Genomic DNA, 45752 nt, shown 5'->3' on the forward strand with positions numbered 1-45752 from the left:
CGAGGGCCCTCGCCTCTCATGTACGCAGACAACTCGGCGTACCGAAGGGACGACTGCACGCACTGGGCTACTGGAGAGCGACGTGATCGGGGCCTCCCGATCCACATGGACCCGGACCAGGTTCGTTCACGCTCCGCCGACGGGCGAGGAGCGGCCACGCCTTCAGGGGAGGACCTCACCCATGGGCCTGCCGGTCATCGACTCCTACGCCATGCCCGACCGCTCCGGCGTCCCCCGGTCGTGCGTCCCGTGGACGATCGATCCGTCCCGGGCGGCACTGCTGATCCACGACATGCAGAACCACTTCGTGAGCGCTTTCCCGCAGGGCCGCTCCCCCGTCGTGGAGCTGATGGACAACATCGTCGCCCTGCGCGCGCTCGCGGGCACGCTCGGGATGCCGGTCGTCTTCAGCGCCGAGCCACCGGCGCAGCCCCCCGGCCGGCGCGGCCTCCAGGCGGACGTCTGGGGGCCGGGCATCGGAGACGACCCCGAAGCCGCCGCCATCGTGGAACCACTCACCCCGCGACCCGGCGAACATCTGCTGTCCAATGTGCGCCACAACGCGTTCCTGCGCAGCCACCTCGGCAGACTGCTGCGCTCCACCGGCCGCGATCAGCTGATCGTCTGCGGTGTGTACGCGCACCTCGGCATCCTGCTGACCGCCGCGGACGCCTTCATGAACGACATCCAGCCGTTCGTGGTCGCCGACGCGGTGGCCGACTTCTCGGCGGAGGAGCATGCGATGGCTCTGCGGTGGGCGGCCCGCAGCGGCGTGGTGACCACCACCGACGGACTGCTGCGCGATCTCCTGCTCAGCGGGGCGGCCCGCGAGACGTGACGGCCGGGCCGGCTCGTCATTCCCTCCCGGGTCGCTGACAAGTCGGGCACGGCTCTTCGCGGCCTTGCGAGCCGATGAAGCTGCCCCAGCCGTCGCAGGCGTGGCAGCCACGGGCGAGAGCGAGATCGATGCGGGACGCGGGGCGGGGAGCGTTCGGGTTGGCTTCGTGGGCCATTACAGGGAAACTCCTCAAGCAAGCGGTACACACATATGTACCTTTTTCCGCATAAATATGCAAGAGGTATGGGGGCATCCACCGCGAAAGGGGCGGGAAGTGGACCGGACCGTCAGGACCTGCGCAGGCCGTAGACGACGGTCTTGTCGTCCTCACCGGTCCGGGTGAAACCGGCACGGGTGACGACGGCGTGCGACGGAGCGTTGCCGTGATCCACGGTGGCGCGCACCGCGACCGTTTCCGGCCTGCCGAAGGCCCAGGCGACCAGCGCGCGCAGCGCTTCCGTCGCATAGCCGTTGCCCCGGGCCGACTCCACCAGGTCGTAGCCGATCTCCGCGTGCCCCTCGGCGTCGGGGGCGGCGTGGAAGCCGATGCCGCCCACCGCCAGGCCGTCAGCGGCTCGGACGATGGCGTACGGGCCCCAGCCCGGGCGGTGGGTGCCGGCCTCGCGGGCCTTGACGACCATGCCGCCGGCGAACCGGGTGCCCTCTTCCGGCCCTCCCTCGATCCAGGCGAAGCCGCCGCTGCCGCCGCCGTGCAGGTCGGCCGCGACGACCGGCGAGACCTCGCACAGGACGAGGCGTTCGGAGCGGATCGGCTCGGCGTACCAGCGCCAGGCGGACAGCCGGGGCAGACCGTCGAGCGGGATACGACCGGTGGCCCACAGCAGGGTCCGCCAGGGATCGCCGTCGCGGGGGGCCTGCGGGAAGAGGCGGTCCAGCACGCGGGCGGCGAGGTGCGCCGGCGGCTGCCAGTCGTCCGCTCCGAAGGCCCGCAGGATGTCGTACGTGTGGAGCAGGCCCTCGACGATGCCCATCGCCGCGAAACCGTCCGCACCCGCCATGCCGTAGGGGTGCCAGGCCCGTACGCCGGCGGGGGTGGTGGCGACGGCGGCGGACAGCAGCCTGCCGGTCGCCTCGATGGTGTGGATCAGACCCTCGGGCGCGGTGCCGGGGTCGGGGACGATCTCGAAGGGCACATAGTCGTCGGTGGCGCGGCCGGTCAGCTGCGCCGCGTAGGCCGTGTAGTCCCCCGCGATGTGGACCGCCGTGTCGTAGCAGCTCCACTCGAGCCCCGCCGCCGACGCGGCCCAGTCCTCCCCCACCACACTCCGCAGAGCCGCCGTGGTGACGGCCAGCATGTCGTCGATGTCCCGTGCCCCCGTGATCGCCATGAGGGCGACCTTAAGCCCCGTCGGCCGAGGGAGCCAGCGAATTGCCGCGCGGCCGGCAACCGGACGCGGCGAGGAAGGAGCCGGTCGGATCGCTTGACGCGTGGGGCACCCACGCCCGCCGTCCTAGGTGTGGTCGCCTCACGGGCGCCACTCCCCCGGCCCGAAGCGGTGCGCGCGTGGGCCGCGAACGCAAGGTGTGTGCCAGGTGTGGCCCTACGGGCACGACAGCCCGACACGGAGGGGGGCTTGACCGGGGCGGGGCGCCGACCCTGCGGCAGACGTGACATCACGGACTCAACGGCCGGGCCGCGGCTGCCGCTTCACGGCTCGGCGTACGAACGCGAACGCGAACGCCCAGCACCAGGGCGTGTTTCGGAAGTCCCGTCTGGCCGGCCGGGCGGACGACGCCACTTTCGCAACACGCCCTAGACCGGTCCTTCGCCTTTCGCCAGCATCCGGACGGCCCTTTCGAGCCGGGTCCGCCTGGCTTCCGCGGTGGGGGCCTGGAGCAGCGGCAGGATCACCAGGTAGCGCCCCGTGCGGTCGAGCGCCTCGAAGACCTTCCTCGCGTCGGGGTTGGCGTCGAGTGCCGCCGTGAGGTCGTCGGGCACGGTCGCGGCCCTCTGCGACTCGTAGGCCCTCTCCCACCGGCCGTCCGCCTGGGCCTTGCGCACCTCGGCCAGTCCGGGTTCCCGCATCCGGCCCGCGGCCTTGAGCGCGGCGACCTTCTCCACGTTCACCCGGGACCACAGGCTTCGGGGGCGGCGCGGCACGTACTTCTGGAGGTAGTGACGGTCGTCCAGCGAGCGCCGCTGACCGGAGATCCAGCCGTAGCACAGCCCAATGTCGACCAGTTCGTCGTCGGTGACCGTTGGAATGCCCGACTTCTTCTTGGCGACTTTGACCCATACGCCTTCGTGGCGCGTGTGGTTGCGGGCCAGCCAGTCCTCGAACGACTCGGCGTCCGGGAAGGCGACGATCTCCACTCCGTCGAGCTCATCCATGGGCTCACCCTAACCCCGGTGTGCGCGCGGCCGGTCCGGAGGACGCTCGCATAGGGTCTGCCCATGCTGGACGGGATCGACGACATCGACTGGGGCTCTCTGGAGCATGCCTACGGGCCGGCCGACGACGTGCCGCCACTGCTGCGTGCGGCAGCCTCGGACGACCCGGAGGAGCGGTCCGAAGCGCTGGACGAGCTGCACTCCTCGCTCTGCCACCAGGGCTCGATCTATTCGGCGACGGCCGCCGCTGTGCCGTTCGTGGCCCGGCTTGCGCTGCACGGGCCGGGCGACCGCAGGGGTCTGCTGTGGCTGCTGGGCGGCGCCGCCGGCGGTCACGGGCGGGAATGGGCCACGGTGCGGCGCGCGGTCGCCGAGGCCCTGCCGTCCCTGCTGGGGCTCGCGGCCGACGAGGACGGTGACGTGCGGCAGGCGATGGTGTGGCTGATCGCCGCGTGCGGTGACCACTCCGTACCCCTGCTGCCGCTGCTGCGGGCCCGGCTCGGCGAAGAACAGGACGCGCAGGTACGGGCGGACGTGGTCACCGCCCTCGGACTCCTCGATGTGTCGGACGAGGCCCGCACCGTGCGGGGGCGGGCCCTGCTGAAGGACCCCGAGCCGCTCGTGCGGGTGGCCGCGGCGACCGATCTGCTGCGTACGGCGGCGCTGCCGCTCCCGCTGGACCTGGTGGACCACGCGCTGGACGACGCCGCCGGTGAGCCCTCCTCCGGAGGCGCCCAGTGGCCCGACCACTACCGGCCCGTGGAGGAGCGGCTGCTGGACGACGCGGACGCGGCGCTGTACGCCCTGACCCGCGGAGCACCTCTGGCCGAGCGGATCACCGAGGTGTGGCGGGACCGGGAGCGGGACGTGTTCCCCTGGCTGGTGGCCGCGGTCGAGCACCCCCATCACCTCCGCGGCCTCGCGACCGAGGCCGCGGCGCTGCCCGGCGGCGAGCCGGCCCCGTGGCTGGAGCGGCACCTGCGCTCGTCGTCCACGCCGATGCGGGTGGCCGCGACCCTCACCGCCGTGCGGCTGCGGACGCCGGACGCGCTCGGCTTGGTCACCCGGCTGATGGTGGAACACCCCGGCGAGGAGGGGGTGGCGGATGTCGTGCGTGCGGCGGTGGAGGTCCACGGAGCGGCGGCCGGGCCGGTGGCCGAGCTCGTGGCGGAGCGGCCGCGCGCCGAATGGGCCGACGTCCTGCGGCACTTTCCCGGCCTGGCCGCCGGGTGCCAGGAGCGGTTGATCGGCCTGCTCCCCGCTTCGGCCGGCGTGCTGGCCTCGCTCGGTCCGGCGGCCGGTGACGAGGTGCGGCGTGCGCTGCTGCGACGGGCCCGGCGCGGCGACCTGTCCGCCGCCGTCGGGTACGCCCGCGTCACCGGCGACCCGTCGTGGGCCGTGCGAGCCCTGCGTACGGCACTGGAGGGGCCGGACGCGGCGGGGGCGGTGGCGGATGCCGGACGGCTCGGTCCGATGGCGGCAGAGCTGCTGCCCCAGGTGGAGGCAGTGGCGGCGAGCCCCTGGTGGGACACCCGGGCGACGGCCGCGCTCGCGATCTGGCGCATCACGGGCCGCACACAGGACACCGCGCCCGTTCTGGGGGCCCGGCTCGCGCGTGCCCGTCACCTCTATGCGAACCACCTCGAATGGCTGGGAGCGCTGCACGACATGGCCGTGCTCCCGCCGGCGGCCCGCGCGGCCGTGGAGAACCTCGCCCATTCCCCGCGGCGCGTCATGTCGCCCGACCTCCTCGGGGCGGGTGAGCCGCACCCCGACAACGAGGCCAGGGCGCTGGCGCGCCGGCTGCTGGCGAGGGCCGGCGCCACCCGGTGAGTGCGCGAGCCGCCCGCGCCGCCGCACGGATCATGTCAGGGACCCTCACCGACCTGGAGAAGGCCGCCGCGCAGACCGACCAGCCCTGACACCGCGTCCTCGCCACACCGCCCGCACCCGTCCCGCGCCAGAAACGAGTGATCGCCCATGTTCCGTCGCCCCGCCCATGTCGCGATGGTCGGCGTCCCCATCGTCAGCCATGTCCTGCCCAGCCTCGGGCTCATCCGTGAGCTGGTGGCCCGCGGGCACCGGGTCACCTATGCCAACGACCCGTTCGTGGCCGACCGGATCGAGTCCGCCGGCGCGGAGCTGGTGCCCTGCACCTCCACGTTGCCCGTCGCGGACAACGACTGGCCCGCCGATCCCATCGCCGCGGCGAGCCTCTTCCTCGACGACGCCGTCCAGGCGCTCCCGCAACTGCGCGCCGCCTACGACGACGATCCGGCCGACCTGTACCTCTACGACATCGGCGCCTATGCCGCGCGCGCCCTCGCCGAAGCCCAGGGCCGCCCCCTCGTGCAGCTGTCCCCGACGTTCGTCGGCTGGGACGGCTACCAGGAGGACGTCGCGGGGCATCTGAGGAAGCTGCCGGGCGCCGCCGCGTACCAGGACAGGTTCGCGCGGTGGCTCTCCGACTGCGGGGCGACCACCTTGGACGTGGACACGTTCTCCGGCCCGCCCGCCCGGGCGCTCGCCCTCATTCCGCGAGCGATGCAGCCACACGCCGATCGAGTCGACACCGGCACGGTGACTTTCGTAGGCCCCTGTTCCGGCACCCGAGCGGACACAGACCGGTGGACACGCCCGGCGGCCGCGACCCACGTGCTGCTGATCTCGCTCGGCTCGGCGTACACACACCGGCCCGCGTTCTACCGCCAGTGCATCGCCGCCTTCGGCGACCTGCCCGGCTGGCATGTCGTACTCCAGATCGGCAAGTACACCGACCCCGAAGAACTGGGCACCGTCCCGGCCAACTTCGAAGTGCACTCCTGGGTCCCACAGCGGGCGATCCTCGAACAGGCCGACGCCTTCGTCACCCACGCCGGCATGGGCGGCTGCGGTGAAGGGCTCCTCGCCGGCGTTCCCATGATCGCCGTGCCGCAGGGAGCCGAGCAGTTCATGAACGCCGACCGGCTCGTGGAACTCGGCGTAGCCCGCCGTGTGGACACCGCTGACGCCACCGCCGAAACCCTCCGCACGGCGCTGAACCACCTGGTCACGGATCCGGAACGCGCCGTCCGATCCAAGCAGTTGCAGGCCGCCGCCCGAGCCGAGGGCGGCACCCCGCGGGCTGCCGACCTCATCGAGAACATCCTGGGCGTGCGCGTGCGTCCAGAACGGTGTTGACGTGGGCCGGGGCGGACTGGACCAGCTGGAGGGCAAGCGCAGGTAGTCGCGGACGAACGCCCAACTCGCCTGCTTCGGAAGCGTGATGGGTGATGGCGGATGGGTGATGGGTGATGGGTGATCCCCGAACGGCGGGACGCGTCCCGGAGATGCGCTCGCCGGGCGACACACCAGGACGCCAACACCGCAGGTAAAGTCGGTACCCGGACGAAAGTGGCCACCCCGGAGGGATGTGCATGGCCGACCAGGCTTCATGGACGCGATCCGCCGATACCGACCCTGAACTGGCCTGTCCCGTAGGGCCGGTCGTCGACATCGTCTTCAGCCGGTGGACCACACCGATCCTGTGGACCCTCCACACGCACGGCCGACAGCGCTTCGTGGAACTGGAACGCCGGATCGACAGGATCACCCCGAAGGTGCTGACCCAGCGACTGAGGCAGCTGGAACGCGACGGCATGGTCGTCCGCACCTACCATCCGGAAGTCCCGCCGCGGGTCGAGTACGAGATCAGCGAGCTGGGCCGCACCCTCGCCCCCCTCTTCGCTCACCTCGCCGAATGGACGGCCACCCACCTCGACGACGTCGAGCGGGCCCGACAGGACTACGACTCCGGGCCGGACGCCGGCCCGGGACCGGGCCCCCGGCGCTGAGAGCCGGCCTCGATGCCTGCGGCGACCGGCAGATGGTCACTGCCGGTGGCGGGCAGGGTCCAGACCTCGGTGACCGTGACCGAGCGGGCCTTGACGTGGTCGATCCGGGACAGCGGGAAGGACGCCGGCCAGCTGAACGCGAAACTGTCGCGGGCGGTGGCCATCCGTGAGGTGACCGGGGCGAGTCCGCGGTCGTCGGCCGTGCTGTTCAGGTCGCCCAGCAGGATCACCCGTTCGAGCTTCTCCCGGGCGACGGCCTCGCCCAGCAGGCGTGCGCTCTCGTCCCGCGGAGCGGAGCCGAAGCCGCTCGCCCTGATACGGACCGAGGGCAGGTGGGCCACGTACACGGCGACGTCACCCCACGGTGTGCGGACGGCGGCCCGCAGGCCGCGCCGCCAGCCCTCGCCGATGCCCGCCGGCTTGATGTCGAGGGCGCGGGCTTCGATGAGCGGGTACCTCGACCACAGCCCGACGGTTCCCTCGACCGCGTGATGCGGATACTCGGGGGCCAGGGCATCCCGGTAGGCGGGCAGCGCGGCGGGGGTGAGCTCCTCCAGGGCGATGAGGTCGGGGGCCGGGGCGGTCAGGGCGCGCGCCGTGCCCGCCGGGTCGGGATTCTCGTCGCTGACGTTGTGCTGGACCGCCACGATGTCGTGCGGGCCGTGCCGCTCGGCCAGCAGGAGGGGACCGAACTGGTGGGCCCAGACGGCGGCGGGCAGTGACAGGGCCACCAGCGCGGTGGCCGAGCGGCGCAGCAGGGCGAGGACGAGCAGCGGGGGGACGGCCAGGCCCAGCCAGGGTAGGAAGGTCTCCAGCAGGCTGCCGAGGCGGCCGGGCGAGTTGGGCACGGCGGAGTGGAAGGCCGTCAGGCCGGCGGTGAGGACCGCGACCGAGGCGAGGACACGACCTCGCGCCCAGCGGGACCGGCTTTCCGTCCGCGGGCGCGGCTGCCACCACCGGCGTGCCGCCGTTCGCGGCGGTCCGTGCCGCTGCCGGCCGGACCGCGGGCCGGACCGCGGCGGTATGTCGGTGTCCAGCTGATCGGCCACGTCCCACTCCTTCGCCCTGGACCGTTCCTCGCCCTCCTCGGCCATGAGCACGACGTGCACGGTAGGACGCCGAAAGGAGGTGATCGGGTTCCGGCTACGGCGGCGGGGTCGCGGACGGATCCGTCCGCGACGCGGATCACATGGGGAAGGAGAGCAGCCGCACCTCGCCGGCGGGCCGCTCGACGCCGTCGCGCAGCGGAGTCCACATGGTCCTCAGCGGCATGACGACGGGGCCCGCCGGGCTGCTCGACGGGGACGTCCCCGTCCAGGAGGTGCCGGCCGAGGCGCGGGTAGAGAGCGGCGGGCGGCGGAAGAGCGGCGCGGACGGCGGGCCCGTGGTGCGGGCGTGGTCGAGGGCGACGGCCACGCCTCCGACGCCGATGGCCGCGTGGGGGCGCCCTCGATCGACAGTGGCAGTCTCAGGAGGCCGGCGTGGGCGACGAGCCTGCCGTCCCGCCTGATGCCGAAGTGATCACCCTTGGGCAGCCATGTCATTTCCCGTGTGCGCGACGCCGAAGGGGTCGGGGCCGTCGCCGAGGATCTCGCTCTGCTCGGTCGCGGTGTACTGCGCCAGGCGCTCCACGGCCGGCTCGGCCGCACCCTGATGATCAGTCATTCATCCGTGATCCGTCGTGCCGCCCGGCCCTCGAGCGGCGGGGCTCCCGGCTCGCGCCGGGCGGCCGGGCTTCCGCCTCCAGGCCGTCCTCCTGGACCCGCAGCGCGAGGTCGATCTTGGTGTAGGCGGGGCGGCCGACCTGCTGGTACTTGTCCTTCACCCGGTCCAGGTAGTACTTGGCGGTGTTCGGGCTGATCCCTGCACGGCGGGCGGTGGCCTTGAGGGTGAGGCCGGAGGCGTACCCGAGGAGGACCTCCAGTTCCTTCGGTGAGAGCCGGGGCCGGCCGGGGCCGGTGTCGTGGGCCCAGGCGAAGGCCAGTTCCGGCGAGTGGGCCGTACCTCCGGCGGCGACTTCCCGCAGGGCGCGGACCAGGGTCTCCAGGTCGTGGTCCTTGGTCAGGTAGCCGTCCGCGCCCGCCGCCGTCGCGGAGACGATCCGGGAGCGGTCGGCCACCGTGCTGATGATCAGTACGCGGCTGCCGGCCGCACGCAGCCGGCGGACGTTGGCGGCGGGCTGCGAGCCGTCCTTGAGGAGCAGATCGAGGAGTACGACGTCGGCGGGCGCGACCGGCGACTGCGAGGCCGGTTCCCGCGGCGGGGCCGGTGGGCCGGCCAGCAGTTCGTCGACGGTGGCGACGGTGGCGACGAGGCGGATCCCGGGGACCCCCGTCAGCCAGGAACGCAGGCCGTCGAGCAGCATCCGGTCGTCGTCGACCACGGCTACGGTGATCATCCGGGCCAGCGCAGTTCGATACGAGTGCCTTCACCGGGCGCACTGTCCACTTCGGCGGCCCCGCCTATCTCGCGCATACGGTCGCACACGGAGCGGCGCAGGCCGAGGCCGGTGCCGTCGAGGCGGTCGGGGTCGAAGCCGGCGCCCCGGTCGACGACGGTGACGACGACATGGCCGTCGTGGCCGGTGGCCGTCAGGTAGGCGTGGCCCGTTCGGGCGTGGCGCAGGACGTTGTTGAGGGCCTCGGTGACGGCGTCGCCGAGCGCGGTGGCGACACCGGGCGGCACGGTCGGCAGGTCGTGGTACTGGGCGGTGACCCGCAGCTCCAGGTCCTCCGCCGCGTGGACGGCGCTCTCCAGGGCCGCCCCGACCTCCGGGTTGGCCCCGACGCCGTCGGCGTCGGCGCTCTGCTGGACGAGCCTGCGCAGATACGCCGCTTCACGCTCGCAGCGCTTGCGCACCTGGGGCGAGTTGGCGTCGACACGGCCCGCGGCGATGGTCGTCAGGGTGGCCAGGACCGTGTCGTGCAGCGCCCGGTGGTGGGCGATCCGCTCGGCGTACCGGGCGCGTTGGGCCTCGGCCGTCAGGGCCTTCTCGGTGGCGGCGTCGAGGAGGTTGCCCTGGCGCCGCAGATACCACCAGAAGACGGACGTCATGACCGCCGAGGAGACGACGGCGTTGAGGTGGCCGCCGACGACGGCCATGCCCGCGTCGGCCATCCGGTAGCCGACGACATGGGTGACCGCGATGAGGAGGACGGCCGTGACCGCGGTCCAGCGGTCGAGGGCCACGGCGGCCACCCCACTGGCCGAGCCCCCGAGCAGCATGATCCAGGCGATGGACGGGGCGTCCCGGGTGCCGGCCCAGGCGTAGGCGACGAACGGGAGGACGCAGCCGGTGACGAGCACGTCGGCGGCCACGGTGCCCGGCCGGAACCAGCCCCTGGCGCGGGCGGTGCCCCACACCAGCGCGCTGCAGCCGACGGCCACGGCCAGCACGGCCCACGAGACCGGCCGGTCGCGCTGGTGCTGACCGACCGCGAACAGACCGACCATGAGGTGGCTGCCGCGGTACAGCAGTGTGGCCATGACCAGGAACGACTGCGCGCGCTGGAGTCCCGAGCCGATCCTCATCCCCTGTCCCCTCCACCCGCGCAACCCACCCGAACTGGTGGTACTGCCGCACTCCGGCACCCACTAGCGTCGTGACCCGGGGTCATCAGATCACCACACCGCCCAGGGCGGCCCACGCATTCGGGAAACGGGGGCCAAGGTGGCTCGAATCGCGCGCTGCGGACGGGGTGGTGACGGGGGCTGACGGCCCCGGTCGCAGAGCAACGGGGGAACGGGGGTAACGGGGGGTGGGGAGCGGACGCCCGGTGGCAAGGGAGGCCACCGGGCGTGCCGTGCGGTCAGTGCCCATGGGGGGAGAGCATCCCGGCGAGTACGGACCTCAGATCCTCCCCCGGCCGTGCGCGGAGGGGACCGGCCAGCCGGACCGCGTCGTAGTGCCAGTGGTGGTCGAGATCGGGGTGCACCTCGTCGGTCTCCCTGATCTCGCTGTCGCTGCCGAGCAGTTCGGTCAGTACGCCGGCGAGCTCGCGCCACGAGACATGGCCGCCGACGGCGTTGGCGACCCCGTGCACGGGTGTGTCCACACACGAGGCCACCGCCCGCGCCAGGGCGGCCGCGTGCACCCAGGGGGCGCCGTACCAGTCGTGGCCGTGGGTGCCCGGCCGGGGCAGTGCGATCGGCCGACCGTCGCTCGCGGCCTGGTAGAGCAGTCCGGTGGAGCCCCAGCGCAGCTGGTCGCGCAGCCGGTCGTGCGGCCCCCACACGATCGGTGAGCGTACGGCGCTCGCGCCGCCCCTGCCCTCGGCGCCGGCCGCACGGAGCAGCAGCCGCTCGCAGTCGAGCTTGGCCCGTCCGTACGGGCTCAGCGGCTCGCCGGACGGCGATTCCTCCGTGACCCGCCGGGGGGCGGGGTGCCCGTAGGCGTCGACGCTGCTGACGAAGACGAACGGGCCGCGCCGCCAGGCGCCGGCCATGGCCTCCATGGCCGCCACGTCGACGTCGGGCCGGGTGAAGGTGCTGGCCGCGTGCACGACGGCGGCCGCGCTGGAGACCGCCGCGCGCAGACCGTCCAGGTCGGTGAGGTCGCCCTCGACGACGTCCACGCCGTCACCGTCGACGAGGTGAGCGGATTCGGGGCGGGCCAGGGCCAGCACCGGGCGGCCCCGGGCGGCGAGTTCCCGCAGGACGAAGGCGCCGACGCCGCCGGTGCCGCCGGTCACGAAGACCGTGCCGGTACGGGCACGGCGCGGGCCGAAGGAGCGCTCCGACCGCCGCCGGCTCGCTGCGGATGCGGCCGCGGACCGCTCTTCCTCGCGGGTGTCGAGGAGGGCGGTGATCGCCCTTGGTGTGCGGGCCTGCAGGATGTCCAGCCCGGTGAGGGGCAGTGTGAGCGCGCCGCGCAGCCGTTCGGCGAGCTGGACGGCGATCAGGGAGTGGCCGCCGAGGACGAAGAAGTCGTCGTCCGGGCCCGGCCTGGTGCCGAGCAGCGCGGTGAACCCTTCCGTGACGGCGTCGGCGCGGGGACCCTCCGGTGCGGCGGGGACGGGCGCCCCCGGCAGGCGGAGCGCGTCGACGGCGCCGCCTTCGGTACGCGGCAGGGCGTCCAGGAGCATGACGGCCGCGGGGAGCCGCCCGGGGGGCAGTAGGGTGCGCAGCCGGGCGCGCAGCTCGGCCGGTGAGGGACCGCCGATGTCGCGGAGCACCGCGTACGCCAGCGTGGGCCCGTCGGCGGGTTCGAGTACGGCGGCGTCGGCCACCTGGGGGTGGGCCAGGAGCGCGGCCTCGGCCGGGTGGGCGGCGGCCCGTTGGGCTTCGGTGGCCGGGGCGGCGCCGGACGGCCGCGCCGTGACGGTGACCTCGCCGGGGAGTTCGGACAGGCGGAGGGCCGGGTCGGCCGCGACGGCGGCGAGCAGGGCGGCGTGGTGCTCCGCGAGCCGGGCCGCCGTTTCGTCGTCCAGGGCGGTCCGGCTGTACTGGACGAGGGCGGTGGGTCCGGCGGTCTCGTCTCGCGGTGCCGGCCCGTCGGGCTCGTCCCCCTTCGCGGGTCCGGCGTCCTCCGGTGGGGTGTCCAGGCCGAAGGACAGGTCGAACTTGGCCCCGGAGACGGCCACGTCGACGTACTCCGCCACGGTGTCCGGCAGCCTCAGCACGGTCGGGGCGCCGAGGACGTCGGCCGTCACGCGGACGAGCGCCGTGCCGTCGCTGTCGCGTGCGGCGGCGCCGAGCCGTTCCAGCATCAGGTCGAACGGCACATCGGCGTGAAGCTGGGCCTCCAGCAGGGCTTCCCGTACGCGCTCCAGCAGGACGGTGAAGGCGGGGTCGCCGGAGGTGTCGACCCTGATCGGGAGGGTGTTGACGCACAGCCCGACCAGTCCGCGCATGGCCGTGCCGCGGCGGTGGGTGGAGGCGATGCCGATGACGAGGTCGTCCGCGCCGGTGAAGCGGTGCACGGACGCGAAGGCCGCGGTGAGGGCGACGGTGAACAGGGTGGCGTGGTGGCGCAGTCCGAGGTTCCGCAGGGCGTCCGGGACGCTCCGGTCGAGCGGGACGGCGCGGGTGCCGGCGGGCTTCTCGGCCGTGCCGGCGGGGGCGGGCAGGCGCAGGGGTGCCGCGCCGCGCAGGCGGCCGGTCCAGTGGCTCAGGCCCTGTTCCAGGCGGTCGGCCGCCGCGTGCTCGCGCCGTGCGAAGTCCGCGTACTGAGGCGGCCGCGGCTGCGCGCCGGGCGTCGTCGCGCCCTTCGCGGTCCCGCCTGTGGCGGCGGCAGCGTACCGCTCGGCGAGTTCCCGCGCGACCGTCTCCAGGGAGCCGCCGTCGATCGAGATGTGGTGGAAGGTCAGCAGGACGGTGTGGTCCTGCTCGCCGTGCCGGAGGACCAGGGCGCGCGGGAGGGGCCCGGCGGCGAGGTCGAAGGGGCGGCGCGCCTCTTCGGCGAGCAGTGTCGGGGCGTCGCCCTCGTCGGCCTCCACCACGCGGACCTCGACCGGGGCGGGTGCGGGGAGCACCTCCTGGTACGGCTCGCCGTCCCGCTGTCCGTACCGGGTGCGCAGGATCTCGTGGCGTTCGACCAGCGAGGTGAGGGCGGTTGTCAGGGCGTCGGTGTCGAGAGGGCCGTACAGCCGGGTGGCGAACGGCACGCTGTACGAGGCTCCGCCGTGGCCGAGGCGGTCCATCAGCCACATGCGGCGCTGTGCGTGGGACAGCGGGGCGGGGCCGTGGTCCGCGGCCGTCCCGGTCGCGGCAGGCGGGGCGGCGTCGGGGCCGGAGCCGGGCGTCGGGCGGTCGGAGCCGCGGGCCGCGCGGGCGCGGCGGAGCAGTTCCCGCTGGAGGGCGAGGGCCGCGGGTGTGTCAGTGGCCATCGGGGTTCTCCGTGACGGTGTCGGGGTGCAGATCGGTGTGGGAGGCGAGCAGGGCGCGCTCCACCAGGGAAGCCTGGGCGGCCACCGTCGGTTCGGCGAAGAAGTCGGCGAGGGACAGTTCGACGCCGAGTTCCTCGCGGAGGTCGTCGGTGACGCCGAGGGCGAGCAGGGAGTGGCCGCCGAGGGCGAGGAAGTCCGCGTCGGGCCGGGTGACTTCGCGGCCCAGGGAGCGGCTCCACACCTCGGCCACGGCCTGCTGGAGCGGGGTCATCGGCTCGGTCGTCTCGTCCGGTCCGGCCGGGGTGACGAGCTCCGCGAGGGCGCGGCGGTCCACCTTGCCGGAGGAGGTGAGCGGCAGGTGGTCGACGACGGTCAGTTCGTCGGGCACGAGGTGGGCGGGGAGGGCGTCGGCGAGCCGGGCGCGCAGTGCTTCGGGCCGGGGCACGGGGCCGGGCGCGGCCACGACGAACGCGGCGAGCCGGGCGTCGTCGGGTGTGGGGCGGTGGACGGCGACGGCGGCGTCGTCGACCCCGGGCTGCTCGCGCAGGGCGTGCTCGATCTCTCCCGGTTCGATGCGGAACCCGCGTACCTTCACCTGGTCGTCGCGGCGGCCGTGGAAGTCGAGGATGCCGTCGGGCCGCAGGGAGACCAGGTCGCCCGTGCGGTAGACGCGGCCCAGCCGGGGGTGGTCGACGAAGCGTTCGGCGGTCAGGCCGGGTTGTCCGGTGTAGCCGAGCGCGAGCCGGCTGCCGCCGATCCACAGTTCACCGCGCTCGCCGTCCGGTACGTCCCGGCCGGTGTCGTCCAGCACATGGACGGTGGCACCGGCGATCGGCCGGCCGATGGGCACCTGCCCGTCGCAGTCGGCGTCGGTGACCCGGTGGGTCGTGGCGAACGTGGTGGTCTCGGTGGGGCCGTAGCCGTTGACCAGTTCCAGCCACGGGAAGGCCCGTAGGACCCGGCGGGCGTGCCTGGCGGCCAGCGCCTCGCCGCCCACGACGACGGTGCGCAGGAGCGCGAACACCCGGGAGCGGCGCACGGCCAGCTGGTGGAAGAGGGCGGTGGTGAAGAACGCGACGGTGACGCCGTGGCGTTCGACGTGCCGTGCCAGGTCCTCGAAGGAAGGACGCTCCACGGTGCAGACCACCACGGCGGCGCCGTTGGCCAGTGCGCCCCACACTTCGAACGTGGAGGCGTCGAACGTCATGGGCGAGTGGAACAGCACCCGGTCGCGCGGCGTGAGGGTGACGTAGGACGGGTCGGCGACCAGCTCGGCCGTCGCGCGGTGCGGGACCGCCACGCCCTTGGGCCGGCCGGTGGAGCCGGAGGTGAACATGATGAACGCCGCGGCGTCCGCGTCGTGTCGGGGCTCCGGCATCGACGGTCCGTCGTCGGTGAGCAGCGGTTCGTTCGGCACGGCGAGGGTGGGGCCGCTGAGCCCGGCGGACTCCAGGAGTTTGCCGTCGCCGATCGTCAGCGTCACCCCGGCGTCCGCGGCCATGGCCTCGACACGGGGGCGGGGGTGCGCCGGGTCGAGCGGGACGCAGGTGGCGCCCGCCCACCACAGGGCCAGCTGGGCGACCACCGTGCGGGCGGAGCGCGGCATCAGCAGCGCCACCGCGTCGCCGGGCCGGACCCCGTGCCGGTGGAGGTGCGCGGCGAGTGCCCGGGCGGAGGCGACGAGCTGGGCGTAGGTGAGGGTCGTGTCGCCGTCGGCCACGGCGAGGGCGTGCGGGGTGTGCGCGGCGTGCCGGGCGACGAGCGCGGGCAGGCCGGTCACCGGGGTGTCGCCGCCGGCGTGGTCGCCGGGCCGGGAGACGTGGTCCGCTCGGGAGACGTGTCCGGTTCCGGGTGCGAAGGTGGTCATGTCAGGCTCCCGCCGGTCGCAGGGCTTGGTGGCGTCGGTCGACGAGGGCGGCGACGGCTCGCAGGTCCGGTTGGCGCAGCAGCTCCGGGGCGCGCAGGCGCACCCCGCTCTCCCGTTCGACGGTTTCCAGGAGTCGTGCGGCGACCAGCGACGTGCCGCCGATCTCGGTGAAGTTGTCCGTGAGTGCCGCTTGCGGCCGGCCGAGCAGGTCGCGTACGGCGCCGAGCACGAGCCGCTCGCCGGGCGTGGCGTCGTCGGGCAGTGCTCCGCCTGCGGGTGCTGCACCGCCGGGGGCGGCGCCCTCCGCGGCGACACTCTCGGTGGCCGCCTGCTGGTTCAGCGCCGCCCGGTCGACCTTGCCGTTGGCGTCCAGCGGGAAGGCGTCCACGAGGCGCACGGTGGAGGGCACGGCCTGCTCCGGCAGCCAGGCCCGTACCGACGACAGCAGGGACTCCGCCGTCGGGGCGGCGCCGTCGGCGGGCCGGACGTGGGCCACCAGGCGGGTGTGGCCCTCGGGCGTGCGGAGTGCGGTGACGACGGTGCCGCGCACGGCCGGGTCCTTCTCGAACGCGGCCTCCACCTCCGCCGGTTCGATCCGTACGCCGCTGATCTTCACCTGGTCGTCGAGGCGGCCGAGGAAGTCGAGCAGGCCGTCGCCGCTCATCCGGACCCGGTCCCCGGTGCGGTAGAGGCGGTCCACGCCCGGGAGGTCGACGCCCTCGGGCGGGGCGGTGAAGCGGCGGGTGGTCAGCTCCGGGTCCAGGTAGCCGAGCGCCAGGCAGCTCCCGCCGATGCGGAGTTCGCCCTCCTCGCCGTGGGCGACGGGGCGTCCGTCCTCGCCGGTGACCACGACGGCCACTCCCGGCAGGGCGACGCCGATCGGCGGCGGGGACTGCCTGTCCGGCGCGGTGCCGGCGGGGCTCATGGCGTGCGTGGTGGTGACGACGGTGGCTTCCGCGGGGCCGTACGCGTTGTGAATGGTCGGGGCGGCCGCGTCGGCCGGGTGCACGCGCATGCGGTCGCCGCCCACCACCAGGTGACGCAGTTCCAGGTCTTCGGGCCAGGGCCGGTCCAGGAGCGGATCGACCATGGGGGTGGCGGCGACGCACACCGTCACCGCGGCGTCGCGCCACCACCCGGTGAGGACGGCCGGGTCCCAGCGGACGTCGTCGGGGGCGGGCACCAGCGCGGCGCCGGAGGTCAGTCCGGCCCACAGCTCCAGCAGGTGCGGGTCGAAGGCGACGCCGATGAGCAGGGACTGCCGGTCGCCGGGCCCGAGGCCGGTCTCGGCGCGGTACCAGTCGAGGAGGGTGCCGAGCGCGGGCTCGGCGACGGCGACCGCCTTGGGCCGGCCGGTGGAGCCGGAGGTGAGGACGGCGTAGAAGGATCCCGTGGGCGCGGGCAGCGCGCCCGGTCCGGGCGGGGCGAACGCCGCGACGACCGTGGCGGCGGCGTTGGCTCCTTCGCCGGGCAGCGGGAGCGCAGTGTGGCCGGCGGCCTCCCGGTGCCGGGGCGGAAGGACGTCGGGCTCGCCGATGAGGCAGACGACGTTGACGTCCTCCGTGACGGTGGCGATGCGCCGCTCACCGGGCCGCGGGCCGAGCGGCAGGTAGACCGCTCCGATCCGGGCGAGCGCGACGGCCGTCACGACGAGGGCGGCGGACCTGTCGAGGCAGACCCCGACCACGTCGCCGGGCCGGACGCGGTCGCGCAGGATCCGGGCGACCGCGTCGGCGCGGGCGTCGAGTTGCGCGTACGTCCAGCTGTGCGGGCCGTCGATCACCGCGGGCGCGTGCGGGGAGCGGCGGACCCACTCCTCGAAGCGCTCCAGTACGTGTGCGGTGGTGGTGGGCCGCTCGGGCTTCGGGCCGTGGGCGATGCTGAGGGTGCGGTGGACGCTCGGGAACTGCGGCGGGTGCTCGGTCATCAGGACTCCGTCGGCGTGGCGGTGGCGGCGGCGGGGGTGCGGGCGGTGAGGGCGCCGGCCTGGTCGGCCAGCACGGGGTGCTGGAACAGCAGGCGCAGTGGCGGGCGTTCGCCCAGGTGCGGCTCCAGCCACGCGGCGAGCTGGGCGGCGAGCAGGGAGTGGCCGCCGGTGTGGAAGAAGTGCGACCGCTCGTCGAAGTGGCCGTGGCCGAGTACCTGGCGCCATCCCTCGGCGAGCAGCGCGGTCATGGGGTCGGCGGGAGGCGCCGGCTCGGCCGGTTCCCCGTCCCGCTCCCCCGCGCCGGGGGCGCCGCCGGTGCCCGCTCGTCCGGCGGTCGCCGTGACCGGCGGTACGGTCGGGGCCAGTTCGGCTGCCCTGCGGCCGAGGGCCGCGCGGTCGGGCTTGCCTCCGGGGAGTGTCGGCATGGTGCCCAGGCGGGCCCAGCGGCCCGGTACGAGCGCGCCGGGCAGTCGACGGCTCAGTTCGGCGTGCAGGGCCTGCTCGTCCCATTCCTCGTCCGCGTCGCCGCCTTCCAGGAAGCCGACCAGGCGCGGTCCGCCGGGGGCTTCGCGGTCCAGGACGACGGCGCAGGACCGGCCGCCGAGGGCCGCGGATGCGGCGGCCTCGACCTCTTCGAGCTCGATGCGGTAGCCGCGCAGCTTGATCTGGTTGTCGCGGCGCCCGAGGAAGTACAGCAGTCCGTCGAGGCCGCGGTAGCCCAGGTCGCCGGTGAGGTAGACCCGCTCGCCGCCGAGGGCGTCGACCTGGACGAACCGCGCGGCCGTGGCCTCCGGGTTGCCGGCGTATCCCTCGGCCAGTCCCGCACCGGCGATGGCCAGCTCGCCGACGGCGCCGTCGGGGAGCGGACGGTGGTGGGCGTCGAGGACGTGGACGCGCTCGCCGGGGAGTTCGGTGCCCAGCGGGATCTCGGTCAGGCCGTCGAGGTCGTCGCGGTCGAGTTCGTGGACGGTGGTGCTGATGGCCGCCTCCGTCACGCCGTACACGTTGAGCACGGTGGCGTCGGTGTCGCTGAGGAAGGCCCGCATGACGTCCGCGGGGAGGCGTTCGCCTCCGAGGACGATCAGGCGCGGGGTCCAGCGGCCGTCGCGGAGGACGGGGCGGGTGTCGTCGCGCGTGGCGAGGAAGTAGCTGGTGGGCAGGTTCGCGACGGTGACCCGGGCGGCGGCCAGGAGTTCGGCCAGCTCGGCGCCGGTGGGCACATCGCGCTCGGGGACGACGACGCAGGCCCCGGCGTGGAGGGAGGGCAGCACTTCCTCCAGTGCCACGTCGAAGGACGGCTGTGCGAAGAGGAGCACACGGTCGCCGTGGCCGAGCCCGAAGCGCTCGGCGGTGCCGGTCATGTGGTTCGCGAGGGCGGCGGGCCCGACGGCGACGGGCTTGGGGATGCCGGTCGAGCCGGAGGTGTGGATGATGTAGGCGGTGCCGGGCACCGGTTCGGCCGCCCGTGCCCGCGGCAGGACCGTGGCGTCGACCGGGGCGGTCGGGAGCCCTTCGGGAACGGTGACGCCGCTGTCGGCGGTGGAGGCGGGGGTCAGGACCAGAGCGGGCCCCAGCCGGTTCAGCAGCAGTTCCAGCCGGGCCTGTGGGTCGGAGGGCGACAGGGGGCAGTAGACGGCGCCCGTCCTCAGGCAGGCCAGCAGGGTGACGATCGAGTCGGCGCCGCGGGGCAGCACGGCGGCGACGGGCTGCCCGGCGGTCACTCCGGCCGCCGTCATCCGCTCGGCGAGGGAGGTGACCCGGGCGTCGAGTTCGCCGTAGGTGACGCGGCGGGCGCCGACGAGGAGGGCGGGCAGGTGGGGGTCGTGCATGGCGAGCGGGTCGGGGACCGGGCCGGCCGGGGTCCCCGGGCCGGCGTCCGCCGTGGTCGGGGCCGGCTCGGGGGCCGGGGGCGGGGCCAGGTCCGCCAGGAGGGTTCCGGGCGCGTCGAGATACGCCCGCAGGAGGTCCACGAACCGCCCGGCGAGCAGCTTGGCGACGTCCTCGCCGAACATGTCGGCGTCGTAGTCCCACACGAGCGTCATGCCGCCCACGCCGTGGCGGGGGCCGACGCCGCGCCGGTCGTCCGGCAGGAGCACGACGTCGAGGTCGAACCGGGTGGTGCCGGTGTTGAACCCCTCGAACAGGCTGATGTCCAGGCCGGGCACGTCGATGTCGGGCAGTTCGGCGTCGTGCGCGCTGAACATCACGCTGAACAGCGGGTTGTCCGCGCCCGACGTGTGCAGGCCCAGCGCGCGGGTGAGTTCCTGGACCGGCACCTCCTGGTGCGGCAGGGCGCGGATGAGGGTGTCGGTCACCTCGTCCATCGTCTCCTCGGCCGGGGCGGCCGGGTCCAGGGTGAGGGGGAGCGGGATGGTGTTCACGAACATGCCGACGGCGTCCTCGAAGCCGCGCGGGCGGTTGCCGACCGCGGTGCCGATCACCATCTGCGAACGGCCGCTGTGCCGGCGCAGCAGTTCGGCGAAGAGCCCGAGGAGGGTGGCGAAGGGGGTGAGGCCCCGGTCGCGGGCGTGGTCCCGCAGCCGCTGCGCGAGGTCGGCGCCTATCGACTGGCGCAGTTGGCCGCCGTGGTGCCGGCGCCGTGCCCCGGGCCGGGCGAGTCCGGGCAGCGGCATGTCGTACGACACGTCGCGCAGTGCGCGGGCCCAGAATTCCAGACCGGGCTGCCGCTCGGCGGCGCGCGCGTCGGTGGCCTGGCCGCGGATGTGGTCGGCGTACGAGGACGCGGTGGGCAGTGCGACCGGTTCACCCAGGACGTGGCCCCGGTAGACGGTGAAGACGTCACGCAGCAGGATCGCGAACGAGTGGCCGTCGTGGATCAGATGGTGCTCGACGTGGACGAGCCGGTGGTGGCCGTCGGCCAGCCGTATGAGCGTCCAGCGCAGCAGGGGTGCGTCGAAGGTGTCGAGAGGGGTCTCGGCCTCGCCGCGCAGCAGTTCCTGGAACGTGGTCTCGGGGTCGGCGTCCTCGCTCAGGTCCACCGTGCGCAGGCGCGGCGCGCAATTCTCGGCGACCCGCTGGCCGGGCATCGCACCGGGTACGGCAACGAGTTCGAGGCGCAGGCCGGGGTGGCGGCCGAGGGAGGCGGCCAGCCCGTGGCGCAGCGCGTCGGTGTCGAGCGTGCCCCAGAGGTCGAGGACGGCGGTGAAGTTGTAGGCGCGGCTGCCCGGCTGCACTTGTTCGTGCAGCCAGACGATCTCCTGCGAGGAGGAGAGGGGAAGCATGGGCGATCCCTGAGGTTGTGGGTCTCGTGGTGTCGGGTCGGCCGGCGGGTGCCGGGTGGGCACCGGCCGGTGTCGGGTCGGCGTCGGGCCGGTGGGCCGGTCAGCCGGACGTGGTGGCCGCGGTCCGCGACCGCAGTGTGTCGGTGAGTGCGGCGAAGGCGTTCTCGGCGGGGCCGTCGGCGACGATCGCCCGGTCCCACACCATGCGCAGGTGCAGTTCCGGCCCCTGGGTGACGGAGACGGCGAACGGTCCGCGGACGGGCCTGCCGTCGATGTGGACCTCGCGGCCTTCGACTCCGGTGAGCCGGAGCGGGGGCCGCCGCCGGGCGTCGTCCACGGTGAGCAGGCCGTCGAGCCGCCCGGACCAGTCGGAGCCCGCCTCCCGGGCGGCGTGGACGACGGCGTCGAACGGTGTGTCGGCCCGGTCGAGGTCGTCCCACCAGGCGTCGGCCGTCGCCTCGGGGCCGGCCGGAGCGTCGCCGGTCGCCGCCGGGAATACCACGGTGTTGAGGAAGCAGCCGAGTACCGGTGCGGCGGCGGGTGGCCGGCCGCCCCACGGGTAGCCGAGCGGTATCACGTGTCCGGGCCCGTACAGGGCGGTGGCGGCCGCGCCGCAGGCGTCGAGCAGTCCGGGGAAGGGGACGCCGCCGGGCGGGGCGGGGATGCGCAGTTCGGCCGAGCCGCTCGGGAGGGGGCTCGTCCCTTCGGTCCGGGGCGGTGCGGGGGTGGCCGGCGCCTTGGCGGGCGGAGCGGCCTGTTCGCGGACATCGCGCAGGCGCTCGCCCCAGTACCGCATGGCCTCCGGGGAGCCGGCGCGCTCCTCGGCCTCCAGCTGGAGCAGCACCGCCTCGCGGTAGGCGACCAGTTCGGCGTCGATGTCCGCGGGCGCGGGCCCGGTGGGGACGTCGCGCGGGTCCGGGGCCCGTGGGGCCGGCGGGCAGGCGTCGTAGGCCTCGCCGAGTTCGGTGACGATCCTGGCCAGTGACTGGCCGTCGCAAGCGGTGTGGTCCAGGACGATCGCGAGGAGGTCCTCCTCCTCGGACTCGCTTCCGGTCCGGGTGAGGAAGAGCCGGATCGGCGAACCCTGGGGTTCCCAGGTGCCGAGCGCCCGCCTCAGGGCGGTGGCGGCGTCCTCGCCGGGTGCCCGGGGGACGGTGGTCAGGGGGACGGCGGGCGCCTCCAGGCGGAGTACGGGTGTGCCTCGTACGACGGCCGGGCGGGCGCGCAGCACGGGGTGGAGCGCGGCGAGGTGGTTCGCGGCGGTCGCGAGGCGCGCCGGGTCGACGGTGCCGCGTGGGAAGGCGAAGAACATGGGTACGAGGTCGGGCCGTCCGGACGGGTCCAGGGAACGCACCAGTACGAAGCGGCGCTGGGCTCCGGTGACGGGCAGCAGGGCGGCCGCCCCGGCGCCGGTGTCGAGTCGCCGGTAGCGGGCGAGGTACTGGCTGGTGATGCTGAGCACGACTTCCTCTCGTTCGTTGCCGGTGGGCGTGGCCGGGTGACCGGACGGGCCGGCGGTCGCGGGCCGGCGGAACCGGCGCGGGCGGTCAGCCGATGGGGGCGGGTGGCGCCGTGTCGCCGGTCCCGGCCGCCTCCTGGTCGCCGTCGTCCGCCGGAGTGGGCAGTTCACGCATACGGCGCAGCGGGGACAGCAGCAGGGGCAGGGGGACGACCAGGAAGCCGGCCGCGCAGCAGAGCAGTGCCGCCCGGGCGCCGAAGGCGTCTGCCAGGGCACCGCCGGCCAGGGCGCCGAGCGGAAGGGTTCCCCACATCAGGAAGCGCAGGGTGGCGTTCATCCGGCCGAGCAGCCGGGGTGGGCAGAGAGCCTGCCGGAAGCTGACCTGGGCGACGTTGTAGACGACCGCGCCGAAGAAGACCACGCCGGAGCCGACCGCGAAGAGCGTCGCGCCGACCAGGGCGCCGGCGGTGCTCTGCGCCGTCCCGGCGCCCTGGCCCGACAGAGGCCAGAGCAAGGCGAAGGGTCCGGTGACCAGCGAGGACAGCCAGATGGTGCGGGCCTGGCCGAGCCGGGTGGCGAGCGGGCCGGCGCCGAGTGCGCCCGCGAGTCCGCCGACGGCGGCGGCGGACAGCACGAGCCCGAGCACGCCCGGTGCGAGGTGCAGCACCCGGACGAGGAAGACGGTCTGGGTGGCCATCAGCATGGCGGCGAAGAAGTTGCCCAGGCCGGTCGCGGCCGCGATGGTGCGCAACAGGGGGTGGCCGAACACGAAGCGCAGCCCTTCGCCGATGTCCTCGCGCAGCGAGGCGCCGGGGGCGGCTTGCGGGCGGTCCTCCGGCTGGTCGATGCGCCGCAGGAAGAGGGCGGAGAGGGTGTAGCCGATGGCGTCGGCGACGATGGCGAGGTGGGCCCCGAGCAGCTGGACGAGCCCGCCGCCGAGCCCGGGGCCGGTCACCTGCGCGGTGGAGCGAACGGTCTCCAGCGCCCCGTTGCCCGCCACGAGCTGCTCCTTGGGCAGCAGGTGGGGCAGGAAGCTCTGGTGCGCCACGTCGAAGAAGACGGTCGCCACGCCGGTGACAAGGGCGACGGCGTAGAGCTGAGCCATCGTCAGCACGTCGGCGACGGCGGCGAGCGGGATGCTCGCCATGGCCACGGCCCGTACGGCGTCGGCCCGGATCATCAGGGGCAGCTTCCGCATCCGGTCGACCCAGGCACCGGCGGGCAGGCCGATCAGCAGGAACGCGGCGGTCTCGGCCGCGGTGAGCAGACCCACCTGGAAGGCGGGTGCTTCGAGTTCGAGGACCGCCACGAGAGGCAGGGCGACGAGGGTGACCTGGGCTCCGAGCTGTCCGGCCGCGGCTCCGGCGAGGAGCATCCGGAAACCGGGCATGCGCAGCGGGCCGCGGGTCGCGGCCCGGGATGTTGCGGACATGTGAACGACCCTCACTGAACGGCCGATCAGCAGTCAAAAGCCAAAGCGCACTTTCGGTCGTTTCCTTCACTGTTTTCGCACGAGATCACGAAATCTTTCGCCAGAAAGAGGCGTCCTCCGCATGAACGACACATGCCGAGCCCCGTCGTGCGACTAGGACCCAACCGGCGATCACTGGGCGATACCGACCGACTACGGAAGCCATCGCACCGGACAGCACTCTGACCGAAAATAGCCACTCGTGTCCTCTTGTTGACGGAAGCGAACATTCCGCCCGCTATGGCTTTCTGAGAAAGATCGGTTCGCGGCCATACTGTGGTCGCCATGACCCGCACCACTCCCCCGGCCGCACGCCACTCCTCACACGGTCGGCGCCTCGGCTATCCGGCGGCGGCAGCGGTGTTCGCCATCGGCATGGCGGGCACCACACTCCCCACCCCGCTGTACGGGCTGTACCGGGAGGAGCTGGGCTTCTCCGAGCTGATGGTCACGGTGGTCTTCGCCGTCTACGCCGTCGGCGTGATCACCACGCTCCTGCTCGTGGGCAACTACTCCGACGAGGCGGGCCGCCGCCCCGTGCTGATGTACGCCCTCATCCTGGGCGCCGCGAGTGCCGTGTGCTTCCTGCTGGAAGGCGGGCTGCCCCTCCTCTTCGCCGGGAGGGTCCTCTCCGGGTTCTCGGCCGGGCTGCTCAGCGGCGTAGGCACCGTCACCGTGCTGGAACTGGCGGCGCCGGAACAGAAGTCACGGGCGGGATTCGCCGCGACGGCCGCCAACATGGGCGGTCTCGGCTGCGGGCCGCTGCTGAGCGGTCTGCTGGCGGAGTACGCCCCGTGGCCGCTCAGCCTGCCTTTCCTGACCCACCTCGTCCTTCTGGCGGTGGCCGCCGTTCTCGTCCTGCTGCTGCCGGAGACGGTCGAGCACCGGCGGCGCCGGCCTCCGCTCTCACCGCAGGGGCTGTACGTGCCGCCGCAGGTCCGCGGTGTGTTCACGCCCGCGGCGCTGGCCGCGTTCGCCGGTTTCTCCCTGCTCGGCCTCTTCACCGCGGTGGCGCCGAGCTTCGTCTCGCAGACCCTCGACGTCGACAATCTGGCCGTCTCCGGCCTGATCGTCTTCTCGGTGTTCCTCTCCTCCACCGTCGGCCAGTCCCTGACGGGACGTCTGTCCGTTCGGGCCGCACTCCCGCTCGGCTGTCTGGTCCTGGTGGTGGGCCTCGTGCTCGTCGGCACGTCGCTGTGGGTGGAATCGATGGCACTGCTGGTGGCCGGAGCGGTCTGCGGCGGGCTCGGCCAGGGGCTCGCCTTCCGTGCCGCCCTGACCGCCGTCAGCGACGCCGCCCCGCCGGCCCATCGGGGAGCCACCGTCTCGTCATTCTTCGTGGTGGCCTACACGGGCATCTCCCTGCCCGTCGTCGGTGTGGGCGCGATGACGATGTGGCTCGGTCTGGAGCGCGCCGGACTGATCTTCACCGGCTGTGTGACGGTCGTCGTCGCGAGCACCGGGCTGTATCTGCTGCGGCACCCTCCGACCACGGCCTGACGCCCCGACGGCCTGGCCCCTGACGCCCCGTCGGCCCGACAACCCGAAGGGCCCGCCGGCCGTCGGTCCGGGACGCCCCCGGCCGCGCCCGGGCCGCCCCGGTCCGGGCCGGGACTCACCGCCGGATCCGGTCCTCCGCCGCGAGCAGCAGGCGCCGCTCCAGCACCGTGAGACGTCCGGGGTGGGCCCTGCGGGCGTGCCCGAGCAGCAGATCGCGGGCCGTGGCGCCGACCCGGCGCTTCTTGGGGTGGCGAGAGGTGAAGCCCTCGCTCGCGAAGAAGCCCACCGCGGCGTCGAGTCCGTCGGCGTCGGTCTCGCGGACCGCCCAGGCGAGCTCGTCCGTCGGCGCCGCCTCCAGCAGGGTCAGCGGGGCGAGGCGCGCGACCAGCCGGGCGGCGCCGGTGCCGGTGGAGTGCGCCCCCAGCCAGCTGAGGACGAGGCTCAGAGGTGCGGTCCGCCCGTCGCCCGGGGCCGGTGTCTCGCCGCGGGCCCACTTCTCCGCGTACCCGCGCAGGGCCCGCGGGGCCGCCGCCGCCCAGGCCGCGCGGTGGAGGGCGGGCAACGACCCCGGCAGCGCCGGGTCGAGCAGCGGCAGAGCGTGCGCGTCCAGCGCGCGGATGCGCTGTCCGGCCCTGTCGTACAGCGTGACCCGGGGCTCCTCCCCGCACATGCACACGAAAGCGGGATCGGGCTCCGGGGCGGAGGCCAGGGCGGCCACCACCGCCCCCACCTCCTGGGGATCGGTGATCTCGTACGTCGGCGGGTGCGCCGGAGGGACGGTGCGGTGGGCATGGTCCGACACGACGACACGGACCGCTCTGGACAGCGGCTTCATGAACCGATCGTAAGTCGCGGACCCGAGCGGCCGGTCAGCGCTCCGGCACACCGGCTCATGCGCACGGGTGCCATGGCCGGCAGCCCGGCCGGGAAGGCTGTCCGGGCCTGGAACAGCCCCGGCATTCAGCACAGCGACAGGAGTGAGGCATGACAGCGGACCGGCACGGACACCGGATGACCGACACCGGCCCCGAGGCCGTCGCCCACTACGAACGGGCCGTGGACCACTTGCTGTTCTTCCGGCGCGACGTCGTCGGGGCGGCCCGGTCGGTGCTCGCCGACTCACCGCGGTCCGTGATGGGACAGGTGCTCGCGGCGTACCTCGCGGTGCTGGGCACGGAGGAGAAGGACGCGGCCGAGGCACGGCGGGTGTTCGTCCGCTTCCGCGCCGGGCTCGACGAGGGGAAGGTGTCGTCCCGCGAGCGGATGCACCTCGAGGCCGCGGAGGCCTGGCTGGACGGCGACCTCCACGGCGCCGGCCGTCTGCTCGGGGAGCTCACCGTGGCTCATCCGCTCGACGCGCTGGCGCTGTTCGCGGGACATCAGCACGATTTCCTCACCGGGGACGCGGCGCGTCTGCGCGACCGTGTCGGCGGGGCGCTGGGGGCGTGGCCCGAGGACGATCCCCACCGGGGTCCGCTGCTCGGCATGTACGCCTTCGGCCTGGAGGAGTCGGGGTACTACGAACGGGCCGAGGAAGTCGGGCTGGAGGCCCTCGCCCGCCATCCGCGCGATGTGTGGGGCATCCACGGCGTCGTGCACACCTACGAGATGCGCGGCCGTTTCCACGACGGGATCCGCTTTCTCGACGCCCGCCGCGACGCCTGGTCCGGCGACTCCCTGCTCACGGTCCACAACTGGTGGCACTACGCCCTCTACGCCCTGGAACTCGGCGACACCACGCGTGTGCTGGACATCTACGACGCCGCTCTCCACCACCAGGACTCGGCGGGTGTCGCGATGGAACTCCTCGACGCCTCCGCCCTGCTGTGGCGGCTCCATCTGGCGGGGCACGAACAGAGCGCCAGGTGGTCGAAGGTGGCCGACGCCTGGGAGAACCGGGAGGACGGGCCCTACTACGCCTTCAACGACGCGCACGCCGTCATGGCGTACGTGGGGGCCGGCCGGATCGCCCTCGCCGAACGGCTGGTACGCGACCGGGAGGCGTGGCTGGCCACCTCACGCGCGCGGCTGTCGAACCGCGCCATGACGGCAGACATCGGCCTGCCGGTGTGCCGGGCGCTCGTCGTGTACGGGCGCGAGGAGTACGAGCGGGCCGTCGACCTGCTGCTGCCGGTGCGGCACCGCCTCCACGAGTTCGGCGGCAGTCACGCCCAGCGCGACGCTATCCAGCGGACCCTGGTCGAGGCCGCCCTGCGGTCGGACCGGACGGACCTGGCGCGCGCCCTGCTCAGCGAGCGCATCCAGCTGCGCCCGGTCTGCCCGTACAACTGGACCGCGCAGGCCCGCCTCGAGGAACGGCTCGGCAATCCGGCATTGGCGGCGCAGGCGCGCGAACGGGCCGCAGCCCAGGCCGGAACCGGGGCCCCCGGACACGACGGGGCTGCGGTCGCCCCGGAGGGCTGAGCCGAGGGCACCCTGCGCCACGGATCTCTCCGCTGGCCGGTACTCGCCATCCGCGACTGCGCGGGGCCGCGGACGGCAAGCCTCTCGGCATCATCGCTGCCGGCTCCCCGGCCTGCCGACCCTCCGCCGACAACGCGCCTCACCTTCCCGAACGGAGTGTCCGTATGAGGCTGTCCGCACGCTGCGCGTCCGTCGCGCTCCTGCTGCTCCCCCTCGCCGCGGCTCCCGCCCTCGCGGCCGAGCCCGGCCCCCAGCCCCGCCGTTCCGCCCCCGCGCCCCTGCACACCGCCGAGGCGGCGGCCGTCCCCGGCCAGTACATCGTCACGCTCGAACGCGGGTCGGTCTCGGCCACCCAGGTGACCCAACAGCTCGGCGTCACACCGCTCTACGCGTACAGGAGCGCTCTGGTGGGCTTCGCCGCCAAGCTCAGCGCCTCCCAGCTGGCGACCGTCCGCTCCCTCCCCGAAGTGCGGGCCGTCGAACAGGACGCCGTGGTCACGGCCACTCCGGCCGCCCGCTCCGCCCGGGTGCCGGCCGCGAGCTGGGGCCTGGACCGGATCGACCAGCCCAGACTGCCGCTCGACGGCCAGTTCAACGTCAACGGCACCGGTGGGGGCGTGGCCGCGTTCATCCTGGACAGCGGGATCGACTACCGGCACCCGGAGTTCGGCGGTCGTGCCGTGTTCGGCTACGACGCGATCGGCGACGGGCGCAACGGCCAGGACTGCAACGGGCACGGCACTCATGTCGCCGGAACCGTGGGGGGCGCGACGTACGGGGTCGCCCGGGCCACCACGCTGGTCAGCGTGCGTGTCCTGAACTGCGAGGGCAGGGGTTCGCTGGCCGGGATGATCGCGGGTATGGACTGGGTGGCGCGGTACGCGCGGCAGCCCGCGGTCCTCAACGGATCGCTGGGCGGCCCGAGGTCGCAGGCCGTCAATGACGCCGCGACCGCCCTGTCCGACAGCGGCGTCCTGCCGGTCATCGCCGCCGGCAACGACGCGGTGGACGCCTGTGGCGTCTCCCCGGCCGGCGCGGACCGGGTCGTCACCGTCGGCGCCACCGACGCCCAGGACCGGCAGACCTCCTTCTCGAACCACGGCCCGTGTCTGTGGATGTACGCCCCCGGCGCGGCCATCGTCTCCGCGAGGCTGGGGGGCGGAAGCGTCGCGCTGAACGGCACGTCCATGGCCGCGCCGCACGTCGCCGGCGTCGCTGCCCTGCTGAAGGAGAGGTTCCCGGCCGCGACGCCCAAGGACGTCGCCCTGTGGCTGGCCGACCGGTCGGTGAAGGACATCCTGTCGGTGACGCCCGGCTCGCCCAACCGGCTGTTGCAGACCGGCGGGCTCTGACCCTCTGCGCACCGGTCCCGGCCGGTCGCTGTCGCGGCTCCGGGCCTCCGCGGACCCCCGGCTCAGGCCCGGGTGAAGCGGGCGCTGGGCTCGCCCCGCAGCCGGCCGGCCGGAAGCCTGCGGCCGAACGCGACGAGCAGGAGGTCCTGGGCAGCGCCGTACAGGGGTGTGCCGTCACCGTAGGACCAGTCCAGGTCGTCGGCACACAGCCGCACCCCGTCGAGGTCCGCCCCGAAGAACGTGACGCCGCGGGGGCGGATCTGACCGAGCAGGAGGTGCAGACGGTCTTCGGGGACGCGACGGCCGAGACCGAGGGCCACGGTCACGTCCAGCCCGTGCACGACGTCGTGGCCGAGGGCCGCCTCCAACCCACCGACCGGTGGCGTCCAGGGGTGGTCCGCGTTGTCCCGCAGGAATGCGGCGAGCCGGCCGGTGGAGTGCGCGGCCGCGTCCCGACGGGCGACGCGGTCCGTCATCCGGTGCAGATCGCCTCGTGCCTTCACGAGTTGGGCGAGTGTGGCCGGCAGGGAGAGCCGGAAACCCATCGACATATGGGCGACGACCTCGCGCACCCGCCAGCCCGCGCAGAGACTCGGCTCGTTCCACTCGCCCGGGCGCAGGCCGTCGAGCAAGTCCGCCAGCTCGGTGCGTTCCGCCGCTATCGCGGCCCTGATATCGGTCTTCCGGACGGTGCGGTGGGTGTCCATCTCCATGTGATCAAGGGTGAGGCAGGATTGAGCCATACGTCCAATACATGGATCTGCTGCGATCTAGAATGAATGGTTATGGAACTGCGTCAGCTCCACTACTTCGTCACCATCGTCGAGGAGGGCGGCTTCACGCGTGCCGCGGCCCGTCTCCACCTCTCCCAGCCCGGACTGAGCGCGCAGATACGGCAGTTGGAGAAGGAGCTGGGCCAGCCGCTGCTCGACCGCTCGGGCAGGTCGGTCAGGCCGACCGAAGTGGGCAGGGCCGTGCTGCCGTACGCCCGGGCGGCGCTCGCCGCGGTGGAGGGCGTGCGGCAGACGGTGGAGGAGTTCACCGGGATACTGCGCGGCCGGGTCTCGATCGGGCTCGTCTCCGGCGCCACCGGCCACGCCTTCGACGTGGCCGCGCTCCTCGCCGACTTCCACGACGCCCACCCCCGGGTGGAGATCGCGCTCACCGAGGACACCTCGGAGCGGATGGAGGTGGCGCTTCTCGCCGGTGAGCTCGATGTCGCTCTCCTGGGACCGACCACGGAGGAGCCGCCGGCCGGCCTTTCCCTCCAGACGGTGATCGACGAACCGCTGGTCGCCGCCGTGTCTCCCGGCGACCCCCTCCTGACCCGGGCGGACCGCACCGAGGTCGCCCTGACCGAGCTGCGTGAGCGGCCGCTGATCTGCCTGCCGCGCGGCACGGGCGTGCGGGCCGTGCTCGAACGCGCGTGTGCCCGTGCGGGCTTCCGTCCCCACGTCGCCTTCGAGGCCGCGGCTCCGCAGGTCCTCGCCCGACTCGCCGCCCGGGGCCTCGGCGTCGCGGTACTGCCGGGCGGCGACGGACCCGCCCCCGAGTGGCCGCCCGCTGTCGAGGGGGCGCCCGCTGTCGAGGGGCCACTGCGTACCCTGCCCATCGTCCGCCCCCGGATGCGTGGCCGGGTCGCCCTCGCCTGGCGGTCCGCCGGCCCGTCGAGCCCCGCGGCCCGAGCACTCCTCTCCGACCTGATCGAGCGCCTGCCGCCCGTCACTCCCCCAACGGGTCCCGCCCACCGTCATGCGTTCGGATGACGCTCGGGCCCGCCCGAGTGCCGCGGCAACCGCCCTCGCCGGTACGTCATATGACACGCCGTATGGAAACTCATTCGCCCGAGCTGCGGGCCGCGGCCCGGCGCATCGGCCGCCGGCGGTTCTTCTCGGTCGCCGGTGCCGCCGCCGCGCTCGCGCTGACCACGCATCTGCCGACCGCCGGTGTCGCGGGTGCGGCGGAGCTGGACGCCCGGAAGATCACCAAGAACCCCTTCACTTTGGGCGTCGCCTCCGGTGATCCGATGCCGGACTCCGTCCTGTTGTGGACCCGTCTCGCGCCCGAGGCGTACAGCGCCGACGGCGGGCTGCCGGCGGAGCGGGTGGAGGTGCGGTGGGAGGTCGCCCACGACGAACGCTTCGCCTTCGTCCTGAGAACCGGGACCGCCACGGCCCACCCCGAGTTCGGCCACAGCGTACGCACGGAGGTCGCGGGCCTGGACGCCGGCCGGGAGTACTACTACCGGTTCCGTGCCGGGACCTGGATCAGTCCGGTGGGCCGGACCCGGACGGCTCCCGGGCCGCTCGGCTACGTCTTCGACATGTCGTTCGCCGCCGTCGCCTGCGCGGCCTACTACGACGGCTACTACACGGCCTACAGACACCTCGCCGCCGAGGACGTGGACATGGTGGTCCACCTGGGCGACTACATCTACGAGTATCCGGTGGACTCCGCCGGCGGGCACCGCCGCTACACCGACCGGACGCTCCCCGCGCACTTCAACCGTGAGACGCTCACGCTGGCGGACTACCGGCTGCGGTACTCCCTCTACAAGTCCGATCCGGATCTGATCGCCGCGCACGCCGCCCACCCGTTCGTGGTCACCTGGGACGACCACGAGACGGAGAACAACTACGCGGGCAACATCTCCGAGAACGGCGTACCGCCCGAGGAGTTCCTCCTGCGCCGGGCCGCCGCCTACCGGGCGTACTGGGAGAACCAGCCGCTGCGCGAGGCGCAGCGCCCGAGTGGCCCCGACATGAGGATGTACCGGCGTCTGCGCTTCGGCCAGATCGCCCAGTTCGACATCCTGGACACCCGCCAGTACCGCTCCAACCAGGCCTACGGCGACGGGTGGCAGGCCCCGGGACCCGAGTCCGAGAACCCGGCCCGCACCATGACGGGGGCCGCTCAGGAACGGTGGCTCCTCGACGGCTGGCGCGCCTCGCAGGCGGTGTGGAACGTCGTACCGCAGCAGGTCACCTTCGCTCAGCGGCGCAGTCTCCCGACGCCGGACTTCAAGCTCTCCATGGACGCCTGGGACGGCTACCCCGCCGCCCGGAAGCGCATCCTGGACGGAGCGCAGGCGGCCGGCCTGGAGAACCTGATGGTGCTCTCCGGCGACGCCCATGTGGGGTACGCGTTCGACCTGAAGGCCGATTTCGACGATCCCGCCTCGCGCACCGTCGGCACCGAGATCTCCACGACGTCCCTCACCAGCGGCAGGGACGGCAGTGTCAAGCCCGCGAACTGGGACAACCTCACGAGGGCCAATCCGCATCTGAGGTACTACAACGGGCAGCGCGGATACACCGTGATCAGCCTGTCCTCGTCCCTGGCCCGGATCGCGTTCAAGAACGTGCCGACCGTGACCACCCCCGGCGGGGGCATCGGCACCACCGCCACCTTCACCACGGGGACGGGCCTCCCCGGCCTCCACCGCGCGTGAGGACGCCACATACCTACCGGCACGTAGGGTGCACGGCTGACGAACCACACCAAACCGGACCGTTCGTCGCAAACAGTGCAAGGATGGACTCCGGGCTCCGCGGCCCGCGAAGCGGGGAAGCGCGGACGGAAAGACGCGGCGGCGTGCCACCGGACGGTTGGGGACGGTCTTGCACATGAACAGGAAACCGACGGCGACCACCGCCTCGGGCGTGACCTCCGACGCGGTGTTCGGCGCCCCTTGCTGGGTGAGTCTGATGACGCGCGACCTGGGGGCCGCACACGACTTCTACGGCGCCGTCCTCGGGTGGAAGTTCCGTCCCGCACGGCTCGGCGAGGAATTCAGCGTGGCGCTCGCCAGGGGCAAGCCGGTCGCCGGGATCGGGGCGCTCGCCACCGCCCTCCAGGTGGCCGTCGCCTGGACTCCGTACTTCGCCGTCCAGAACGCCGACGAGACCGCGGCCCGGATCAGGGAGCGCAGCGGCACCGTCGCCGTCGGACCGGTCGCCTTCGCCCTGGGGCGGGGTGCCCTGGCCGCCGACCGGGACGGGGCCGTCTTCGGCATCTGGGAGGGGCAACTGCTGTCGGGATGGGAGACCTGGCGGGCCGGCGCTCCCGCGTGGGTACGGCTGCAGACCAGGGACGCCTTCGAGGCCGCGATCTTCTACGGGGAGGTCCTGGACTGGGCGTGCGGCCGGCCGGGCTGCTGCGACGTGGAGTACGAAGAGGAGGAGGTCGTGCTGCGCAGCGGCGGACATGTGGTCGCCCGCCTCAACTCCGGAGCGCTGGAGGCCGCTCCCGACCCCACGATCCGTCCGCGCTGGCAGGTCCACTTCCCCGTGCCGGACGTCGAGGGCTGTGTCGCGGCGGCGCGTCAGCACGGCGGCACCGTCATCAGCCACACCCCGGAGGTCGAGGCGACGCTCCGCGACCCGGACGGCGGACTCTTCACCATCACGACGGCCGACCGCCAGGGCTGATCGCGCACTGGTAGAACATCCGCATGAAGTATCGGACGTCTTTGCATGTCAATGCCGGTCCTGACCGGATCTGGTCCCTCCTGACGGACGTGGAGCGCTGGCCCCGGTGGACACCGACGGTCACCTCCCTGCGCCACCTGGACGAGGGGGAACTCGCGGTCGGGAGCAGGGTGCGCATCAAGCAGCCGGGCCTGCGGGAGGCCGTGTGGGAGGTGGTCGAACTCTCCCCCCACCGGTCTTTCACATGGGTCTCCACCCTGACGGGCGTCACCACCACGGCCACCCACGAGCTGATCACCCCCGAGCCGCCCGGCGACCGCCCCGTGGAGGTGGTGCTGGGCATCGAGCAGCGGGGCCGCCTCGCGGGCCTCGTCGGCCTCTTCACCGCGCCGATGACCCGCCGCTACGTGGAGACGGAACTGCGCGCCCTGAAGGAGCGGGCCGAGGCCGGCGACCAGGGCCCTTCCTCGGGAGGGACAGGTTCTACGCCAGGCCCTGGGGCAGGGTGACCTCGCGGGCCCGGCCTATGCCGAGGCGCTGCGCCAGCCGGGTCATGGCCTGCGACGCCCGGGACGGCATCGAATCCGGTTCGGGGATGGTCACCGGCCGCTGCCGGCCGTTCTGGATCGCCGCTATTCGCCAGCCCTCCGGCGTACGGACGCAGACGACGGTCTGCCGTGACAGCCGTCGCTTCGGCAGTCTGCTGCGCCAGGGCATGAGCACTGATCCATTGGCCACCAGCACGGCCGCGGAGTCGCCGACGAAGCGCAGCGACTCGATCTCGCCGACCATCGCCGAGCCGGCGATCACGCCGCGGAACAGCTTGTCGTGGTTGTCCCGCAGCCTGGCGGCTCCCGCCGCCCAGCTGCCGTCGTAGGACACGTAGTCCGCGTCCTCGGTGAACAGTCGTCCGAACCCGGCGGAGTCTCCCTCGGTCCAGGTCCTGCAGTACGTCGCGAAGAGTTCGCGGATCTCGGCCTCTCGGGTGTCCATGTCGCCGCCTCGCCCCTTCCGCTCCTGATATATTTCGTTCGGCCGAACTAAATATATGGAGGCGTGATGGGGCCGTCAAGGGAGAAACTGCTCGCCGAACTCCGGGAGGCGGGACGGACGCACAGCAACGCGGCCGTCATGTATCACGCGGCGATCAGCGCCCGGATGGGCCTCAGCGCGGTCGAGGAGAAGACGCTCGACCTTCTCCAGCGGTCCGGCGCACTCAGCGCGGGTGAGCTGGGAGAACTCACCGGCCTGGTGCCGGCCTCCGTGACCGGGCTGATCGACCGGCTGGAGCGCAAGGGGTACGCCCGCAGGGTGAAGGACCCCCAGGACCGCAGGCGGGTCAACGTCGAGGTCGATCCGGGCGTCGCGGAGCGCTTCGCGCCCCTCTTCGCCCCCTTCGCGACCCGGCTGGCCGACCTGTACGCGGACTACTCGGACGCGGAGCTCACCGTGATCCTCGACTTCCTCCACCGCTCCGCGCGGATCCAGCGGGAGGCCACCCAGGCCCTCGCGGAAGAGGAATGACGATCAGGCCGACCGGCCGCCACCGGGTCACCGGGGCGGCGTGGCCGATGACCGCACACGGAATGCTCGACGACGATCCGCACCCGGCTCCGCCGCAAGGGCATCACCCACACCATTCCCGAGGGGGCCGACCAGGCCCGCACCCGGGCCCGGCGAGGCAGCCGCAGAGGCCGTCCACCGGCCTTCTACCGCCAGGCGTACAAGCACCGGAACGTCGTGGAGCGGTGTTTCAACCGCCACGAGCAGTGGTGCCGCCTCAAGCAGTGGCGCGGCAGAAGAGCAGAGGAAGCGCCCTAGCGGCCGCCGGCCGGGGGCCAGGGGTTCCGGTCGGGGGGCCAGGGGTTCCGCTCGGGCAGCCCGTCCAGGAGGACGCGACGCTGTTCCTCCTCGCGGCCCAGGAGATCGGCCAGCACAGCCGCGTCGCGGTGGGTGCTGATCGCCTCCCTCACCACCGAGGCCAGCACGTCGGGCGGCAGCGCCTCGGCCTGGGTGGTGGAGGTGCCGGGGAAGGAGCGGCGGTCGGTGGCCTTCACCGGAGCGGTGGGGAGCCGGTAGTCGGCCATCTGCCGTTCGGTGACGGCCAGCCGTTCGAACTCCATGCGGACGTCCGGCGCGTCGAGGGCCGCGAAGGCCATGATGTCCTCGGCGAGAGCGGTGAACAGGTGGAGCCCGCTCGGGTCCCAGTCGCTGATCACCATGATGCGCACGGTTCCGTGTCCACCGGTGGCGGCCCGCCGGGCGGCCTCGCGCTTGCCCGCCAACCCCGTGAAGCCGGTGCCCGCGTACACGGGTACCCCCCACGGGTCGGTGACCGCGGCCAGTTGCGGGACCATGCCGACGGTCTCGCACCACACTTCGAGCCGCGACTCCTGACCGGCCTGGCGGTCCAGCCGGTAGCCGCGGGCCGCCTCCCGCTGCGCCCGGCGGAAGCCGTCCGGCCCGTCGTAGGCGACGGGCTCCACCACTTCGCCCGATCCGTCGCTGATGGCCAGCCAGGAGATGCGACCCGAGCGCCGGGCCATGCCGAGGACGTCGACGAGACGTTTGTACGTCCGCTCCTGCCTGGCGATCACGCCCTCGGCGACCGCGGCGTACCAGATCTGACGGATCGTCAGCGGCAGCTGGGCGGCGTACCGGCCGAGTATCACCTCGACGGCGGACAGCAGTTCCAGTGTGGCCGGGCGAGGCTGCCAGTCGGGCTGGTAACCGCGAGGACGTCTGTCCGGCACGGCTGTCCCCCTCTCACCCTCGTGCCTGTCGGAACGGGCCGGACGTCCGGGCGTCCTGGTTCCCCTCCTTGGGTGTGCCCCTCCTCCGGCTGCGCCTCACCCGGTCACCGGGCCCCGGGGCCCCTGATGGCCGATACCGGTCGCTGCCGCCGCGTATTTGACCGACATGAGGCGTCGGCGGCCCCGGCCCGACGGCCCTCCCCCTCACCCGGGAGGGTGGTCCCGGACCGGGGGGGACTGCTGCGACTGATGGCCCGGCGCCGGATCGCCGTGGAGACGCCGCTGACCAGCAACGAGCAGATCCTCGGCGTGCGGGGCGCCGGCCGTCCGTTCCGCCTGTACCGCCGGCACGGCGTCCCGGTGGTTCTCGCCACGGACGATCCGGGGGTGTCCCGGACCGACATCAGCGCCGAGTACGAGCGGGCGGCCCTGACGTACGGGCTCGGCCATCCGGAGCTGAAGGACCTCGCGCGCTCGTCGCTGGAGTACGAATTCCTGCGCGGCCGGAGCCTGTGGCGGGGCGGACCCGGCCCCGCGTACCAGCCCGTGCCGGTCTGTGCCGCCGACCGGCCCGGGCAGGGGGAGTCCCGGCCCCGGTTGCGCGCGCTTCCTGCGGGGAAGCGCCAAGGCGGCCGTGCAGTGGCGCCAGGAGGGCGCCTTCGCCGCGTTCGAGCGGCAGCGCTGGCGCTGGGACAGGGCCTCAGCTCGCCTTGCGGCCGACCAGGGGCGCGGTGTCCATGCCCGAGCCCTGCCTCATGCCCCGCAGCATCTCGTCGATCGCTTCCATGGACGTGCGCTCGGGGCGCCAGTCCAGTTCGGTGCGGGCCCGCGTCCAGTCCAGCAGCGGCAGCCGGAGGAACGCGTCGAAGAGGTGCGGGGAGGCGGGGATCAGATGGAGGCCCCAGCCGGCGGCGAGGGCCGCGCGGGCCGCGGGGCGCGGCAGGCGTACGACCCGGGCACCCAGGAGCGCGGCGAGGGCGTGGGCGTCCACGGGGGGCTCGGCGGCCAGGTTGAACGCCCCGCGCACGTCGCGCAGGACGGCCTGCAGGTAGGCCCGCGCCGCGTCGTCGGTGTGGAGCGCCTGGAAGCGCAGACCGGGGATGTCCGGGACCACGGGCACCAGGCTGGGCCTGGCCAGCTGGCCCGGGAGGAAACGCCCCGCGAAGATCCGGCGCTGTTCGCTGCCGGACTCCTCCTTGAAGAGGAAGGCGGGCCGCATCCGGACGACGCGGATCCCCGGGTTCTGTGCCTCGTACGCGTCGAGCGTGCGTTCCAGGTAGGCCTTCTCCCGGCAGTAGGCGGCGTCCGGCCAGCCGTGCGTCGGCCACGACTCGTCGACCCCGCGGTCCTTGGGGCCGGGCGAGTAGGCGCCGACGGACGAGGCGTGAACGAGTGCCGGTACGCCCGCCGCGGCCACGTCCCGGAAGACCCGCAGGCTGCCCAGGACGTTGGTGCGCCAGGTCATGACCGGGTCGTGTGTGGGCTGGAACGCCCAGGCCAGGTGGACGACGGCGTCGGCACCCTCGAAATGAACGGTGAGGTCGGTGTCCTTCCTGAGGTCGACCGTGTCCCACTCCGTCTTGGGCGGTGACCAGCCGGGACGCCGCCGCGCCAGTCCGCGTACGGATGCGATCCGCGGGTCCGCGGCCAGGGCGGCCACCACGCTGGTCCCGACGTTTCCGGTGGCCCCGGTGACGACAACCCTCTTGCCGGCTTCCATGCTCACGGTTCCTGCCCTTCCTGCCTCCGGCGGCTCGGCCCCGGCTCCCCTGCCGGGACGTCCGGGTACCCCTTCCCGCGGGGTCCACGTCTCCGCGTGCCGGGCGGGGCCGCAGGGCACCAGGGCACCTGGGGAGGACCCGCGCGAGAGGGGAACCCGGCGTATACAGGTGGATCTCACGGGCGGGACGTCTCCCGTCACCGGTTCGGCCCGGGCCATCGGCGCGGCGATCGCCCCGGCCCTGGCCCGGTCGGGGGGCGCCAATGGCGGCAGACAGGCGGAGCTCCGGCAGCGTGGCGACGGCCGCAGCCGAGCGGCCGCGGTCGAATAGCCACGCGCGAAGGCGCCCGCCATCGTGGTCGTGCCGGTCGCCGCGGACCCGGCACCGAAGAGGGGGCGGTTCCGGCGGTGGAGCCGCCGCCCGAGTTCGATGCATTCGTCAACAATCTGTGTCTTCGAGGCCCGGCCGGCCCTGGAGGCGGGCCCGGTATACGTCGTGGCTCCGCCCTCGTGATCCCGGCGGGGACGGTCCGCTACGGCATGTCCGAAACGGCTCTGCCGGCGGTCGGCCGCGGCTTTGCCAAGGAGGCGACAGAACCGGGCCACCATCGTCAACTACGCGATCGCGATACCCACCCGCACGAGTGAAGTGGAGGATGCTGTCCCCGAGTTGACCGACCACCACCCCCTGCCATGGGGCGAGGAGCGGCGGTCTACCTGCGTGAGCACCGACCGCGGTCCTTGCTGCGGCGACCCACCGAACCGGAGAGCATCCCGCACGTGGCGGTGCACCCGGGCTCCTCACAGGACCCGGCCACGACCTGGCCACGGTACGGGTGGACGGAGGGTATGTTGACTCGATCCTGTTACGAGTTCCGGCCGGGGCAGGCCGATTCCCACCGGGCCTTCGGCATATGCCAGAAGCACCACCGTATCGAGTGTTGCCAAACCCCTTACAGGCCCTCGCCGCCTGTGCAACAGTCGTAACCGGTCCTCACTTTCAGACCCTGGCCGTGCGCGCCTGTATCGGAGTACGACATGCCGTCCCATCTGTTCGCGGACAGTCCCGCCCAGCAACCGCCCGAGCGCGGCACGGTGGACGCCCTCATCTCGCAGACCCGCAGGCTGCGCGGGGACGTCGACGCCGTGCGCCGGGACGCCGTGGTGGACGAGGACGACCCGCAGGGACGCTGGCAGCGCGCGTTGTGCGACCTCGCCGTGCACCAACTGGACGATGTGGGCGCCCAGTTGGACCAGCTGAAGGAAGGCGTTCCGGACGCCTTCGACACGTCGGCGGAGCCGTACGACACGGAGTCCGACGACATGGTGTTCGAGCAGGGCGGGCGTGCGGGAGCGCTGCTCAGCCGGGTCGGCAGCGGCGAGTGGAACCTCCTCACGGACGAGGTGAGCTGGTCGGACGAGCTCTTCCAGATCTTCGGCCGGCTGCCCGAGGCGGGGCCGATGTCGCTGGACGAGTTGCCCTCCCTGGTGTTCGCCGAGGACCAGCCGCTGCTGACGGCGATGGTCACGGGCGCTCTGATCGACGGCAAGCCGATCGACGGGGAGTTCCGGATCGTGCGTCCGGACGGCTGTGTGCGGACCCTGCACATGATGGGCGAGCCGGTCCTCGACAGCGACGGCTGCACCGCGTCCATGTGGGCCGTTTTACGGGACGTCAGCGAACTGCGCCGCAGCGAACGGGCGGTACGCGAATCACGCGGCTCACTGCAGCGCCGGCAGCAGATCGAGCAGACCGAGCACCGGATGGCCGTGGAGCTCCAAGAGGCCGTCCTGCCACCCTGGCGCGGTTCCACCCGCATGCCGCACAGCGGTGCCGCCGCCCTGGACCTGGCGGGTCACTATCTGCCGTCCGGAGCCACGGCGCTGGTCGGCGGCGACTGGTACGACGCGCTGCAACTACCCGATGGTGACACCCTGCTGACCGTCGGCGATCTGACCGGGCACGGCGTCACGGCGACCTCGTCCATGGCGATGCTGCTCGGCGCGCTGCGCGGCATGGCGGTCGCCGGCATCCGCCCGGCGGCTCTGATGGGCCACCTCAACCAGCTGCTGGAGGCCTCGGCACAGCCCGCGCTGGGCAGCGCGGTGTGCTGCCGGTACAGTCCCGCGACCGGGACGCTCAGCTGGGCGCAGGCAGGCCACCCCGCCCCGCTGCTGTTCCGCGGCGGGACGGGGCGTGCGCTGGCGCGTCCGGACGGCGTGCTCCTCGGGGCGACATCCGGGGCGGCGTACGAACAGGCGGAAGTTCAGCTGCTGCCCGGTGACTTGTTGATCCTGCACACGGACGGGCTGACCCGCACTGCGGGCACGAGCCTGTCGGACACGTCCGGAGGCGACAGGCTGCTCGCCATGGCGCACCGGTTCACCCGGACGCGCGATGCACAGGAGTGTGTGCGGTCGGTGGTGGAGGAGTTCGGCGAGTCCCGTGAGGACGACGCCTGTGTCCTGGTCGCCAGGGTCGGCGACGGAACCTAGGAGGGCGGGAACGGAGGACGGGGCGCGCAACGTGATGGGCGTTGCGCGTCATCGGCGTGTGCGGGGCCGGCCGCCGGCCTGCGGAACAGTGCCGGGCACAGACGGGCAGGAGGGTGGGAGAGGGCCGGAATGGTGCCGGCCCTTCGTTAGATCTCGGTGGTCCTGGGCTTCTTGGTGCCGGACTTGGGCATGGCCAGCTGGATCTCCTCGCGCAGATCCTGGATCTTGGAGTAGCCCGCGTACTGTCCGGTGAGGCGGTACATCTCGCGCAGCCGGTCCCAGGTGCGCTGGGACGAGGTCTCGCCCATCGACATCAGGGCGAGCCGGGCGTACCGGTCGGCCTGCTCGGGGTCGTCCGCGATGAAGCAGGCTGAGGCCATCGAGAGATAGTCGAAGATCTTGGATCGCTGCCGGCCGTCGTTGCGCAGTGCCAGGGCCTTCTGGGCGAAGTACTGGGCCTGCCTGGCGGCGCCCGGCTCGTGCTCGGCCAGCGTCCGGTAGGCGAGCGCCTGCATGCCGTACAGGTCCTCGCTGCGGAAGGTCTGCATCCAACTGGGCAGGGGCACATCGCTCTTGTCGGAGACGAACAGTTCCTCGGCCTCGCCGAGAGTGCGGCGCATGGCCTGTCCGCGACCCATCGCGGCCTGCGCCCAGGCCTCGATGGTGTGCAGCATGGCCTGCGTCCGCGGCAGGATCTGCTCGCCCGAGCCGGACCGGGCGAGCTTCATCAGGTCGAGGGCCTCGTCCGGCCGCCCCAGATGGACCATCTGACGGGCCGCACGCGAGAGGGCCTCGCCGGCACGTGGCCGGTCGCCGCCTTCGCGCGCCGCGTGCGCGGCGATGACGAAGTACTTCTGGGCGGTGGGCTCCAGGCCCACGTCGTGGGACATCCAGCCGGCCAGGACCGCCAGATTGGCGGCGACGCCCCAGAGGCGGCGCTGGAGGTGCTCGGGGTGGCGGTAGGCGAGCATGCCGCCCACCTCGTTGAGCTGGCCGACGACGGCCTTGCGCTGGAGACCGCCGCCACGGGCGGCGTCCCAGGCGCGGAACACTTCGACGGAACGCTCCAGCGCCTCGATCTCCTGCGACCCGATGGGGGCGGCCTCGTAGCGGTCGAACCCAGCGGGGTCGGCGTGCAGGGGGTCGGTGCGGGGAGCGTCGGGGGTGAATGCGGGGTCGGTGTGGAGCCAGTCGTACATGGCGCTGGTGAGTGCGGAGCCTGCGGCGAGCGCGGCGCCCGCGCCCACCAAGCCGCGTCGGTTGAGCATGAGGTCCATTCCCGTGAATTCGGTGAGGACCGCAGCCGTACGCTCGGGCGCCCAGGGCAGCCCGTCAGGGTTCTCGGTGTTCCTGACGTCCCGCCGTTTCCCGGCGCGCCCGTGTCGTACGAACCCGAGGTCCTCGATGGTCACGACACGGCCGAGTCGCTCGGTGAACAGGGCTGCCAGCACTTTCGGCACGGGATCGCGCGGGGTCTCCCCCATGTCGATCCAGCGCCGCACCCGGGAGGTGTCGGTCGCCAGCTGCGGGTGGCCCATGGCCGCCGCCTGCCGGTTCACGAGTCTCGCGAGCTCGCCTTTCGACCAGCCGGCGAGGCCGAACAGGTCTGCAAGGCGGGTGTTGGGTTCTCCGGTCACGTCAAGCCCCCAGGTTCTCGGCTGAGTTGACAGTAACCCCCTGTCATAGGGCTGGCGACTATTCGCCAGGGTTCGCCAGGGTGCGCCAGATGGTGTGCCACCCGCGCCCGGGTGTCAGGTAGGAAAGCGCCACCCCGTCCCGGCAACCGGCCCTCATTCCCCAGGGTGTCGGCCGGTTGTCGGGACGGGGCAGCGTACGTAACTCGTCGGCACACGAAGGGATCTGTCTCGCCCATGTACACAGCATCGTCCTCCGTGTCCGCCCCGCCCCGGCCGCAGCGAACCCTCCCGGCCGGCAGCGGTCCGTATCTGGATCCCACCCAGGCGGGTCGGGCCCGGCGCTGGGCGGGGACGGTCCCCGGGCCGCTCAGCGGGAGAATCGACTTGTCCGGTCCCCAGGGCGCGCAGCTGAGGAAGGCGATCGCTTCGGTGCACCGGATCTGCCCGGAGTTCAACCCGGTGCAGGTGATGCGACGAAGCGGCCGCTCCGTGCTGCTCGTCGGCGCGACGGGACGCACGACGGCGGTCGCGAAGTGTTTACTGGACCACTCCCCCGCGTGGGTCGAGCGGTTCCGGCACGAGATCGCCGCCTACCGGGCCTTCGTCCGCCACCGTCCGCCGGTGCGCGCGCCGCGGCTGATCGCCGCGGACCCCGACAACTGCACGCTGGTCATCGAGCGGATGCCCGGGCGGGCCGCGGCCCTCACCCGGCATCCGGTCGAGGCGCCGCCCCGTGCCGACCTGAGGGCGGCACTCGGGGCGATCGCCCGGCTCAACGCCTGGCGCCCGCCGGTCGGCACGTTCGACGCGCCGCTCGACTACGCCTCGCGGATCTCCCGCTACCACGAGCTCGGGCTCTTCACCGACCGGGACCGGGACGACCTGCAGAAGCTGCTGCACGGTCTGGCCCATGCCGGCGGCCGCCAGGGCATGGGGCAGTTCTGCCACGGTGACGCGCTGCTCTCCAACATCCTGCTGTCCCCGACCGGTCCGGTGCTCGTCGACTGGGAGCACGCGGGCTGGTACCTCCCGGGGTACGACCTGGCCACCCTGTGGGCCGTGCTCGGCGATGCCCCGGTGGCACGGCGCCAGATCAGTCAGCTGGCGCAGGCGGCGGGCCCCGCCGCGCGGGACGCCTTCCTGGTGAACCTGATGATCGTGCTGACGCGGGAGATACGTACATACGAGACGGCGGTGCAGCGCACGATCCGGGAGGCGCCACCCGTGGGCTCGATTCCGGTCCAGCACGGAGGCTTGTCGACCGGAGAGGAACAGCGGCTGCTGCTGAGGCGGCTGCACGACGACTGCGCGCTGGCACGGCGGGCCGTGCGCGCCGCGGTGGGCACTCGCTGACCCACCGCCGCGGGGGACGTGCGCTGTGCGCCCGGTGCCGACACACCGGACGTACAGCGCACTGTCGTGTCGGGCGCGCGCTCCTGCCGAAGCGCCCGGCCGGCGAAGGCGGCGGGCGGCGCGGCACGCGCGCCGCCGGCCTGCGCGAGCACCTTGCGGGGGTTTATCGACCACGCGTCCGGCAACGCGGTGAAATGTTCCCGCGGCCGCGGGACATGCGCAATCGTCATGGAGGTCGAGAATGGGAATCATCGCGTGGATCGTCATCGGTCTGCTCGCCGGCGCGATCGCCAAGGCCCTGATGCCGGGCAAGGACCCGGGCGGCATCCTGGTGACCATGCTGATCGGGATCGTCGGCGGGTTGCTGGGCGGCTGGCTCGGCAAGGTGGTTTTCGGCGTGGACTCCATCGACGGCTTCTTCGAGCTGTCCACGTGGATAGCGGCGGTCGTCGGGTCGGTGATCATCCTCGCCCTCTACCGGCTCTTCGCCGGCAGGGGCCACGGCGCGCACGCCTGACCGGCACGGCGCCGCACACCCCGGCAGGGGCGCGCGGCGCTCGCCGTGCGACGAGCCGCCTGCCCGGGCCCGGGCGGCACGGGGCCGCTCGGGCCCGGGCGGGCGAGAGCACGACGAGGAAGGCCGTCACCATGAACGCTCCCGGCAGCACGCGGGCTCCGGAGGCCGCGGGTGTGAGGTCCTGATGCCCCTGCCTCGGACCACCGGCGTCGCGTCGCTCAAGGCCTTCGTCGAGCGTGGGACGCGACCTTGCGGGCCTGGGGCGTGTTTCGAAAGTAGCGTCGTCCGCCCGGAGGGCGGGCCCCCGGCCAGACAGGACTTCACGGGCGGGATCGCGGCCCTGACGGAGGCGCTCACCGCGAGCCGGGGAGCGGCGCCCCAGCCGATCGTCGACCGGCTGGCGGACGAGTCCGTCCACAGCGCGCACGACGACGCCTGCCTGCTTGCCGTCCACGTCGACTGACGGCTTCCGAGCCGTCCCCGATTCGCCCCGCCGACCCGGCCCGCGAGCGGTCGAAATCGGGATATCACACTTTCAAGTCCCGCTTGAGCAAGTCTGGTTGACGGTTCGTGTGTGAGCCGCTACGCCTGGAAGATCTCCGTGCCCACCCGGCGCACCGGGTCCGGCCACCCACCGTCCGTCCCAGGAGGCTGCGTTGCTCCGTACCGCTCGTCCTCGGCGTCCATGGAGAGCGGGTGGCGCGGCGGCGTCCGCGGTCCTGCTGCTGCCCCTGGTTTCCGCCGCTCCCTCCGCCACCGCCGGAACGCCCGCGGGTGACGGGGCGCTGCAGCGCGACTTCGCGGCGGCCGCGGCCCGCCACGGGGTGCCGCCGAGTGTGCTGCTCGCCGTGTCGTACCTGCAGTCCCGCTGGGACACCCACGGCGGCGCCCCGAGCGTGACGGGCGGCTACGGGCCGATGCATCTGACCGACGCGCGGACCGTGATTTCCGCGCCGCATCACGCGCACGGTACGGAGGACGCCCGCGGCGACACCTCGCGACCCGCCGGGAACGGGGCGGAGGCGCGGCTGCCGGATCCGTCCGGGCCGCCGCCCCGGCTGCGGACGCTGGAGCGGGCCGCCGAGCTCTCCGGACTGTCGCCGGAGCAGTTGCGCACCAGCACGGCGGCGAACATCCAGGGCGGTGCGGCGCTGCTGGCAGCCGCGCAGCGGGAACTCGGCCGGCCACCGAGCCCCGATCCGGCCGACTGGTACGGGGCGGTGGCGCGGTACTCGGGTGCCGACGACACCGCGACCGCGGCGACGTACGCGAACGATGTCTACGACGTCATTCGTACGGGTGAGCGTCGTACGACCGACAGCGGACAGGTGGTCACCCTGCCCGCTGATCCGGACGTGGCGCCGGACACGGCGCAGATCGCCGCGCTCGGACTGCGCACGGCCGACGCCGGGCGGACCGAGTGCCCGCGCACCGTGGCGTGCGAGTGGATCCCCGCTCCGTACGAGGAGTTCGGCGACGGCGAGTACGGCAACCACGACAAGGCGGACCGGCCCGCGTCCCAGTCCGTCGACTACATCGTCATCCATGACACCGAGGCGACGTGGGACATCACGCTGAAGATGGTGCAGGACCCGACGTACGTGTCGTGGCAGTACTCGCTGCGTTCGTCCGACGGGCACATCGCCCAGCATCTGCCGCTGAAGGACGTCGGCTGGCACGCGGGCAACTGGTACGTCAACGCCAAGGCGGTGGGTCTGGAGCACGAGGGATTCCTGGTCGCCCCCGACGCCTG

At 73.3% G+C, this 45752-nt stretch carries 35 protein-coding genes and 1 pseudogene; 17 read left to right on the top strand and 19 right to left on the bottom strand.

Translation table 11 applies throughout. The features are described from left to right. Positions 1-181 precede the first annotated feature (181 nt). Positions 182-838: an isochorismatase family protein gene (locus ACY34K_RS30120; RefSeq protein ID WP_462752738.1), complete on the top strand. Its 657-nt coding sequence runs from the start codon at positions 182-184 to the stop codon at positions 836-838. Positions 839-1125: 287 nt separating this feature from the next. Here ACY34K_RS30120 and ACY34K_RS30125 read toward each other — a convergent pair whose 3' ends face one another. Together ACY34K_RS30125 and ACY34K_RS30130 are read right to left on the bottom strand one after the other, a co-directional pair. Continuing rightward, on the bottom strand, positions 1126-2187 hold the full coding sequence (locus tag ACY34K_RS30125) for a GNAT family N-acetyltransferase (protein ID WP_462752740.1): 1062 nt from the start codon (positions 2185-2187) through the stop codon (positions 1126-1128). A 425-nt stretch (positions 2188-2612) separates the two neighbouring features. Beyond that, positions 2613-3191, bottom strand: a complete 579-nt coding sequence (locus ACY34K_RS30130) for a YdeI/OmpD-associated family protein (RefSeq protein WP_462752742.1) — start codon at positions 3189-3191, stop codon at positions 2613-2615. Between the two features lie 63 nt (positions 3192-3254). Between ACY34K_RS30130 and ACY34K_RS30135 the strand changes: the two genes are divergently transcribed. The 3 genes from ACY34K_RS30135 (at position 3255) to ACY34K_RS30145 (ending at position 7024) form a co-directional block, all read left to right on the top strand. Next, positions 3255-5024: a HEAT repeat domain-containing protein gene (locus ACY34K_RS30135; RefSeq protein ID WP_462752744.1), complete on the top strand. Its 1770-nt coding sequence runs from the start codon at positions 3255-3257 to the stop codon at positions 5022-5024. A 147-nt stretch (positions 5025-5171) separates the two neighbouring features. Then, on the top strand, positions 5172-6371 hold the full coding sequence (locus ACY34K_RS30140; protein WP_462752746.1) for a macrolide family glycosyltransferase: 1200 nt from the start codon (positions 5172-5174) through the stop codon (positions 6369-6371). A gap of 230 nt (positions 6372-6601) precedes the next feature. Further along, entirely contained in the window at positions 6602-7024 is a 423-nt protein-coding gene (locus ACY34K_RS30145; RefSeq protein ID WP_462752747.1) for a winged helix-turn-helix transcriptional regulator, read from the top strand. Here ACY34K_RS30145 and ACY34K_RS30150 read toward each other — a convergent pair. The 11 genes from ACY34K_RS30150 to ACY34K_RS30200 form a co-directional block, all read right to left on the bottom strand. After that, positions 6976-8124 (bottom strand): endonuclease/exonuclease/phosphatase family protein, encoded by a 1149-nt coding sequence (locus ACY34K_RS30150; RefSeq protein ID WP_462752749.1) that lies wholly within the window; start codon positions 8122-8124, stop codon positions 6976-6978. The genes ACY34K_RS30145 and ACY34K_RS30150 overlap by 49 nt on opposite strands. Positions 8125-8209: 85 nt before the next feature. Further along, entirely contained in the window at positions 8210-8440 is a 231-nt protein-coding gene (locus ACY34K_RS30155) for a hypothetical protein (protein WP_462752751.1), read from the bottom strand. Positions 8441-8545: 105 nt separating this feature from the next. Beyond that, complete coding sequence (locus tag ACY34K_RS30160) at positions 8546-8689, bottom strand: hypothetical protein (protein WP_462752753.1); 144 nt, start codon at positions 8687-8689, stop codon at positions 8546-8548. Continuing rightward, complete coding sequence (locus tag ACY34K_RS30165; protein WP_462752755.1) at positions 8682-9422, bottom strand: response regulator; 741 nt, start codon at positions 9420-9422, stop codon at positions 8682-8684. The genes ACY34K_RS30160 and ACY34K_RS30165 overlap by 8 nt, the downstream gene beginning before the upstream one ends. Then, positions 9419-10555 carry a sensor histidine kinase gene (locus ACY34K_RS30170; protein WP_462752757.1) on the bottom strand — a complete coding sequence of 379 codons (1137 nt, stop codon included), beginning with the start codon at positions 10553-10555 and terminating at the stop codon, positions 9419-9421. The genes ACY34K_RS30165 and ACY34K_RS30170 overlap by 4 nt, the downstream gene beginning before the upstream one ends. A 278-nt stretch (positions 10556-10833) precedes the next feature. Continuing rightward, entirely contained in the window at positions 10834-13851 is a 3018-nt protein-coding gene (locus ACY34K_RS30175) for a condensation domain-containing protein (RefSeq protein ID WP_462752759.1), read from the bottom strand. Further along, entirely contained in the window at positions 13841-15718 is a 1878-nt protein-coding gene (locus ACY34K_RS30180; protein WP_462752761.1) for an amino acid adenylation domain-containing protein, read from the bottom strand. Before ACY34K_RS30180 ends, ACY34K_RS30175 begins: the two co-directional genes overlap by 11 nt. A gap of 1 nt (position 15719) precedes the next feature. After that, positions 15720-17645, bottom strand: coding sequence for a non-ribosomal peptide synthetase (locus ACY34K_RS30185; protein WP_462752763.1), 1926 nt, complete (start codon positions 17643-17645; stop codon positions 15720-15722). Next, entirely contained in the window at positions 17645-20887 is a 3243-nt protein-coding gene (locus ACY34K_RS30190) for a non-ribosomal peptide synthetase (protein ID WP_462752765.1), read from the bottom strand. The genes ACY34K_RS30185 and ACY34K_RS30190 overlap by 1 nt, the downstream gene beginning before the upstream one ends. A 100-nt stretch (positions 20888-20987) precedes the next feature. Continuing rightward, positions 20988-22349 carry a non-ribosomal peptide synthetase gene (locus ACY34K_RS30195; RefSeq protein ID WP_462752767.1) on the bottom strand — a complete coding sequence of 454 codons (1362 nt, stop codon included), beginning with the start codon at positions 22347-22349 and terminating at the stop codon, positions 20988-20990. Positions 22350-22434: 85 nt separating this feature from the next. After that, a complete protein-coding gene (locus ACY34K_RS30200; RefSeq protein WP_462752769.1) occupies positions 22435-23778 on the bottom strand; it encodes an MFS transporter in 1344 nt (447 codons plus the stop codon). Between the two features lie 324 nt (positions 23779-24102). Between ACY34K_RS30200 and ACY34K_RS30205 the strand changes: the two genes are divergently transcribed. Further along, the gene (locus tag ACY34K_RS30205; protein ID WP_462752771.1) at positions 24103-25317 is read left to right on the top strand and encodes an MFS transporter; all 1215 of its coding nucleotides are present in this window, start codon (positions 24103-24105) and stop codon (positions 25315-25317) included. A gap of 115 nt (positions 25318-25432) precedes the next feature. On the opposite strand, the gene ACY34K_RS30210 is transcribed toward ACY34K_RS30205, so the two are convergent. After that, positions 25433-26152, bottom strand: coding sequence for a hypothetical protein (locus ACY34K_RS30210; RefSeq protein ID WP_462752772.1), 720 nt, complete (start codon positions 26150-26152; stop codon positions 25433-25435). A 149-nt stretch (positions 26153-26301) separates the two neighbouring features. Between ACY34K_RS30210 and ACY34K_RS30215 the strand changes: the two genes are divergently transcribed. Both ACY34K_RS30215 and ACY34K_RS30220 read left to right on the top strand, forming a co-directional pair. Beyond that, positions 26302-27741 carry a tetratricopeptide repeat protein gene (locus tag ACY34K_RS30215; protein WP_462752774.1) on the top strand — a complete coding sequence of 480 codons (1440 nt, stop codon included), beginning with the start codon at positions 26302-26304 and terminating at the stop codon, positions 27739-27741. Between the two features lie 164 nt (positions 27742-27905). After that, the gene (locus ACY34K_RS30220; protein WP_462752776.1) at positions 27906-29093 is read left to right on the top strand and encodes a S8 family peptidase; all 1188 of its coding nucleotides are present in this window, start codon (positions 27906-27908) and stop codon (positions 29091-29093) included. Positions 29094-29155: 62 nt separating this feature from the next. Here ACY34K_RS30220 and ACY34K_RS30225 read toward each other — a convergent pair whose 3' ends face one another. Further along, entirely contained in the window at positions 29156-29806 is a 651-nt protein-coding gene (locus tag ACY34K_RS30225; protein ID WP_462752778.1) for a maleylpyruvate isomerase family mycothiol-dependent enzyme, read from the bottom strand. A gap of 72 nt (positions 29807-29878) precedes the next feature. On the opposite strand from ACY34K_RS30225, the gene ACY34K_RS30230 reads away from it, so the two are divergent. The 4 genes from ACY34K_RS30230 (at position 29879) to ACY34K_RS30245 (ending at position 34032) form a co-directional block, all read left to right on the top strand. Continuing rightward, the gene (locus ACY34K_RS30230; protein ID WP_462752780.1) at positions 29879-30859 is read left to right on the top strand and encodes a LysR family transcriptional regulator; all 981 of its coding nucleotides are present in this window, start codon (positions 29879-29881) and stop codon (positions 30857-30859) included. A 50-nt stretch (positions 30860-30909) separates the two neighbouring features. Beyond that, entirely contained in the window at positions 30910-32544 is a 1635-nt protein-coding gene (locus tag ACY34K_RS30235) for an alkaline phosphatase D family protein (RefSeq protein ID WP_462752782.1), read from the top strand. A gap of 175 nt (positions 32545-32719) precedes the next feature. Then, on the top strand, positions 32720-33523 hold the full coding sequence (locus tag ACY34K_RS30240) for a VOC family protein (protein ID WP_462752784.1): 804 nt from the start codon (positions 32720-32722) through the stop codon (positions 33521-33523). Between the two features lie 23 nt (positions 33524-33546). After that, complete coding sequence (locus tag ACY34K_RS30245; RefSeq protein ID WP_462752786.1) at positions 33547-34032, top strand: SRPBCC family protein; 486 nt, start codon at positions 33547-33549, stop codon at positions 34030-34032. Here ACY34K_RS30245 and ACY34K_RS30250 read toward each other — a convergent pair. After that, positions 34007-34516: an SgcJ/EcaC family oxidoreductase gene (locus tag ACY34K_RS30250; RefSeq protein ID WP_462752788.1), complete on the bottom strand. Its 510-nt coding sequence runs from the start codon at positions 34514-34516 to the stop codon at positions 34007-34009. The genes ACY34K_RS30245 and ACY34K_RS30250 overlap by 26 nt on opposite strands. Before the next feature lie 66 nt (positions 34517-34582). Here ACY34K_RS30250 and ACY34K_RS30255 point away from each other — a divergent pair, with 66 nt between their 5' ends. Further along, the gene (locus ACY34K_RS30255; RefSeq protein ID WP_462752790.1) at positions 34583-35047 is read left to right on the top strand and encodes a MarR family winged helix-turn-helix transcriptional regulator; all 465 of its coding nucleotides are present in this window, start codon (positions 34583-34585) and stop codon (positions 35045-35047) included. A 293-nt stretch (positions 35048-35340) separates the two neighbouring features. Here ACY34K_RS30255 and ACY34K_RS30260 read toward each other — a convergent pair whose 3' ends face one another. Beyond that, positions 35341-36276, bottom strand: coding sequence for a hypothetical protein (locus ACY34K_RS30260; RefSeq protein WP_462752792.1), 936 nt, complete (start codon positions 36274-36276; stop codon positions 35341-35343). Between the two features lie 237 nt (positions 36277-36513). On the opposite strand from ACY34K_RS30260, the pseudogene ACY34K_RS30265 reads away from it, so the two are divergent. After that, positions 36514-36952, top strand: a pseudogene (locus tag ACY34K_RS30265) (adenosine deaminase); the annotation flags it as partial. A 24-nt stretch (positions 36953-36976) separates the two neighbouring features. Here ACY34K_RS30265 and ACY34K_RS30270 read toward each other — a convergent pair. Then, positions 36977-37996 (bottom strand): NAD-dependent epimerase/dehydratase family protein, encoded by a 1020-nt coding sequence (locus tag ACY34K_RS30270; protein WP_462752804.1) that lies wholly within the window; start codon positions 37994-37996, stop codon positions 36977-36979. Positions 37997-39034: 1038 nt separating this feature from the next. Here ACY34K_RS30270 and ACY34K_RS30275 point away from each other — a divergent pair. Then, positions 39035-40492, top strand: coding sequence for a PP2C family protein-serine/threonine phosphatase (locus ACY34K_RS30275; protein ID WP_462752794.1), 1458 nt, complete (start codon positions 39035-39037; stop codon positions 40490-40492). 146 nt (positions 40493-40638) lie between these two features. Here ACY34K_RS30275 and ACY34K_RS30280 read toward each other — a convergent pair whose 3' ends face one another. Continuing rightward, positions 40639-42129 (bottom strand): DNA-binding protein NsdB, encoded by a 1491-nt coding sequence (locus ACY34K_RS30280; protein ID WP_462752796.1) that lies wholly within the window; start codon positions 42127-42129, stop codon positions 40639-40641. Positions 42130-42363: 234 nt separating this feature from the next. Here ACY34K_RS30280 and ACY34K_RS30285 point away from each other — a divergent pair, with 234 nt between their 5' ends. From ACY34K_RS30285 to ACY34K_RS30295, 3 genes are all read left to right on the top strand, one after another. Continuing rightward, positions 42364-43482 (top strand): aminoglycoside phosphotransferase family protein, encoded by a 1119-nt coding sequence (locus ACY34K_RS30285; protein WP_462752798.1) that lies wholly within the window; start codon positions 42364-42366, stop codon positions 43480-43482. Between the two features lie 241 nt (positions 43483-43723). Next, positions 43724-43999 carry a GlsB/YeaQ/YmgE family stress response membrane protein gene (locus tag ACY34K_RS30290; protein WP_462752800.1) on the top strand — a complete coding sequence of 92 codons (276 nt, stop codon included), beginning with the start codon at positions 43724-43726 and terminating at the stop codon, positions 43997-43999. Positions 44000-44655: 656 nt separating this feature from the next. Further along, positions 44656-45752: N-acetylmuramoyl-L-alanine amidase (locus ACY34K_RS30295; protein ID WP_462752802.1), on the top strand; the 1097-nt coding region annotated here is incomplete at its 3' end.

This window comes from Streptomyces sp. STAM6, assembly GCF_054963715.1.

What these genes read in the sequence shown, in the direction of transcription:
- ACY34K_RS30120 (WP_462752738.1), top strand. Translation starts at nt 182, where the DNA reads ATGGGCCTGCCGGTCATCGACTCCTACGCCATGCCCGACCGCTCCGGC.
- ACY34K_RS30125 (WP_462752740.1), bottom strand. Translation starts at nt 2,187, where the DNA reads ATGGCGATCACGGGGGCACGGGACATCGACGACATGCTGGCCGTCACC.
- ACY34K_RS30130 (WP_462752742.1), bottom strand. Translation starts at nt 3,191, where the DNA reads ATGGATGAGCTCGACGGAGTGGAGATCGTCGCCTTCCCGGACGCCGAG.
- ACY34K_RS30135 (WP_462752744.1), top strand. Translation starts at nt 3,255, where the DNA reads ATGCTGGACGGGATCGACGACATCGACTGGGGCTCTCTGGAGCATGCC.
- ACY34K_RS30140 (WP_462752746.1), top strand. Translation starts at nt 5,172, where the DNA reads ATGTTCCGTCGCCCCGCCCATGTCGCGATGGTCGGCGTCCCCATCGTC.
- ACY34K_RS30145 (WP_462752747.1), top strand. Translation starts at nt 6,602, where the DNA reads ATGTGCATGGCCGACCAGGCTTCATGGACGCGATCCGCCGATACCGAC.
- ACY34K_RS30160 (WP_462752753.1), bottom strand. Translation starts at nt 8,689, where the DNA reads ATGACTGATCATCAGGGTGCGGCCGAGCCGGCCGTGGAGCGCCTGGCG.
- ACY34K_RS30165 (WP_462752755.1), bottom strand. Translation starts at nt 9,422, where the DNA reads ATGATCACCGTAGCCGTGGTCGACGACGACCGGATGCTGCTCGACGGC.
- ACY34K_RS30170 (WP_462752757.1), bottom strand. Translation starts at nt 10,555, where the DNA reads ATGAGGATCGGCTCGGGACTCCAGCGCGCGCAGTCGTTCCTGGTCATG.
- ACY34K_RS30175 (WP_462752759.1), bottom strand. Translation starts at nt 13,851, where the DNA reads ATGGCCACTGACACACCCGCGGCCCTCGCCCTCCAGCGGGAACTGCTC.
- ACY34K_RS30180 (WP_462752761.1), bottom strand. Translation starts at nt 15,718, where the DNA reads ATGACCACCTTCGCACCCGGAACCGGACACGTCTCCCGAGCGGACCAC.
- ACY34K_RS30185 (WP_462752763.1), bottom strand. Translation starts at nt 17,645, where the DNA reads ATGACCGAGCACCCGCCGCAGTTCCCGAGCGTCCACCGCACCCTCAGC.
- ACY34K_RS30190 (WP_462752765.1), bottom strand. Translation starts at nt 20,887, where the DNA reads ATGCTTCCCCTCTCCTCCTCGCAGGAGATCGTCTGGCTGCACGAACAA.
- ACY34K_RS30200 (WP_462752769.1), bottom strand. Translation starts at nt 23,778, where the DNA reads ATGTCCGCAACATCCCGGGCCGCGACCCGCGGCCCGCTGCGCATGCCC.
- ACY34K_RS30205 (WP_462752771.1), top strand. Translation starts at nt 24,103, where the DNA reads ATGACCCGCACCACTCCCCCGGCCGCACGCCACTCCTCACACGGTCGG.
- ACY34K_RS30210 (WP_462752772.1), bottom strand. Translation starts at nt 26,152, where the DNA reads ATGAAGCCGCTGTCCAGAGCGGTCCGTGTCGTCGTGTCGGACCATGCC.
- ACY34K_RS30215 (WP_462752774.1), top strand. Translation starts at nt 26,302, where the DNA reads ATGACAGCGGACCGGCACGGACACCGGATGACCGACACCGGCCCCGAG.
- ACY34K_RS30220 (WP_462752776.1), top strand. Translation starts at nt 27,906, where the DNA reads ATGAGGCTGTCCGCACGCTGCGCGTCCGTCGCGCTCCTGCTGCTCCCC.
- ACY34K_RS30225 (WP_462752778.1), bottom strand. Translation starts at nt 29,806, where the DNA reads ATGGAGATGGACACCCACCGCACCGTCCGGAAGACCGATATCAGGGCC.
- ACY34K_RS30230 (WP_462752780.1), top strand. Translation starts at nt 29,879, where the DNA reads ATGGAACTGCGTCAGCTCCACTACTTCGTCACCATCGTCGAGGAGGGC.
- ACY34K_RS30235 (WP_462752782.1), top strand. Translation starts at nt 30,910, where the DNA reads ATGACACGCCGTATGGAAACTCATTCGCCCGAGCTGCGGGCCGCGGCC.
- ACY34K_RS30240 (WP_462752784.1), top strand. Translation starts at nt 32,720, where the DNA reads ATGAACAGGAAACCGACGGCGACCACCGCCTCGGGCGTGACCTCCGAC.
- ACY34K_RS30245 (WP_462752786.1), top strand. Translation starts at nt 33,547, where the DNA reads ATGAAGTATCGGACGTCTTTGCATGTCAATGCCGGTCCTGACCGGATC.
- ACY34K_RS30250 (WP_462752788.1), bottom strand. Translation starts at nt 34,516, where the DNA reads ATGGACACCCGAGAGGCCGAGATCCGCGAACTCTTCGCGACGTACTGC.
- ACY34K_RS30255 (WP_462752790.1), top strand. Translation starts at nt 34,583, where the DNA reads ATGGGGCCGTCAAGGGAGAAACTGCTCGCCGAACTCCGGGAGGCGGGA.
- ACY34K_RS30270 (WP_462752804.1), bottom strand. Translation starts at nt 37,996, where the DNA reads ATGGAAGCCGGCAAGAGGGTTGTCGTCACCGGGGCCACCGGAAACGTC.
- ACY34K_RS30275 (WP_462752794.1), top strand. Translation starts at nt 39,035, where the DNA reads ATGCCGTCCCATCTGTTCGCGGACAGTCCCGCCCAGCAACCGCCCGAG.
- ACY34K_RS30285 (WP_462752798.1), top strand. Translation starts at nt 42,364, where the DNA reads ATGTACACAGCATCGTCCTCCGTGTCCGCCCCGCCCCGGCCGCAGCGA.
- ACY34K_RS30290 (WP_462752800.1), top strand. Translation starts at nt 43,724, where the DNA reads ATGGGAATCATCGCGTGGATCGTCATCGGTCTGCTCGCCGGCGCGATC.